This window comes from Pseudomonas sp. F-14 TE3623, from assembly GCF_053629015.1.
In genome coordinates this window covers 3,495,351-3,552,228 of the sequence record NZ_JBRJHM010000001.1, presented here as the reverse complement: position 1 = coordinate 3,552,228, position 56,878 = coordinate 3,495,351, and the positions used below count along the sequence as shown (strand labels likewise).

The window sequence follows — 56,878 nt, the reverse complement described above, 5'->3', positions numbered from 1 at the left end:
CTTCATCGGCGCCGCCGCCAGTTATCGCGCCGGTGCGCACATGGCCGTGGCCATGCTCACCGACCGCATGCCCCCCGAACTGCGCAAGACCATGAGCATCGTTTCGCAGCTGCTGATGGCGACCATTTGCCTGTTCATGGCCATCTGGGGCACCAAACTCTGTCTGTCCACCTGGAACCAGTTCATGAGCGCTCTGCCCACTCTGCGCGTGGGCATCACCTATATGCCGATCCCCGTGGGCGGTGTGCTGACGCTGATTTTCGTGCTGGAAAAACTCTTGCTCGGTGACCAGAGCAACCGTCGGGTCGTGCGTTTCGACCTGGTTGAAGAAAGCGAAGGTGCCGCATAAATGGACGCTCTGATTCTGCTCGGCAGTTTTATCGCTTTGATCCTGATCGGCATGCCGGTCGCCTACGCCCTGGGGCTTTCTGCCCTGATCGGTGCGTGGTGGATCGACATCCCGTTCCAGGCGCTGATGATTCAGGTCGCCGGTGGCGTGAACAAATTCTCGTTACTGGCGATTCCGTTCTTCGTGCTCGCCGGGGCGATCATGGCCGAAGGCGGCATGTCCCGGCGACTGGTGGCGTTTGCCGGGGTGCTGGTGGGGTTCGTGCGCGGCGGGCTGTCGCTGGTGAACATCATGGCCTCGACCTTCTTCGGCGCGATTTCCGGCTCTTCGGTGGCGGACACGGCGTCGGTCGGTTCGGTGCTGATTCCGGAAATGGAGCGTCGCGGCTACCCGCGGGATTTCTCCACCGCGGTGACGGTCAGCGGTTCGGTGCAAGCCCTGCTGACGCCGCCCAGCCATAACTCAGTGCTGTACTCGCTGGCCGCTGGCGGTACCGTTTCGATTGCTTCGCTGTTCATGGCCGGCGTAGTGCCGGGCCTGCTGATGAGCGCGTGCCTGATGGTGCTGTGCCTGATCTTCGCCAGAAAGCGCAATTACCCCAAGGGCGAAGTCATTCCCCTCAAGCAGGCGCTGAAAATCTGCGGTGAAGCGATGTGGGGCATGATGGCGATGGTCATCATTCTCGGCGGCATTCTCTCGGGCATCTTCACCGCCACCGAATCGGCGGCGATCGCGGTGCTGTGGTCGTTCTTCGTCACCATGTTCATCTACCGCGACTACAAATGGAGTGAGCTGCCCAAGTTGATGCACCGCACGGTGCGCACCATTTCGATCGTGATGATCCTGATCGGCTTCGCCGCCAGCTTCGGCTACATCATGACGCTGATGCAGATTCCGGCGAAGATCACCACGATGTTCCTGACCCTGTCGGATAACCGTTACGTGATCCTGATGTGCATCAACGTAATGCTGCTGTTGCTCGGCACGGTGATGGACATGGCGCCGCTGATCCTGATCCTCACGCCGATTCTGATGCCGGTGATTCTGGGCATTGGCGTGGACCCGGTGCAGTTCGGCATGATCATGCTGGTGAACCTGGGGATCGGATTGATCACACCGCCGGTAGGCGCGGTGCTGTTTGTCGGCTCGGCGGTGGGCAAGGTCAGCATCGAAAGCACCGTGAAAGCGCTGCTGCCGTTCTATGGCGTGCTGTTCCTGGTGCTGATGGCCGTGACTTACATTCCCGCCATTTCGCTGTGGTTGCCGCATTTGGTGTTGTAAAAAACCAAGAATGCACCGTGCTCAATGGAATATTCCTGCGGGCACGGGCTTTTTGTGGCGAGGGGGCTTGTCGGAACGTCGCATCGCCCCGTTCGGCTGCGAAGCAGTCGCAATCCAGACAACTCGGTATGCCTGAAAGATTATTGGGGCCGCTGCGCGACCCAACGGGGGCAAGCCCCCTCGCCACAGAAGCCTCTCATTGAGCCAATGAAGATCGCCATGACGCCAACACTCCTGGAACTCGAAGACGAACTCACCCGCCTCACCCTCGCCCCCGAACTCGGTGCGAGCATCGTCAACTGGACGGTACGCAGCACCGGCCAACCGCTGTTGCGCCACAGTGACCAACACGCCTTGAACACCGGCCTGCCCGGCAAACTCGCCTGCTATCCCCTGGCGCCATGGTCGAACCGCATCTCGGAGGGTGGTTTCGACTGCCCCGATGGCTGGCTCGCGCTGGCGCCCAACAGTCTCACCGACCCGCTGCCGATTCATGGCAGTGCCTGGCAACAGCCGTGGCAGATCGTCTCGCACACCCGCGATGAAATCGTCCTGCAACTCGACAGCTCCACGCCCTTCGCTTATCGCGCAAGGCAACGTTTCCGTCTGAGCGAGGGCAAGCTGAGCATCGATTTGCAGGTCACCCATCTGGCCGAACACGCCGCCTGGCATGGGGTCGGTTTACACCCTTATTTCCCGCGCACTGCAGGCACTCGGTTGCAAGCGCAGGCGCGACAGGTCTGGTTGTGCGACAGCGCAAAACTGCCAACACAACTCACTTCGATACCCAAGGATTGGGGCTTCAGCCAGCCCCGGGCATTACCCGAAACGCTGGTGGACAACGGCTTTTGCGAATGGGACGGCCACTGCCTGATCCAGCAACCCGACTTAGGTTATGAACTGGAATGCCAGGCCACCGGCAGCGACTACTACTTGCTCTACTGCCCCGTGGGTCTGGAATTTTTCTGTATCGAGCCGGTGAGCCACCCGGTCAATGCCCATCACTTGCCGGGTCGGCCAGGGTTGCGTTTGCTGGAGCAAGGCCAATCTGCCGAACTCGGTTTCAGCCTGCGCTATCGCTACGCCAACAGCTGAGTCAGCACCGCGCGCAACTTGCCGGGCTTCACGGGTTTGTTCAGCAGCGGCGCGTCGAGGCGCTGCAATGAACGCCGGCACTGGTCGGTGCGGTCGGCGGTGATGATCACCGCCGGAATCGCCTGGCTAAAGTGTTCGCGCAAATGCCGGACCACCTCACAACCCACCACCCCGTGATCGAGGTGATAGTCCGCCAGAATCAGTTCCGGCGCCTGTCCCTGCAAAGCCACCAGCGCGGTGGCCTCGTCGGTGGCGGTGACCACCTCGCAGCCCCACTGCCCGAGCAGCGCACTCATGCTTTCAAGGATGCTGACTTCATTGTCCAGCACCAACAGACGCCGTCCCGGCAACGGGTTGCCGGTACTCGGCTGCGGTGCGACCTGACTGATCGGCAGTGGAATCTCATGGGAAATCGGCACTTCGATGCTGAACACCGAACCGCGCCCCGGCCGTGAATGCACTTGAATTCTGTAATCGAGGATCTTGGCGATGCGTTCAACAATCGCCAGTCCCAGGCCTACACCCTTGCGATCGGCGGCGCGCCCGACGTCCAGTTGGTTGAACTCGAGGAAGATCGAGTCAAGACGATCCGCCGCAATCCCGCGCCCGGTGTCCCAGACTTCGATACGCAGCGCATCGCCCCGGCGTCTTGCCCCCAGCAGAATGCAGCCCTCGTCGGTGTAGCGGCAGGCATTGCTGAGGAAGTTGCGCAAAATCCGCGTCATCAGGCGCAAGTCAGTATGAATGGCGTAATCGCCCATGTGCACCCGCAGGTTCAACCCGGCTGCCGCGGCCACCGACTGAAACTCCGAGACCAGTGGCGCGAATAATTCGTCGAGGCGGTACAGGGCAATGTCCGGCTTCACCGCGGCCTGATCGAGCCGGGAAATATCCAGCAGATCGGTGAGCAAGTCTTCAGCCCCTTCCAGCGCCTGATGCGTGCGCTCCACCAGCACCTGCTCGACGTCGGGCAGTTTGCGTTCGCGCAAGGTCGAGATCAGCAAACGCGCGGCATTGAGCGGTTGCAGCAAGTCGTGACTGGCGGCGGCGAGGTATTTGTCCTTGCTGCGATTGGCGGCTTCAGCGGCATCACGGGCATCGCGCAAGGCTTCTGCGATCTGTTTGCGCTGGGTGATCTGCTGTTGCAGGTTGCGGTTGGCGTCCAGTAACTCGTTGGTGCGCGCGGTGACCCGCTGCTCCAGTTCGTCATTGAGTTGTTGCAGGCGCTGCTGAGCGAGTTTTCGCTCGGTGATATCGGCGACAAAACCCTCCACCAAGCCTTCCTGATCTGGTTTGAGCAGCAGGTTCATCAATACATCAAGAACGCTGCCGTCCTTGCGCCGCAGCTGAGTTTCGTAACCCAGCAGGCTGCGTTCGCGCTGGAGAATTTCGCCGATGCTTTCCAACTCCTGCGCCCCACCAACAAACAGCGTGCCCGCCAGGTCCGTCAGGGAAAACAGCACCTCCTGCGGGTTTTGATAACCGAGCATCCGCGCCAGCGCCGGGTTGGCGGCGCGCATGCCCTCCAGCAGGCTGGCCTGGAAGATCCCGTGCACCGCGTTTTCGAACAGCCATTTGTAGCGGTTGCGTTCGGTTTCCAGTTCATCCAGGCGCGCGGCCAGTTCCGGGTAATGACTCTTGCGCGCCGAGTGGTTGCCTAAGCCGAGTAACCCGGCCAGCGCCCGTTGTTGCTCGTCAGAGGGCTTCGCCATAGACGACCTCGACGTCGCGCTGACTGGATTCACGCGGATTGGTAAGGATGCACGGGTCGTGCATGGCGTGTTGCGACAGAAACGGAATGTCCGCGGTACTCACCCCGTGCAGGCCGAGGGTTTCGTGGAAGCCGATGGCGTGTTTGAGGGCGATCAGGTGTTCGACCAGCCGCCCGCAAATCTGCCGGTGATTGAGGCCACGGCAATCAATACCGAAGGTCTCGGCAATCACCTTGAAGCGCTCCGGCGCCGAGCTGTAGTTGAACGCCACCACGTGTTCCACCAGCACCGCGTTGCATAGCCCATGGGGCAGATCGAGAAAGCCGCCGAGGCTGTGGGACATGGCATGCACCGCGCCAAGGATCGCGTTAGAGAACGCCAGCCCGGCCTGCATGCTGCCGAGCATGATTTTTTCCCGCAGGGCGATGTCGCTCGGGTTGGCGATCATTTGCACCAGATTGCCGTTGATCAGCCGCATCGCTTCCAGCGCATGAGGATCGGTGAGCGGCCCGTGACCGGTGGAGACGAAGGCTTCGATGGCATGGACCAACGCGTCGATGCCGGTACAGGCCGACAGAAACGGGTCCATGCTCAGGGTGGTTTCCGGGTCGATCAGCGACACATCCGGCACCGCAGCCTTACTGACGATGGAGAACTTCATGCGTTCTTGCTGATTGGAGATGATCACGAACTGCGACACGTCGGCCGAAGTGCCGGCGGTGGTCGGGATCAGGATCAGCGGCGGGCTGGGCATGCGCAACATGTCCACGCCCTCGAATTCGAGGATGTTGCGCCCGTGGGCGACGACGATGCCGATGCCCTTGCCGCAATCCATCGGGCTGCCGCCGCCGATCGCCACGATCACATCGCAGTGATTCTCCCGGTACAGCTCGGCGCCGAGCATGACCTCTTCGATCCGCGGGTTGGGCGAAACGTCGCTATACAAAAAGAAATCAATGCCCTGGGCTTGCAGGCTGGCCTCGACATCGGCGACCCAACCGGCGGCAATCACACCGGGGTCGCTGACCACCAGCACCTTGCGGGCACCGAAGGTCTTGGCGTAGTTGCCGACATTGTGCCGACAACCGGCACCGAAGATGATTTCAGGCGAAACGAATTTACGCAGCTGGCTGAGATTCTGGCTCATTGGAAAGCCTGTTTTTTATTGTTTTGAAGGTAAAGAACACACTAAAGCATCCGGCTGCGAATGCAATCAGACCAATGGATAGCGAGCCGCGGTGTACTCAAATTTTGTATCCACTGAAGATCAACTGTGGGAGCGGGCTTGCTCGCGAAAGCGGCATTACATTCAACACATCTATTGACTGACACACCGCTTTCGCGAGCAAGCCCGCTCCCACAAGGGATTTGTGTTCACAACTCATCCGCGATAAATCAGCCGCGAGGCTTTCTCGTTGCGCAAGGTCAGGTGCTCCATGCCCTGCCCCGGCGCGTCGGCTTCGTCCCGGGCCTTGAGGATAACGTCGTGGTGCGGCGACTTGCTGCACACCGGATCGGCGTTGCTCGCGTCACCCGTAAGCATGAACGCCTGGCAACGGCAGCCGCCGAGGTCTTTGTGCTTTTCATCGCAGGAACGGCACGGCTCTTTCATCCAGTCATCGCCGCGAAAACGGTTGAAGCCGAAGGAGTCGTTCCAGATGTGCGCGATGCTGTGCTCGCGCACATTGGGAAATTGCACCGGCAACTGGCGGGCGCTATGACAAGGCAATGCCGTGCCGTCCGGAGTGATGTCGAGAAACAGGTTGGCCCAGCCATTCATGCAGGTTTTTGGGCGCTCTTCGTAGTAATCCGGGGTGACGAAAATCAGCTTGCACGGGTGGCCCTCGGCCTCAAGCCGCTGGCGGTATTCATTGGTAATGCGCTCAGCGCGCTGCAACTGTTCTCGGGTCGGCAACAGGCCGACGCGGTTGAGTTCAGCCCAACCGTAGAACTGGCACGTCGCCAACTCGACGAAATCCGCCTCCAGCTCCAGGCACAGTTCGATGATCTGCGCGATCTGGTCGATGTTGTGCCGATGGGTGACGAAATTCAGCACCATCGGGTAACCCTGGGCCTTCACCGCCCGAGCCATGGCCAGTTTCTGGGCGAAGGCCTTGCGCGAACCGGCGAGCAGATTGTTCACCTCTTCGTCGGCGGCCTGAAAGCTGATCTGGATATGATCCAGCCCGGCGATCTTGAAGTCGCGGACCTTCTGTTCGGTCAGACCGATACCCGAGGTGATCAGGTTGGTGTAGTAACCGATGTCCCGCGCGGCCTTGATCAGCTCGGCCAGGTCCTGGCGCACCAACGGCTCGCCACCGGAAAAACCCAGTTGCGCAGCGCCCATCTCCCGGGCCTCGCGGAACACCCGAATCCACTCTTCTGTGCTCAATTCCTCGCCCTGTTGGGCGAAGTCCAGCGGGTTGGAGCAATACGGGCATTGCAGCGGGCAGCGATAGGTCAGTTCCGCCAGCAACCACAGCGGTGGGCCGGGTTGCTGTTCGATCAGGCTCACAAGATGATCCCCCGGTGCCAGACCTGCTCGGTGGTGACGGTGTGATACGGCGGGCGATCCAGCTCGTAGGCCATGCTCATCGCGTCGAGCATGCTCCACAGCACATCGAGCTTGAACTGCAGAATCTCCAGCATGCGTTGCTGGCCTTCGACCGTGACGTAGTGCGCCAGGGTGATGCGCAAACCATGCTCGACATCGCGCCGGGCCTGGCTCAGACGCGTACGGAAATAGTCGTAACCGGCCGGGTCTATCCATGGGTAATGGGTGGGCCAGGCGTCGAGCCGAGACTGGTGGATTTGTGGCGCGAACAATTCGGTCAGGGAACTGCTGGCCGCTTCTTGCCAGCAAGCGCGATGGGCGAAATTGACATAGGCGTCCACGGCAAAACGTACGCCCGGCAGCACTAGCTCTTGCGAGAGGATTTGTTCGCGATCCAGCCCCACTGCTTCGCCCAATCGTAGCCACGCTTCGATGCCGCCTTCACTGCCGGGGACGCCGTCATGGTCGAGAATCCGTTGCAGCCATTCCCGGCGCACGTCGCGGTCCGGGCAGTTGGCGAGGATGGCGGCATCCTTGAGCGGGATGTTCACCTGGTAATAGAAGCGATTGGCGACCCAGCCCTGAATCTGTTCGCGGGTGGCGCGCCCGGCGTACATGGCTTGATGGAACGGGTGGTGGATGTGGTAATAGGCGCCTTTGGCGCGCAGGGCTGCTTCGAATTCGGCGGGGGTCATGGGAGTGTCAGTCATTGCGGTTCTCCGGATTTTGCGGTGTCTGGTCTGGCCCCTTCGCGAGCAAGCCCGCTCCCACAGTTGTTCGGTGTGAACATAGATTTTGTGTACACCAACAATCCAATGTGGGAGCGGGCTTGCTCGCGAAGAGGCCATCCGCTACAGCTCAATACTCATGCCGTCATAAGCCACTTCAATCCCGCGCCGTTCCAGCAATGCGCGCTCGGCCGAGTCTTCATCGAGGATCGGGTTGGTGTTGTTGATGTGGATCAGCACCTTGCGCTGGCGATTGAAGCCCTCCAGCACGTCAAGCATGCCGCCGGAGCCGCTTTGTGGCAGGTGGCCCATTTCGCTGCCCAGGCTCTGGCCGACTTCGCACACGCGCATTTCATCGTCGCGCCACAGCGTGCCATCCAGCAGCAGGCAATCGGCGCGTTGCATCCAGCTCAACACCTCGGCATCGACCTGCCCCAGCCCCGGCGCATAGAAAACCGATGTACCGCTGCGCAGGTCTTCGATGAACAGGCCGATGGTGTCGCCTGGCTGCGGATTGCCGCGATTGGGCGAGTACGGCGGTGCATTGCTGACCAACGGAATCGCGCGAAATTGCAGGTGTGGGCAGGCAGCGATGCGGAATGGCTCGCGATCCAGTTCGATGGGTTGCCACTGCAAGCCACCGTTCCAGTGTTTGAGCATGGTGAACAAGGGGAAGCCGCTGCTCAGGTCTTCGTGAACCCGCTCGGTGCACCAGACCGAATGCGGGCAGCCTTCGCGCAGGCTCAACAGCCCGGTGCAATGATCGATCTGACTGTCGAGCAGGACGACGCCGGCAATCGCCGTGTCACGCAAGCGTCGGGCTGGCTGCATCGCCGGGAAGCTTTCGAGTTGCGCGCGAATATCCGGTGATGCATTGCAGAGCACCCACTCCACACCGTCGTCGCTCAGGGCAATGGACGACTGCGTGCGGCGTTGTGCGCGCAGGTTGCCGTTGCGCATGGCGGCGCATTGACGGCAGTTGCAGTTCCATTGCGGAAAACCGCCGCCAGCGGCGGAACCGAGAACGCGGATGTGCATGGGATGGCTCCAGAAGGCAGGCCCGGCCAACGCGACGGCTGACCGGGCAATCAATCAACGGTTGGCGAAATACATCGTCACTTCGAAGCCAATGCGCAGATCGGTAAACGCGGGTTTATTCCACATGGGTCAATCCTCTTCTTGTTCCGGGCAATTCCGGTAAAGCCATTAATGCACGGGGGATGAGATGACCGAATGCTACTTTCGAAGGAGGTTGTGGGGTGCGTTGGTAGGGGGTGTGGCGCAGATCTTCAAATACACACAAGACCAATGTGGGAGATTCTATGGTTGAAGGGAAGCCCTCAACCAGCTTTGGGTTGATATTCGCTCTGTCCTTTCAGTAGAGCGAATACGATCCGAGCAAGCTTGCGAGCCAGTATCACCAGCGCCTGAGTGGTGCTGAAACCTCGAGCTCTTTGCTCTTCATAAAAGCCTTTCCAGGCTGGCGTACGGCTGGCCGACATAGCTGCATTGTGCAGAAGCCGGCGAGCTTCCGGGTCACCTCGCTTGGTCAAGCTCCGGCGCCCGTCTTTTTGCCCTGACTTCGCCACCCGCAAATCCATTCCCAGAAAGGCAATAAAGGCATCTGCGTTTCTGAAGTCGCCCCGCTGAAACGCCGTGAGCAAGCGGGCTCCGGTCAGAAATCCAATGCCTTCAACTTTCAGGCAACGCTTCAACTGACCGAGCAAACCGGCTTCTTTCAGATGATCATTAATCGTCTTTTCGACCAGCGTTTCAAGCTGCTGCATGGCTTTCACTTGCGCGGCGAAAGCAGATTTCAGCAGCGGTTCATTCGCCCAACTTTGCACCAGGCCGACCCGCGCCTGAACCAAGGCTGCGCGACGACGAAAAAGGCTCAAGAGCTGGCGGTACAGCGGTGATGGCGGGGTCCAAGGATGAAGATCATCACCTTCGTTCTTCAGATAGCGGGCGAGCAGTCTGGCATCCAACGCATCGGTTTTGGCGCGGATATTCACCCCTTTTCGGTAATGGCTGAGTTCATAGCCACCCACCATGTAAATCACGCAGCCAGCCTCATAGGCCAGATCGGCGAACTCCAGGTGATAGATATTGGTCGACTCAATGGCTACCGCGACTGTCCCCGACAAGGCTTTCAACCACTGCTTGATGGCAGCCTTGTTGTTGGGAATCTCTTCAAGCAGGTCAAGTTCGGCGTGATAGATCACCAGTTCGTTCTTGGCGACATCCACGCCTACGATTGGCTTTGTGACAGAAACCGGCATTGCCATTGGATTTCCTCCGGGATATGTTTTGAGCACTTGAAGGGCTCACCCAGAGGCGCAGGCTTGTTCCTATCGTCGGTCCTAGCCAGATGCATTCTTTATCGGCGCTTGGGTGAAAGGAGGAGGGGCGAAATCTCCCACGGATCTGTACTGCGTCAACAGTCAGAATCGGGCTTTGTCCCTCCTCCTCCCTTCAAGTCCTACCATACAAGCGGGCTTGCTCGCGAAAGCGGACTATCAGTCAACATATTTGTTGAATATCAAGCCGCCTTCGCGAGCAAGCCCGCTCCCACATTTTGTGGTTGTGGTGTTCTTGCGGGTTAGAAGAACCCCAGCGGATTGATGTCGTAGCTCACCAGCAGGTTTTTGGTCTGTTGGTAATGGTCGAGCATCATCTTGTGGTTCTCACGGCCGACACCGGACTTCTTGTAGCCACCAAACGCGGCATGGGCCGGGTACAGGTGGTAGCAGTTGGTCCAGACGCGCCCGGCCTTGATCGCCCGGCCCATGCGGTAGGCGCGGTTGATGTCGCGGGTCCACAGGCCAGCACCGAGGCCGAACTCGCTGTCGTTGGCAATCGCCAGGGCTTCGGCTTCGTCCTTGAAGGTGGTGATACCCACCACCGGGCCGAAGATTTCTTCCTGGAACACACGCATTTTGTTGTGCCCCTTGAGCAGGGTCGGCTGGATGTAATAGCCGGTCGACAAATCGCCTTCAAGGCGCTCAGCCGCGCCGCCGGTGAGCAGTTCGGCGCCCTCCTCCTGAGCGATTTTCAGGTACGAGAGGATCTTGTCGTATTGCTGCTCGGATGCCTGGGCGCCGACCATGGTTTCGGTGTCCAGCGGATTGCCGCGCTTGATCTTGACGATCTTCTTCATCACCTCGGCCATGAACGGCTCGTAGATCGATTCCTGCACCAGCGCCCGGGACGGACAGGTGCAGACTTCGCCCTGGTTGAAGAACGCGAGCACCAGGCCTTCGGCGGCTTTCTCGATGAACTGCGGCTCGGCGTTCATGATGTCTTCGAAGAAAATGTTCGGCGATTTACCGCCCAGCTCGACGGTGCTTGGAATAATGTTCTCGGCGGCGCAATGCATGATGTGCGCGCCCACCGGGGTGGAACCGGTGAAGGCGATTTTGGCGATGCGCTTGCTGGTGGCCAGCGCCTCACCAGCTTCGCGACCGAAACCCTGGACGATGTTCAGCACGCCGGCCGGCAGCAAGTCGGCGATCAGCTCGGCGAACACCATGATCGACAGCGGCGTTTGTTCGGCGGGTTTGAGCACGATGCAGTTGCCGGCAGCCAGGGCCGGGGCGAGTTTCCAGGCGGCCATCAGCAGCGGGAAGTTCCACGGGATGATCTGCCCGACCACGCCCAGCGGTTCGTGGAAGTGATAGGCGGTGGTCAGTTCGTTGATCTCGGCGGCGCCGCCTTCCTGAGCGCGGATGCAACCGGCGAAATAACGGAAGTGGTCGGCAGCCAAAGGCACGTCGGCGTTGAGGGTTTCGCGCACGGCCTTGCCGTTGTCCCAGGTTTCGGTGACGGCGAGGATTTCCAGGTTCTGCTCAATGCGGTCGGCGATTTTCAGCAGCACCAGCGAGCGATCCTGCGCCGAGGTTTTGCCCCAGGCATCGGCGGCGGCATGGGCGGCGTCGAGGGCTTTTTCGATGTCGGCGGCGCTGGAGCGCGGGAACTCGGCGATCACTTCACCGGTAACCGGTGAGGTGTTGGTGAAGTACTCGCCGTTGATTGGGGCAACGAACTCGCCGCCGATGAAATTGCCGTAGCGCGGTTTGAAGGAAACGACGGCGCCGGGTGTTCCGGGTTGTGCGTAGATCATGGTGGGCCTCTGTCTGGGTCGATGCCTGTCGAGCCAACAGGCGATGAACCGATAGTAGAGAGCCCCGCCTGCCAGACGAATGCGCCGTTGGCAGGGGGATTCTCGTTATTTGGTCGTAGATTTGCGCAAATCAAATGTGGGAGCGGGCTTGCTCGCGAAGGCGGTGTGTCAGGCAATACATATGCTGAATGTAAGGCCCTCTTCGCGAGCAAGCCCGCTCCCACAGGGTTATGCGGTGGAATCAGGTTGATCAGTGTTTGGCAACGAGATCTTTAGGCAGCTTGAACGTCCAGAGCATGCCGCCCTGGTTGAAGTCCTTGACGCGCTTGGCCACTTCGCCGCCCCACAGCGGTACGGCGCCACCCCAGCCGGAGAGCACCGAGACGTACTGTTCGCCGTCCATTTCCCAGGTGATGGGCGAGCCGAGCACGCCGGAACCGGTCTGGAATTCCCAGACTTTCTCGCCAGTCTTGGCATTGAATGCTTGCAGGAAACCTTCCGGCGTACCGGTGAACACCAGGTTGCCCTTGGTGGTCAGCACCCCGCCCCACAGTGGTGCGAAGTTCTTGTGGCGCCAGACTTCCTTGCCGGTTTTCGGGTCGATGGCGCGCAGCACGCCGATGTAGTCTTCATTCAACGGTTTGATGGTGAAACCGGCGCCGAGGAACGCCGCGCCTTTCTTGTAGGCGATGCCTTCGTTCCAGATGTCCATGCCCCACTCGTTGGACGGCACATAGAACAGGCCGGTATCGCGGTTGTAGGCCATCGGCATCCAGTTTTTCGCCCCGAGGAACGCTGGCGCGACGAACACCGAACTGCCTTTGGCTTCGGAGCCCGGCGCACCTGGACGGCTGGCTTCGTTGTAGATCGGCCGACCGCTTTTATCCAGGCCGCTGGCCCAGGTGATTTTGTCCACGAACGGGAAGCCGCGAATGAATTTGCCGTTGGTGCGATCCAGCACGTAGAAGAAACCGTTACGGTCCGCCGTGGCTGCGGCTTTGATTTCTTTGCCGCCTTCGTTGTAGTTGAATGACACCAGTTCGTTTACGCCGTCATAGTCCCAACCGTCGTGGGGCGTGCTCTGGAAGTGCCATTTGATCGTGCCGTCATCCGGGTTCAGCGCCAGGCGCGAGGACGAGTAGAGGTTGTCGCCAGGGCGCAGGTGCGAATTCCACGGCGCCGGGTTACCGGTGCCGAACAGCAGCAGGTTGGTTTCCGGGTCGTAGTAGCCGCCCAGCCAAGGCGCGGCACCGCCGGTTTTCCACAGATCGCCCGGCCAGGTCTTGCCCGCTTCGCCGCCGGAGATGCCGTTTTCTACTGCCTTGCCGTCCTTGTAGACATAACCCATGTGGCCTTCAACGGTTGGTCGGCTCCACAGCAGGCTGCCGTTTTTCGGGTCGTAGGCTTCGATCTTGCCCACCACCCCGAACTCGCCACCGGCCACGCCGGTGATCAACTTGCCGTTGATGACCAACGGCGCGGCGCTGATGGAATAGCCTTCCTTGTGGTCGGCAACTTTCTTGCTCCAGACGACTTTGCCGGTGTCCTTGTTCAGCGCCACAAGCTTGGCGTCGAGGGTGCCGAAAATCACCAGATCGCCATACAGCGCGACACCACGGTTGATCACGTCGCAGCACGGGCGGATGTCATCGGGCAGGCGCGCGTCGTATTGCCAGAGCTTCCTGCCGGTGCGCGCATCCACCGCGAACACCCGCGAGTAGGAGCCGGTCATGTACATCACGCCGTCCTTGATCATCGGCTGTGCCTGCTGACCGCGCTGCTTTTCCCCGCCGAACGAAAAGGCCCAGACCGGGCGCAGATCCTTCACGTTGTCGACATTGAGGGTGTCCAGCGGGCTGTAGCGCTGACCCTGGACGCCCAGGCCGTTGGTGACGATCTGCTCCGGGTTCTTCGGGTCCTGGAGGATGTCTTGATCGGAGACTGCGGCCAATGCCTGGCCGGACAACAGCATGGCACTGAGCAGCATGCTCAAAACGAAGGGTTGGCGACGTGCGGGTTGGGTCATGACGGCTGCCTCTGCGGTTTTTGTTATACCCGGGAAATTTTCCCGGTCTGGTGCAGATTCTTGGGCGCCGCCGCCCTTGCAACAATTGCCCGCAGTGCGGAGATTGCTAGTTCCTTAGTACCGGGTCGGAGGAGATGAACACCTGTTTTGTGATCGACACCAGTCCCCTGTGGGAGCGGGCTTGCTCGCGAAGGCAGTGTGTCAGGCAGCATCAATACTGAATGTGAGTGCCTCTTCGCGAGCAAGCCCGCTCCCACAGGGGATCTTCGGTGGACACAACATCTGCGTTCACACCGCTCAAGTGCGGGAGCGGGCTTGCTCGCGAAGGCGGTGTGTCAGGCAGCATCAATACTGAATGTGAATGCCTCTTCGCGAGCAAGCCCGCTCCCACAGGGGATCTTCGGTGGACACAACATCTGCGTTCACACCGCTCAAATGTGGGAGCGGGCTTGCTCGCGAAGGCGGTGTGTCAGGCAATATCAGTGCTGGCCGGAATCCACCCGCCTCATCTGCCCCCGTTCGTAACGCGGGTACAAATGGCTGACGCTGCGGATCAGCTCATAGCGGCTCAGGTTGATCCCGACGAAACGCTCGGGAATGGGGCTGCGGATCATCTCGGCCATGTCGCTGCCATTAGCCGCGCCATCGCGCATCAGCTGGTCCAGCCAGGTCAGGTAATCACGCATCTGCTCGAACGGTTTTGTGTCCGTGGCCACCGGCCCATGGCCGGGGACGATCAGCGTCCACGGCAAACCCTGCAGGGTCGCGATGTCCGCCAGCCACACCGACAGCCCCGGGCTGTTGGGCGTAGTCAGGGCACGTTGATAAAACACCAGGTCCCCGGCAAACAACACGCCGGTTTTCTGGTCGAGAATAGCCAGATCCGCGCCGGTGTGCCCACCCAGACTCAGTAGGCGCAAATCGTGATTCCCAAAACGTTGCACGCCAGGCGTCAGTGTCTGCGTCGGCAACACCACCTCGGTGCCGCGCATCCAGTCCCCCACCAGTCGATACATGTTTTCAGCCATGGCATCACCCTGTTGACGCAACAGCTCGGTGGTACCGGCCAAGGCGCCGATCGGCACGTCGGTGAAAGCCTGATTGCCCAGCACATGATCAGGATGGTGATGGGTCAGCAGCACCTGGATCACTGGTTTATCTGTGGTCGCCGCAATCGCTTTGCGCAGGGCTTCGCCATAGCGTTTCGACGGCCCGGTGTCGATTACTACCACGCCCTGTTCGGTGACGATGAACGCGGTGTTGACGATGTTGCCGCCGTTGCTCTTGGAGAAATTGTTGGTGCTGCCTTCCAGCAACCAGGTGTCTTCGGCGATCTGCCGGGGCTTGAGTGCGTAATCGGGATCGGCCAGGGCCGGCAGGCTCAGACTGATGAACAACAGCAGCATCCAGCGCATCACTCGCTCCTTGGGTCAGGGAATGGCCGCATCGAATTGATTGCCGCTGTTGTCGCGCAACACCAGGCGCGTCTGCCCTGCTCCTTCGATATCGAAGGCCAAATTGGGGTTTTCGCTGACCGCCGGGAACAACTCCAGTCGCGCCAGCAGTTGATCGTTTTGATCACGCAGCTCGGCGTGATTGATGAAGAATTCCGGGATGCCGCTGACCATGCCGTTGTCCATCGGATGCGCCACCTGCAAACGCACGCGGCTGAATTCACCACGGGGATAACGGCCACCTAGCACCTCGCCAATGTGTTCTTCCCAACCTGGCTGAGTGCGCACCACACTCGGCGCCGTGCAACCCCCGCCCGCCGCATCGATCAGGGTCGAGCCGACATGCCACAGCCCATCGCGGGTCAGCACCGCCGCACGTAATGGCGTGGCCTGTTCAACGCGGATACGGATCGACAGCCATGGCAGCACACCGGTCAAGGGTTCAAAATCGACGATTTTCGGCAACGGATTGAGTTCGGCCCAGGCGAGGATTCGCACCACTTCACCCTTGAACGCCCGGGCGTCGATTTCCAGCGGCACTTGCCGGGCATCCTCGGCAAACGGCGGCGCGAGCAACTTGACCCGCTCGTCGAACACGAACGGTGCATCGCCCAGCATCTGCTTGTGATAGAACCCCCACATCACCGACGGCACCGGGCCTTTACCCGGCTCGACGTCCACCGCATACGCGGCCAGGGGCAACCAGCAGGCCAACAGACAACTCGCTCGCCAGTTCACTATTGATACATCTCGGGCACGTCATACCGCAGGCCGTAACGGGCATAAATGGCTTTCACCGAACCCTCGCGAATCAACGCTTCCAGCGCCTCTTCCACGGCGTAGGCCAGTTGACGATTGCTTTCATGCACCGCCATGCCGATGTCCCAGAGCTGCTTGCCCATGTTCGGGTAGGCGTTTGCCGCCAGCGCCACTTGCGGGTCGGCGGCCTGATGGACTTGCCAGTCGATCTCGCCGCGCATGGCCATCACCGCGTCGACTTCACCGGCCTTCATCGCGGCAAACGCCTGGGGCACGCCCGGGTAATGGCGGGTCTTGGCGGCGAGCATGCCGTTGAACACCGAGGTCAGGTAAAACGACGGCACGCTGTCGACTTCGACGCCGATCGGGTGTTGCTGGAACACCGCGACACTCGCCACCGAGTCCAGCCGACGACGGTCGTAAGCGACTTGCCATTGTTCGGTCTGGTACGGCCCGAACATCACCACATGGCCGTTTTCCAGCTCACCCAGTTCATTGCGTTTCTGTGAGTAATCGCGATCGTAGGGCACGCGCATCATCAGGTCGGCCAGTTGCTGATTGTGCAACTGACTGGCCCGCCAGATGTAATCGCGCAGGTCGTCGTCGAGCTTTTCCCCGGCGGGTGCCCAGATCAGTTTCAGACGTACTCCCATGGCCTTGGCCAAGGCCTGGGCAAGTTCGACATCGACCCCGCGAGCCTCGCCAGCGTCTTCAAAGCTGTAGGGCGCGAAGTCCTTGTACACCGCGACTTTCAGCTCGGCGGCGGCGATCATTTCGTCATAGGTTCGGACCTGCGCCTGCGCTGTCTGGCAACACAGCCACACAGCGCTGATCAACACCGCGAGCAAACGCATGGGTCACTCCTCGACGTGCACGCTGTCCAGGTAGGTGCGCACCGCCCACAAGGCTTCCTGGCTCAGGTAGTCGGCCATTTTCGGCATGTACACCCGGCCGTCACGCACGGCGCCATGGCGCACACGTTCGACGAACCATTCATCACCGGCCTCGCCGACGTCGAGCATGCGCAAGTCGGGGGCGATGCCGCCGGACTTGGCTTCCAGGCCATGACAGGCCGCGCAGTTCTGGTTGTAGGCCGAAGAGCCGATTTGCACGGCTTTATCGCGCTCTGGGGAGGAACGGTACGGGTTCGCCGCTGCCCAACCATCGGCATCGACCTGCACACCGGCATCCTTGATCGGGGTCAGTCCCTGGGTTTCGACGGCTTGGGGTACCACGTTGCCGTGGGCCCAGACGGAACCTGCGCTGATAAAACCGGCCAGCAGTCCGGCAACGAGCAAGGCGTTGCGTTTTGTTGTCATTGTTCTGCCCTCAAGATTGCACGCAAAACCTCTTTGAAGAGGCTATGGCACCCATCTTAGGAACGGCTTTGCGCCAACCCCATGCTGCTTTGGTGGCCGCGGCCTACTCCCTTGGTAGTAGGGCTTGTGGCGCAGGCCCAACCAATACGGGTCGCGTGCCGTGAAGCTTGTCGACGCCGATCAGGGTCAGGATCAGCAAAAACGGCAGGAGCAATGCTTTGAGAATTCGCATGGTCAATCTCCCCCTTGAGTGATGGCCGTTGTAGCCCATGCTAAAACCGCGCCGCCCGGGGTGAGTTACTACCTTGGTACTGGCCCATCGGTACTTTCTGCATATTTCCCCCTCCCGTCCAGGGTTCCTATGCTGACGCTACCTGTGATGGAGTGCCTTTATGCGCCAGCTCGCCCCTTATGCCTTGATCTACTTGCTGGCGATTGCCTGCGCCGCCGGGGTGGCGACCCAGGTTCAGGCGGCAGATGCGCCGTTGCAGGTGCAGATCGGCTACCTGGGTTATCGCCCCGACCCCGGTCCGTTGCTGTCGAACGTTATTCCCGAACCGACCGATGCCGGCCTGCGTGGCGCCGAACTGGCGATCACCGACAGCAACAGTACCGGGCGTTTTCTCAATCACAGCTACAACCTGGTCAGCGCCAACGTCGACAATCCGGAGGCGTTGATCGAAGCGGCCAAAACCCAACACGAACAAGGCCTGCGCCTGTTTGTGGTGAATGCACCGGCGCAGACCCTGCGCCGACTCAGCGCCGTGCTACCCGACAGCCTGCTGTTCAATGCCGGCAGCCCCGATGACAGCCTGCGCAGCACCGACTGCTTGCCGAACGTGCTGCACAGCCTGCCAAGCCGCGCGATGCTGGCCGATGCGCTGGCGCAATTTCTGGTGCTGCGTAAATGGCAACGGGCGCTGCTGATCGTCGGTCCGACCGCGGACGATCAAGCCTATGCCGCCGCCCTGCGTCGCGCGGCCAAGCGCTTCGGCCTGCAATTGGTGGCAGAAAAAGCCTGGCGTTTCGATAACGACCAGCGCCGCAGCGCCCAGGCCGACATGCCGCTGTTCACCCAGACCGCCGAGTACGACGTGGTGCTGGTGGCCGATGAACGCGGCGACTTCGGCGAATACGTGCCCTACCAGACCTGGTATCCACGGCCGGTCGCCGGCACCCAGGGCCTGACCCCGGTGGGCTGGCACAAGACCGTGGAAACCTACGGCGCCGCGCAGTTGCAGAAACGCTTTGAAGCCCAGACCGGTCGCTGGATGAACGACCGGGATTTCGCCGCCTGGATGGCCGTACGCAGCATCGCCAGTGCGGTGGGCAAACTGCGTCAGGCCGATGCCATGGCGATCCGCACGCTTGAAATCAGCGATCAATTGCCGCTGGACGGCTTCAAGGGTCGCAAGCTCAGTTATCGGCCGTGGAACGGTCAGTTGCGCCAGCCGATCCCCATCGTGCAACCCCGGGCGCTGGTCAGCACCTCGCCGCAAGACGGTTTCCTGCACCCTGTCAACGAAATGGACAGCCTGGGTTACGACAAAGCCGAGGTCAGCTGCCGCTTTCTCTGATCCTTTTTTCACGACAACAACAATAAGGAATCTGCCATGCGCCGCACCCTGCTTTCCTGCGCCCTGCTACTCGCCGCCGGGCACGCCGCTGCCAGCACCGCCTGGGTCTCCAACGAAAAGGACAACAGCCTGAGCCTGATCGACATGCAGACCCTGCAAGTCACCGACACCCTGCCCGTCGGCCAGCGCCCGCGCGGCCTGTTGCTGTCCCACGACAATAAGCTGCTGTACATCTGCGCCAGTGATTCGGATCGGGTCCAGGTGATGGACGTCGCCACGCGCAAGATCATCAAGGAACTGCCCTCGGGCAAAGACCCCGAGCAATTCGCCCTGCACCCCAACAATCGCTGGCTGTACGTCTCCAACGAGGATGATGCGCTGGTGACGGTGATCGACACCGAAACTTCGAAAGTGCTTGGGCAGATCAGCGTCGGTGTCGAGCCTGAAGGCATGGCCGTCAGCCCCGATGGCAAGTGGGCGGTGAACACCAGTGAAACCACCAACATGCTGCACTGGATCGACACCAGCACCCAAACCCTGGCCGACAACACCCTGGTCGATCAGCGGCCGCGTTTCGTCGAATTCAATCCCGATGGCTCGCAGCTCTGGGCCTCGGCGGAAATCGGCGGCACTGTGACGGTTCTCGACGTCGCCAACCGCAAGGTCCTCAAGACCCTGACCTTTCAGATCAAGGGCGTACACCCAGACAAAGTCCAGCCGGTGGGGATCAAACTCAGCGCCGACGGCAAGTACGGTTTCGTCGCCCTCGGCCCGGCCAACCATGTGGCGGTGATCGACGCCAAGACCTTCGAGATTGTTGATTACCTGCTGGTGGGCCGACGGGTCTGGCAGATGTCGTTTACCCCGGATCAACGGCAATTACTGGCTACCAATGGCGTCAGCGGCGATGTGTCGGTGATCGATGTCGACAGCCTCAAGGTCAGCAAATCGGTGAAGGTCGGGCGCTATCCGTGGGGCGTGGTGGTGACGCCATGAACGCCCTTGAAGTCAGCGACCTGAGTTTCACTTACGGCCAGCGCGAGGCCTTGCGGCAGGTGAGTTTCAACCTGGCAGCGGGACGTTTTGCAGCGCTGCTGGGACCGAACGGCGCGGGCAAGTCGACGCTGATCGCCCTGCTCACTCGCCTGTATGATGTGCAGCGCGGTGATATTCGGGTCGGCGGCTGTTCGTTGCGCACCTCGGCACGTCCTGCGTTGAAGCAATTGGGTGTGGTGTTCCAACAAAGCACCTTGGATCTGGACCTCAGCGTCGAGCAAAACCTGCGCTACCACGCCGCGCTGCATGGCTTGTCTCGGCGCCAGACGAGCCTTCGGGTCGACGCCGAACTGGCGCGCCAGAGCCTGACCGAACGTCGTCGCGAACGGGTGCGCGAACTCAATGGCGGCCATCGTCGCCGGGTGGAAATCGCCCGCGCGTTACTGCATGAGCCAAGCCTGCTGCTGCTCGATGAGGCCAGTGTCGGCCTCGATCCGGCCAGCCGTCTGGCGCTCAACCAACACATCCGCAGCCTGTGCCGCGAGCACACCATCAGCGTGCTCTGGACCACTCATTTGCTGGATGAAGTGCAGCCCAGCGATGACTTGCTGATCCTGCATCAAGGCCGCTTGGTGGCCAGCGGACAGGCTGACGCACTGAGCCTGGAACATGGCGGCGACCTCGGTTCGGCCTTCACTCGCCTGACCACCTCGGTCTCTTCAGGGGCAGTCGTCCAATGAACGCTTACTGGCAATGTTTCAACGGAATCGTGCTGCGTGAATGGCTGCGCTTTGTGTTGCAGCGCACGCGGTTTCTCAGCGCGCTGGTGCGGCCCTTGTTGTGGCTGCTGGTGTTCGCCGCCGGTTTTCGCGCGGCACTCGGTATCGCCATCATCGAGCCCTACGACACCTACATTCCCTATGAGGTTTACATCATCCCGGGCCTGGCGTGCATGATCCTGTTGTTCAACGGCATGCAAGGTTCGCTGTCGATGGTCTACGACCGGGAGATGGGCAGCATGCGCGTGCTGCTGACCAGCCCCCTGCCCCGGACCTTCCTGCTGTGCAGCAAATTGCTGGCAACCTCGCTGATTTCGCTGTTGCAGGTGTATGCCTTTCTGGCGATTGCCTGGCTGTACGGCGTGCAACCGCCGGCCATGGGCCTGGTGCTGGCGTTGCCGGCATTGCTGCTGGTCGCGTTGATGCTCAGTGCGCTGGGTCTGTTGCTGTCCAATGCCATCCGCCAACTGGAGAACTTTGCCGGGGTGATGAACTTCGTGATCTTCCCGCTGTTTTTCCTGTCGTCAGCGCTGTATCCGCTGTGGAAAATGCGCGACTCCAGCGAATGGTTGTATTGGCTGTGCGCCTTGAACCCGTTCACCCATGCGGTGGAACTGGTGCGGTTTGCGCTGTATGAACGCTTCAACCCATTGGCGTTGGCGGTGTGCGTAGGGCTGACGCTGGTGTTCGCCCTGCTGGCGGTACTCACCTTCAACCCGCAGCATGCGGCCTTGCGCAAAACCAACTGACAACACATTCCCCCTGTGGGAGCGGGCTTGCTCGCGAAGAGGCCAGTACATTCAACAACTTTGTCGACTGACACACCGCTTTCGCGAGCAAGCCCGCTCCCACATTGGATCTTCATTGAACACAGCATTGGCGTACGACGCAGGTCCCATAAAACAAGACAAATTACTACTTTAGTACTGGTTTACCTGTCTATCGTCGCATTCACAACGCACCGCTACTGGCATGTAATGGGTTCATAACTATAAGGACTGAACCCCCATGCCGCGTGCACGATGTGTTCTGCTGTGCCCTTCTCTCGCCGCGCTGTCGCTGAGCCTGTTGCTGGGCGTCGCGCAGGCTGAAACAGCGCTGTTCTCCGCCGAAGGTTATCGCATCGGTCTATACCGCAGCCCGACCCCGACTCAGCTCCAGGGGGCGAGTATCATCGACACGCCCGCCCTGCAAAACCTGCTCAAGCAGACGCCCCAACCATTGCTGATCGATGTCTACCGCCGGCAATGGCTGCAAGGCCGTTTCATCGAAGACGAGGCCCACCAAAACCTGCCCGGCAGCCATTGGCTGGCCAATACCGGTGACGGCGACCTGACGCCCCCGTGGCAGGATTATTTCGCGCGTCACCTGCAACAATTGACGGCGGGCGACCTGACGCGACCGCTGGTCTTTTACTGCCGCTCCGATTGCTGGTTGAGCTGGAACGCGGTAAAACGCGCCGCGTCCATAGGCTATAAGACACTGTATTGGTACCGCGACGGGCTGGATGCGTGGCAAGCGGCAAACTTGCCCGTGTCCCCCGCCCGGCCCGAGCCCTTTCCCTGACTTGAGCGCTTGCGAGTTGTTGCCACACCCTGATCAAAAAAATAATGAGGTGAAAGGCCATGTACAAAATTCTGATTGCCGACGATCACCCGCTGTTTCGCGAAGCCATTCATAACGTCATCAGCGACGGTTTCCCCGGCAGTGAGGTCATGGAGACTGCCGACCTCGACAGTGCCCTGGCCCTGACTCAGGAACACGACGACCTGGACCTGATCCTGCTCGACCTGAACATGCCCGGCATGCACGGCCTCAATGGCCTGATCAACCTGCGCAACGAAGCGCCGACCATTCCGGTGGTGATCGTCTCGGCCGAGCAGGACAAACAAATCGTGCTGCAAGCCATCACCTATGGCGCGGTGGGGTTCATCACCAAGTCATCGCCACGGGTGCAGATGACCGAGGCCATCCAGCAGATTCTCAATGGCAACGTCTACCTGCCGCCGGACATCATCCGCACGCAGAAAAGCGGCACTCATCGCCGGATGAATGACACCCCGAGCTTCCCACCCGAATTGCTCCAGGCGCTGACCCGCAAGCAGTTGCTGGTGCTTGAGCGCATGACCAAAGGCGAGTCGAACAAACAGATCGCCTACACCCTGGAAATCGCCGAAACCACGGTCAAGGCCCACGTCTCGGCGATATTACGCAAACTCAATGTGCACAATCGGGTGCAGGCGATTTTGAGTGCTGGGGATATTGATTTCGGGTCGTATTTGCGGCGCTGAATTCGCAGGCAACCAGAAGACCGAGTCGCCCCCTTCGCGAGCAAGCCCGCTCCCACATTAGATCTGAGTCGACTCGGTCAATGTGGGAGCGGGCTTGCTCGCGAAGGGGCCCTAAAAATCACCCAACTCTCTCAGGCCCACCTCAAGGCCGACCAAGCAAATGACTCATCGCCGTCTTGAGCTTCATCGGCCGCACCGGTTTGTGCATCAGGGTGTGGCCCAGTTCGCGGATCTGCTGTTTGAGTTCGTTGCTGTAGTTGGCAGTGATCATCATCGCCGGGATCGCTGAAGCGCGGCGAGCGTTGATCCGGGCCACGGCGTCGACACCATTCTTCTCGTCATCCAGGTGATAGTCGGCAATCAGCAGGTCGGCTTCGTCGTGATAATTATCCACTTGCCGCGCCAGGTCCTCCTCCGACAGCGCCGTGATCACCCGGCAGCCCCAACCTTCGAGCAAGGTGCGCATCCCGGCGCAAATGGCTGCGTCGTTGTCCAGCACCCACACCCGTGCACCGCGCAGGCGCTCGAGCATCGGTTCGCTCATCAGCAAGTTTGGCAACGCCTTCGGTGCCGTGGCACTCAACGGCACTTCGACGGAAAACACCGAGCCTTTGCCCGGCCATGAACGCACGTGAATCCGGTGGCCGAGAATACGGGCGATTTTCTCCACAATGGCCAGGCCCAGCCCCAAGCCGCGATCCTGATCCGGGCGCTGCACGTCACCGCGTTTGAACTCCTGAAAAATCTCCTCCAGACGGTGTTCAGCAATGCCCATGCCGCTGTCCCAGACTTCGATGGTCAGCCGCTGATGATGACGTCGGCAGCCGAGCACCACTCGTCCGCTGTAGGTGTAGCGAATGGCATTGCTCAGCAGATTACGCAGGATCCGCGCGAGCAACTGAATGTCGCTGCGCACCAATGCAGAACACGCAATGAAATGCAGCTCGAGGCCTTCGCTGCGGGCCACTTGGGTGTATTCGGCCGCGAGGTTTTCCAGCAATTCGCTCAGGGCAAATGGCGCAATATCCGCCTTGATCACCCCGGCATCGAGTTTGGAAATGTCCACCAAAGTGCCCAGCAGGTTTTCCACGTCTTCCAGGGAATTGCTGACGTTGCGCACCAGCGTTTCGTTGGCCACCGGCTCCCGGCGCTCCAGCAAGGCGCTGGTAAACAGCCGCGCGGCATTCAGCGGTTGCAGCAGGTCGTGACTGACCGCCGCGAGAAATTTGGTCTTCGACAGGTTGGCCTGCTCGGCCTCGAGCTTGGCCTCGCGCAAGCGTGACTCCACCCGGCGGCGCTCATCGATTTCGCGCAGTAATTGGTCATTGAGGGTGGTCAGTTCGGTGGTGCGTTCACGCACCCGCAATTCAAGGTTCTGATAGGCCTGATGCAGCGCCTCGGCGGTACGGCGGCGCTCGGTAATGTCGCGGATCAACACGAAAATCCCCACCACTTCCCCGGTGGCCAGGCGATTGGGCACGTAGGAGCGCAGCATGTAGCGCTCCTGATTATTGATGTTGGTTTCGGCAAACTCGAACGTCACGCTCTCACCGGCCAGCGCCCGGGCCACGTAGGCTTCCAGGCGCTGATAATGCTGCTCGCTGTGGACTTCGCGCAGGCTCTGCCCAAGCATTACGCCCCGGGGCCAGCAGTACCATTCTTCGTAGACTTTGTTAGTGAATTCATAGACCAGATCGGCATTCAGGTAGGCGATCAGCGCTGGCACATGGTCCGTGATCAGGCGAATCCAGCGCTCGCTTTCGCTGAGCGCTTCGGCATGCTGGTAGCGTTCGGTGATGTCGGTGAAGGTGTTGACGAAGCCGCCGGTGGGCAACGGATGGGTGCGGATTTCCAGCACCCGGCCATCGTAGAGGCGCTGCTCGCATTCCTGCACATGACGCCCGTTCGGATCACGACTGGCCGGGGTCAGCAGGTTCAGTTCGCTGTCGGCGATCACTTCGGCGAACGGTCGATGAGCCGCCACCGGGGCCAGGCCGCTGAGTTCCAGGAAGCGCCGGTTCCACAGTTCCAGAATACCCTCGGCGTTGACCATCGCCACCCCTTGGGACAGGTTGTCGACCGCCCGTTGCAACAAGTGCGACTTCTGCGCCACGGCCTGCTCGCGGCGCAGGGTTTCGCTGAGTTTGACGTCGGTAATGTCAGTGAACAGGATCACCCGCCCGCCTTCCTGAGTCGGCCGTTCGCTGACTTGCAGCCAGCGTCCGTTGTGCAGGCGATAGAGCAGGTTTTCGTCGGCATGCCCGCGGGGTTCTTCGCTGAACAGTCCGGTCGCGGTCATCAGCCGTTTGACCTCGCGCAAGCGCATGCCGGCGTTGATCCGCACCCGGCTGTTGCCCCAAAACGCCTTGAAACGGCTGTTGAACAGCACGATCCGCTGCTCGGCATCGAACAATACAAAAGCGTCGGAAATGCTTTCGATGGCGTCGATCAGGTGTTGATGGGCAGTTTCGGCCCGCAGTCGTGCCTCGCTGAGCAAATGATTGCCGGCCTTGAGTTCGGCCATGGCCTGGTTCAGGGCGTCGGTGCGCTCACGCACCTGCTCGGCCAGCACCACCGAATGCTGGAACGCGGCATACGGGTCGTTGCCGCGGGTGATGCCGGACTCGATGCGCTCGATCAGCGCGCCATTGATGCGCTGCAGTTTGTAGTTTTCGTGGCGCAGGCTGGCGATCTGCGCCTGAAGGTCAGCGCTGTCCAGGGGAGCGGCCTCGGGCAATGGCAACCCCGGTGAAGGTCTGGTTGATGTGCATGCCATTGAACTGTTCTCCGTAGGTGTTGAAACCCATCACCCGCTGGTCCCGCAGAAACGCGCCGATCTGCTCGAGATTGCCGCCGTCTTCCAGTTCCAGACGCCTGAGAAAACAGTCGCAGCCGATGGTCAGCAACAGATCCCCGAGACGCTCCTGCAAACCGTCGAACAGGTTTTGCAGATTCGGCAGCATGGGGCCGGGGGTCATGACAGTGAGGACGATGCCGTTTTCCACCGCACAGTAGAAACTCAGGCTCAGGTCTGGATGAACCTGCTGGATCGCCCGCACGTAATACTGATCGTTGATGCGTACCGCCAACGGGTGCGCGGCAAAGATCCGATAATCGAGATCGGCCACCGCCACACCGATGTGCCGGGCGTACTCTTCGGCGGCCGGTTCGGCGTTGAGTTCGAACACCCGGCGCGAGGCGCTGTCGGCAGCGGTGACCACCAGTTTTTCGGCCCTGGGCAGGATGTGGTGGGTGGTGAAGACTTCGAAGTCCAGCCAGGTATTGACCAGCACCACCACTGCCGCGCCGCTGTGAAACTCGCCGCCGAAATACACATGGGTGTGGGTCAGGTAGTTGTCGTCGCCGGCCGAACCGCCGAAATGCGGAATGTCGCCCAACGCCGCACTCAAGGCAGCAAGAACCATCTCTTCACGGCTGGACAAGCCATCGAGCAGGGTCAGGGCAAAGCTGTTGCCCTTGATCGGCGCCAAGGTGTTGCTGCGACAGCCACTGACCAGACGCTCGACCATTTGCTGGGCATCGATCAGGCTGAAATGCTCCATCTCATCGATCAGTTCGGTGGAGATGGAAAAGTGCCGATGATCGAAGCCCACCGCCGTCACGCAGCTGCGGCCATAACCTTGAGGGGTGATTTCCCCGGCGCTGGTGCAGCCCACCAGGCGAATGCCGCCGAAGCTCTGTTGCAACGCCTGCCCCAGCGCCTGCAAGTCGTACTCGGCGGAACAGAAGAACAGCACGAAGCCCAAATGCGGATGCAAGAGTTGTCGCGCCAGATCCTGAGCCGCTTGCTGGGCATCGGTGGCCTGGGACATGCCACTGACCACACCGTCGTTCTGAACCTGCTGCATCCTCGCCCCTCGCCGGTGCGCCTGTATGAGGCACGAGTGTACGAAGCCTGCGGGCGGCGGCGAATGCTACTTGGGTAGTGGGTGGGGGGGTCGATGGGATGAGAGGACGACAATATCTACAGAACACCACAAATCCCCTGTGGGAGCGGGCTTGCTCGCGAAAGCGCAGTGTCAGGCAACATCATTGTTGACTGGAAGGCCGCTTTCGCGAGCAAGCCCGCTCCCACATTGGATCTGCGTGATGCCGACTCCTTTGTTACCAGGTCAACACCGCCCCCACCGCAAACGTATCGGTGTCTTCATTCTGGTCGCTGGTGTCGTGGCCATTGATTTCAAACTGGTTGTACTCGGCCACCAACTTCAGGTTGTCGTTGACGTCATGGAACAGCGCAATGCCGCGGGTCTCGTAATCGGCGCCGCTGCCGACCACGCCGTTGCCGTCGTCCTCGGTCTTGCCGTAAGACAGTGCCAGGCGGTTCTTGCCGAGTTTGTAGGAGCCCTGCAACAGGTAACCGTCGCTGTCGACATTGCGCAGGGTCGGTTCGCCAGCGTTGTTGGTGAAGAACGGGTTGATGCCCTTGGCCTGGAAGCCGGAGCCGGTCAGCGACAGCCCGCCCATCTTCGCCTGCACGCCGTAGCCGACGCCTTTGGAGGTGACGGACTCGACACTGGAGTCGGTGTTGTCCGAAGTCTGGTAGCTGCCGTTGAGCCAGCTGTAAATCTTCGCCCCGCCGACGTCGAACTGATAGGTGATCTCGCTCTCGGTGCGCGGGTTCTCTTGATACGCCTTGCCCGTCGCGCTGCTGTCGTTGGTGTCAACCGGGTCCATGATCCCCACCGCCACCCGCAAGCCGTCCATCACCGGGGTGCGATAGGTAATCTGCGACGTCGGGAACGGGTACGGATAACCGCTGCCGATGTTGCCGAACGACACCCCGCCGCCGTCCACCAAGCCCAACGTATCGCTGACCTGACCGTAGCCCGCCAGCAATTCGTCGAGCAGGATGTTGGAGCGGGCAAACAGGCCGAAGTCCTTGCCGATCAGCACCTCACCCCACTCTGGATTGGCCACCGTGCCGTAGAACTGCCGCACGTCGATGGCGGTATCGGTGCCGTTGGTTTCGCTGTCGTTGATGGTCACCCAGAACGAGGCGCGGGCGCCGAGCTTGAGGTCATCGACCTGCTTGCCCATGTTGAAGCCCAGGTAGTTGGGCAGAAACCCCATCTTCACCCGCGCCTGGCGCCGGTCGTACTGCTCGCCGGCCCGGTCCACGTCGCTGTTCACGTAGAAAGCGTTGATGTAGCCATCCGTGGAAAACGTGGTCTGGTCCTTGTCGTACAGCATGATCTCGGCCTCGGCCATCGAGCTCAGGCCAAGGGACGACAGGCTGGCGATGAAGGCCGGCAAGAAACGATGCTTGAAGTTCTTATTGTTGTGCATGACGCGCTCCGCAACGGGGGACTTAATGTCGGAGGCGATTATCGAAAGTGGACCGGCGGCGTCATACGCTGCCTTGGGTGCGGTTGTCAGCTGCTTTGGATTGGCGGGTAGCGCGCGGCAAATTCGGTGTAAGACCGCCCGCAGGACAGGCCCGGAACTTAGGGTGTAAGCCTGTGGACCCGACTGGCGTCCACAGGAGCCGGTGCCCGCTAGGCGAGCGCTCTAAACAGCATGTAAACGGCGATTACCACGCAGACGCTGGCGAAGCCGATCTGCAGCCCTCGGGCCGGCACCCGGGCGCAGAGTTTTCGACCAACAATCATCCCGACGATGCTGGCGACAATGAACGACACGCCCAAACCATTGATCCGCACCCCGGCATGAAACGCACCGACCACGCCAATCACCGAGATCAGGCTGATCACCATCAACGACGTAGCGACGATGCCGCGCATCTGCACATCGGTCAGTTGCTTGAACGCAGGGACTATCAGAAAGCCGCCGCCAACACCGAGCAGCCCCGAGACCACACCGGTCACCGCGCCGAGTGCCGCCAGGGTCGCGGTGCATTTGGCAGTCCAGGAAAAACGCCCGGTCTGCTGATCGAGCATGCAATTCTTCTGGCCCCAGTTGGCATGCCCGTGATCGCTCGGACCATCGTCGTGCTTTTCCCGGCGCAACATCCGCCAGGCCACCATGACCATCAGCAGACTGAACAGGACCATCAGGATCTTTTCCGGCAACTGATGCGCGAAGTAGATGCCCACCGGCGAAAACACCGCGCCCAGCAGTGCAATCAACAACGCCGCGCGATATCGCACCAGGCCATGGCGCAAACCGTCGATCGCACCGATCGCCGCCGCACTGCCCACTGCAAACAAGGCGACGGGCGCCGCTTGGGTCATGGTCAAACCCAGCCCCAGCACCAGGGCCGGCACCGCAAGAATACCGCCACCGGCACCGGTCAAACCGAGCACCAGACCCATGACCACACCGAAAAAACTGGCCAGCAACATAGAGTTCTCTCAGTCAACCTTGGACAGATGGGTCAGCCATTCACGGCCCTTGAGCAAGCCATTCCAGTAGAACCACGGCAGCAGGGTCGCCTTGAGAAACCAGGCCGAACGGCGCGGCACCGTCGGGTCGAGGGGAAAGGTCGGCAGCAACTTACCGGCGTAACCGAACTCGGCGAGAATCACCTTGCCCTTCTCCACCGTCAGCGGGCAGGAACCGTAGCCGTCGTACTTGAGTGGCAACGGCTGTTGCTTGCGCAGGGCCAGCAGGTTTTGCGCCACCACCACGATTTGCTTGCGCACGGCTGCAGCAGTTTTCGCGTTGCTGGTGGAACAGACATCGCCCAAGGCAAAGACGTTGGTATAGCGCACGTGTTGCAGGCTGTGCGGGTTCACTTCGCACCAGCCAGCAGCGTCGGACAACGGGCTTTGGCGGATGAAATCCGGCGAGACCTGAGGCGGCACGACGTGCAGCAGGTCGAAGGTTTTTTCTTCTACGGTCACGACACCCGCAGCGTCCTTGACCTCGAACCACGCGGTTTTCGACGGCCCGTCAACCTTGACCAGATTGGAGTTGAAGGCCAGCCGGGCGTTGTACTTTTCGATGTACTTCATGAGCGGCGGCACGAATGTCGCCACGCCGAATAACGCAGCGCCGGCCAGGTTGAACTCGACGTCGAATTTGTTCAGAACGCCAGTTTTACGCCAGTGATCGCAGGACAAGTACAAGGCTTTCTGCGGCGCACCAGCGCATTTGATCGGTAGCGCTGGCTGGGTGAAGATCGCTTTGCCGCCGCGCAATCCCTGGACCAGTTCCCAGGTGTAGGCCGCGTATCGATAGCTGTAATTGGAGGTCACGCCGTTCTGGCCGAGGGTGTCCTGCAAGCCTTCGATTTTCTCCCAGGCCAGGCGCAAACCGGGGCAGACAACGAGGTTCTGGTAACTAACGGTGCGGCCATCGTCGAGGGTCAGCTGGTTGCTGTCGGGGGCGATGTCAGTCACGGACGCCTGCAACCAGGTGGCCTGACGCGGCATCACCGAAGACATCGGGCGCGCGGTGTTTTTCACCGCGTAAGCACCGCCGCCCACCAGTGTCCACGCCGGTTGGTAGTAATGCTGGCTGTCGGGTTCGATGACGGTAATTTTTAAACCCGGATCGCGTTTCAGCAGGCTGGCAACCAAACCAATGCCGGCGGTCCCGCCGCCTATTACCACGATGTCGGCACTGATGGATGGGCCCCAGTGTTGATCGTTCATCATTCATTCCTTGTTATTGCACGCATGGCGCCGGGTTCATTAAGTCACGGAACCTGTGGGAGCGGGCTTGCTCGCGAAAGCGGTGTATCAGGCAACATCAATATTGACTGTGCCGCCGTCTTCGCGAGCAAGTCGAATCGTCGCACCGCCGCTCCCACATGGATTGCGCTTAACTGACCGGCATCAGGTTCAGCCCCAGCTTTTCAGCACCGCTCCGCAATACAGGCCGGACAGCGTCTTCATCACCTGAATCACTTCGTGACTGGCTAAACCATAGAATATGTACTTGCCTTCACGACGGGTGACTACCAATCCCTCGTCGCGCAGGATGCCCAGCTGTTGGGACAGTGTGGGCTGGCGCACGCCGGTCATTTTTTCCAGTTCGCCGACGTTCCGCTCGCCCTGGGTCAATTGGCAGAGAATCAGCAAGCGGTCCTCGTTGGCCAAAGCCTTGAGCAGCGCGCAAGCTTTGGAGGCCGAGGCCCGGAGCTGGGCGACTTCACATTCGGTCAGACTGGATTGCATTTGCAGGATGCCTTCGACGTCACTTAAGCTGCGGACATTATGTTTAAACATAAAGTGTTGCAACCGGTTATTGTCCTCCCGCCCCTTTCCACAGGTTCCTGCCATGTTTGCGTTGATTGAAGCCTTCCTCGACCCCGCCTCGTCAACCTACAGCTATGTAATCTACGAGCACGATGGCGGGCACTGCGCGATTGTCGATCCGGTGCTGGATTACGACCCCGCGGCCGGACGCACCGCGACCGTCCAGGCAGACAAGATCATCGCCTTCGTGCGTGAACACCAGTTGCAGGTGCAATGGCTGCTGGAAACCCACGCCCATGCCGATCACCTGTCGGCCGCGCCTTATCTGCGTCGGGAACTGGGGGGCAAGATTGCGATTGGTGAGTCGATCAGCAAGGTTCAGGGGGTGTTCAAGACGCTGTTCAACCTTGAACCGGAATTTAGCGTTGATGGTTCACAGTTCGATCACCTGTTCGCGCCGGACGAGTCATTCCGGATCGGCAACCTCAAGGCCACGGCCCTGCACGTTCCCGGGCATACCCCGGCGGACATGGCTTATCTGATCGACGGCGATGTGATTCTGGTGGGCGATACGTTGTTCATGCCGGACGTCGGCACCGCGCGTTGCGATTTCCCCGGCGGCGACGCCAACCAGATGTTTGCTTCGATCCACAAACTATTGGCCTTCCCCGCCAGCGTTCGTCTCTACGTCTGCCACGATTACCCGCCCGAGGGCCGCGCCCCACAATGCCAGAGCACGGTGGGTGAGCAGCGCAAAAGCAATATTCATATTCACGATGGCATTGATGAGGCTGCTTTCGTCGCCATGCGTACTCAGCGCGATGCCGGGTTGGGTATGCCGACGCTGTTGTTGCCGGCGATTCAAGTGAATGTGCGGGCGGGGAATTTGCCGCCGGCGGAAGAGAATGGTGTGAGTTACCTGAAGATTCCCCTGAATCAACTCTGACCTTCGATCGTTCCCACGCGCAGCAAAGGAATGCCGCCAGGGACGCTCCGCGTTCCGCTTCCGAATGTGACGCAGAGCGTCACGGGATGCATTCCCACGCAGAGCGTGGGAACGATCAATTAGCCAACGTCAACCCATTCGCCGGCAACGGCAGTGCCGTCTTATACCTCACCTGCTTGAGCGCAAAGCTCGAACGAATGTTCGCCACCCCCGGCACCTTGGTCAGAAAGTCCATCATGAAGCGTTCCAGCGACTGAATGGTCGGCACCAGCACGCGGATCAGGTAGTCCGGGTCGCCAGCCATCAAATAACACTCCATCACTTCCGGGCGATCCGAGATCGCCTCTTCGAAATGCTGCAACGCCTCCTCCACCTGTTTCTCCAGGCTGACGTGAATGAACACATTCACATGTAGCCCCAGCAGGTCGGCATCCAGCAGGGTCACTTGCTCACGAATCAGCCCTAATTCTTCCATCGCCTTGACCCGGTTGAAGCACGGCGTCGGCGACAGGTTCACCGAGCGCGCGAGGTCGGCGTTGGTGATGCGCGCGTTCTCTTGAAGGCTGTTGAGAATGCCGATATCGGTACGGTCCAGTTTGCGCATGAGACAAAACCACCTGCTTTTTATGTTTATGCAGAATTTTTATCCTCAAATGAGCTCAAGCGCAACGAAACAGAGAGAAATATTCTTCTTGGGCCGGCCTATGATTGTTGTAGGACAAGAATTCTTTTACCGAAGAATGACTGCCAGCTCACTACAAGAAATTCACAAGATCGAGCGTAGAAGCCATGAACCAAGCGTACGAACCGCTGCGCCTGCACGTTCCCGAACCTTCGGGCCGCCCCGGCTGCAAAACCGACTTCTCCTACCTGCATCTGACTGACGCAGGCCTGGTGCGCAAACCCCCAATCGACGTTGAACCGGCCGACACGGCTGATCTGGCCAAAGGCCTGATTCGCGTGCTCGACGACCAGGGCAATGCCCTCGGTCCATGGGCCGAAGGCGTGCCGGTGGAGATCCTGCGTAAAGGCATGCGCGCCATGCTCAAGACGCGGATTTTCGACAACCGCATGGTGGTCGCCCAGCGTCAGAAAAAAATGTCGTTCTACATGCAAAGCCTTGGCGAAGAAGCCATCGGTAGCGCCCAGGCCCTGGCCTTGAACATCGACGACATGTGCTTCCCCACCTACCGTCAGCAAAGCATCCTCATGGCCCGCGAAGTGCCATTGGTGGACCTGATCTGCCAACTGCTGTCCAACGAGCGCGATCCGCTCAAAGGCCGTCAGCTGCCGATCATGTACTCGGTTAAGGATGCCGGCTTCTTCACCATTTCCGGCAACCTCGCCACTCAATTCGTTCAGGGCGTTGGCTGGGGCATGGCCTCGGCGATCAAGGGCGACACCAAAATCGCCTCGGCCTGGATCGGCGACGGTGCTACCGCTGAATCAGACTTCCACACCGCCCTCACCTTCGCCCACGTCTACCGTGCGCCGGTGATCCTCAACGTGGTCAACAACCAGTGGGCGATCTCGACGTTCCAGGCGATTGCCGGCGGTGAAGCCACCACCTTCGCCGGACGCGGCGTCGGTTGCGGCATCGCCTCCCTGCGGGTCGATGGCAACGATTTTGTCGCGGTATACGCCGCTTCCGCCTGGGCCGCCGAACGCGCACGCCGCAACCTCGGCCCGACCATGATCGAATGGGTCACCTACCGCGCTGGCCCGCACTCGACGTCTGATGATCCATCCAAATACCGTCCTGCCGACGACTGGAGCCACTTCCCGTTAGGCGACCCGATTGCGCGCCTCAAACAGCATCTGATCAAAATCGGTCAGTGGTCCGAAGAGGAGCACGTCGCGGTCAGCGCCGAACTGGAAGCCGAAGTGATCGCCGCACAGAAAGAAGCCGAGCAGTACGGCACCCTCGCCGGCGGCCAGATTCCAAGCGCCGCGACCATGTTCGAAGACGTCTACAAAGAGATGCCGGAGCACTTGAAGCGCCAGCGTCAAGAGTTGGGGATCTGACATGAACGATCACAACAACAAAATCGAGTTGGAAACCGCCATGACCACGACCACCATGACCATGATCCAGGCCCTGCGCTCGGCCATGGATGTGATGCTTGAGCGTGACGACAACGTCGTGGTGTTCGGCCAAGACGTGGGCTACTTCGGCGGCGTGTTCCGTTGCACCGAAGGCCTGCAGAACAAGTACGGCACCTCCCGCGTATTCGATGCACCGATCTCTGAAAGCGGCATCGTCGGCGTCGCCGTGGGCATGGGCGCTTACGGTTTGCGGCCGGTGGCCGAGATCCAGTTCGCCGATTATGTTTACCCGGCATCGGACCAGATCATTTCCGAAGCCGCACGCCTACGCTATCGCTCGGCTGGCGAGTTCACCGCACCGATGACCCTGCGCATGCCCTGCGGCGGCGGCATCTATGGCGGCCAGACCCACAGCCAGAGCATCGAGGCGATGTTCACCCAGGTTTGCGGTTTGCGCACGGTCATGCCGTCCAACCCTTACGACGCCAAAGGCCTGCTGATCGCCTCCATCGAAAACGATGACCCGGTGATCTTCCTCGAACCAAAACGTCTGTACAACGGCCCGTTCGATGGCCACCACGACCGCCCGGTAACCCCGTGGTCGAAACACCCCGCCGCGCAAGTGCCGGACGGTTACTACACCGTGCCGCTGGACGTCGCCGCCATCGCTCGTCCGGGCAAAGACGTGACCATCCTGACCTACGGCACCACGGTTTATGTGTCGCAAGTGGCGGCTGAAGAAACCGGCATCGACGCCGAGGTCATCGACCTGCGCAGCCTGTGGCCGCTAGACCTGGAAACCATCGTCAAATCGGTGAAGAAAACCGGCCGTTGCGTGATCGTTCACGAAGCGACCCGTACCTGCGGTTTCGGCGCCGAACTGGTCGCCTTGGTGCAAGAGCATTGCTTCCACTACCTGGAAGCGCCGATCGAGCGCGTCACCGGTTGGGACACCCCCTACCCGCACGCGCAAGAGTGGGCGTATTTCCCTGGTCCGTCCCGAGTGGGCGCGGCTTTGCATCGGGTTATGGAGGTCTGAATGGGCACGCACGTTATTAAAATGCCGGACATTGGCGAAGGCATTGCAGAAGTTGAACTGTCTCAGTGGCACGTCAAGGTCGGCGACATGGTCGTCGAGGATCAGGTGCTGGCCGATGTCATGACCGACAAGGCGATGGTCGACATTCCATCCCCGGTGCATGGCAAGGTGATTGCGCTGGGCGGCCAGCCTGGCGAAGTCATGGCGGTTGGCAGCATCTTGATCAGCATTGAAGTCGAAGGCGCGGGCAACGTTAAAGAGTCGGCCCAGCCAGTAACGGTTAAAGAAGCACCCGTTGCAGCGCCTAAAGTTGAAGCTGTTGTTGAAAGCAAACCGGTTGCGGTGCCTCGCCCGGCCGCTGTCTGCCAAGGCCCGATGGTTGCCCGCGAGGCCGATGAGCGTCCGCTGGCCTCCCCGGCCGTGCGCAAGCATGCGCTGGACCTCGGCATTCAATTGCGTCTGGTGCGTGGCAGCGGCCCTGCCGGTCGGGTGCTGCACGAAGACCTCGAAGCCTGGCTGGCTCAGGGTCAGTCGAATGCATCGACCGCCACCGCCGCTTACGCCCAGCGCAACGACGAAGAGCAGATCCCGGTGATCGGCATGCGCCGCAAGATCGCCCAGCGCATGCAGGACGCCACTCAGCGGGCCGCCCACTTCAGCTACGTCGAAGAAATCGACGTCACCGCCGTGGAAGAACTGCGCGCACACCTGAACGAAAAACACGGCGCGACTCGCGGCAAGCTGACCTTGCTGCCGTTCCTGGTCCGCGCGTTGGTCGTGGCTCTGCGAGACTTCCCGCAGATCAACGCCCGCTACGACGACGAAGCACAAGTCATCACCCGCCTCGGCGCGGTGCATGTCGGCGTCGCCACCCAAGCCGACATTGGTTTGATGGTGCCGGTGGTGCGTCATGCCGAAACCCGCAGCCTGTGGGACAGCGCCACGGAAATCTCCCGTTTGGCCAACACCGCGCGCACTGGCAAGGTCAGCCGTGACGAGCTATCCGGCTCGACCATCACCCTGACCAGCCTCGGCGCTTTGGGCGGCATCGTCAGCACCCCGGTGTTGAACCTGCCGGAAGTGGCGATCGTCGGCGTGAACAAAATCGTCGAACGGCCGATGGTCGTCAAAGGCCAGATCGTGATTCGCAAGATGATGAACCTCTCCAGCTCCTTCGATCACCGCGTGGTCGATGGCATGGACGCGGCGCAATTCATCCAGGCCGTTCGCAGCCTGCTCGAACAACCCGCAACCTTGTTTGTGGACTGATTATTAATGGAGCAGACATGCAGATTTTGAACACCACACTGCTGATCATCGGCGGCGGCCCCGGCGGTTATGTGACGGCGATCCGTGCTGGTCAGCTGGGCATTTCAACCATTCTGGTGGAAGGCGAATCGTTGGGCGGCACCTGCCTGAACATCGGCTGCATTCCGTCGAAGGCGTTGATTCACGTCGCCGAACAGTTCCATCAGACGCAACACCACAGCCAACACTCGGCGCTGGGCATCAGCGTGTCGGCGCCCACCCTGGACATCGGCAAGAGCGTCGAGTGGAAGGATGGCATCGTTGATCGCCTGACCACCGGCGTCTCGGCGCTATTAAAGAAGCACAAGGTCCAGGTCATTCAAGGCTGGGCGAAAGTGATCGACGGCAAAACCGTGGAAGTCGGCGACACGCGCATTCAGTGCGAGCACCTGGTGCTGGCCACCGGTTCGAAAAGCGTGAACCTGCCGATGCTGCCGATTGGCGGGCCGATCATCTCCTCTACCGAAGCGCTGGCGCCGAAAAGCGTACCGAAACGGTTGGTCGTGGTCGGTGGCGGTTACATCGGTCTGGAGCTGGGGATTGCCTATCGCAAGCTCGGCGCCGAGGTCAGTGTGGTCGAGGCGCAGGATCGCATCCTGCCGGCCTACGACGCCGAACTGACCCACCCGGTGCATGAGGCACTCAAGCAACTCGGCGTGAAGCTTTACTTGAAGCACAGCGTTGAAGGCTTTGATTCACAAGGAAATACGCTGCAAGTTCGTGACCCGAACGGTGACACCTTGACCCTGGAAACCGATCAGGTACTGGTAGCCGTCGGTCGCAAACCCAACACTCAAGGCTGGAACCTCGAAGCCTTGAATCTGGAGATGAACGGTTCGGCGATCAAGATCGACAACCGTTGCCAGACCAGCATGCGCAACGTCTACGCCATCGGCGACTTGAGCGGCGAACCGATGCTCGCCCACCGGGCCATGGCTCAGGGTGAAATGGTTGCCGAGCTGATCAGCGGTAAACACCGCGAATTCAACCCGACCGCCATCGCCGCCGTGTGCTTTACCGACCCGGAACTGGTAGTGGTCGGCAAGACCCCGGACGAGGCCAAGGCTGCGGGGCTGGACTGCATCGTTTCCAGCTTCCCGTTCGCCGCCAATGGCCGGGCGATGACGCTGGAGTCGAAAAGCGGCTTCGTGCGCGTTGTAGCGCGGCGTGACAATCATGTGATTGTTGGCTGGCAGGCGGTCGGTGTGGGCGTGTCGGAGTTGTCGACGGCGTTCGGCCAGAGCCTGGAAATGGGCGCTCGTCTGGAAGACATCGCCGGCACCATCCACGCGCATCCGACGCTCGGTGAGGCGGTGCAGGAAGCGGCGTTGCGTGCTCTTGGTCACGCGCTGCATCTGTAACCCAGGGAGATTGATGGCGTAGGTGATGGCCTCTTCGCGAGCAAGCCCGCTCCCACATTGGATTTGTGGTGTTTGTAGGTGCTATGGCAACCACAGATCGAATGTGGGAGCGGGCTTGCTCGCGAATTCTCAAGGTCGACATCATTTATATGCCATTCACCTGATAGTCCGGGCTGCGAAATGGGCCCGGAATGAAGTATTGTTGTCCCCATCCAGAAAAATGTCAGAAGCCTTGAACCGTTTCGGCGGTTGTTAAGTGATAGAGGGTGTCATGGGTAACGAAAGCATCAATTGGGACAAGCTGGGTTTTGACTACATCAAGACAGACAAGCGCTATCTGTCGCACTGGCGTAATGGCGAGTGGGACAAAGGCACCCTGACCGAAGACAACGTGCTGCACATCAGCGAAGGCTCCACTGCCCTTCACTATGGCCAGCAGTGCTTCGAAGGCCTGAAGGCCTACCGTTGCAAGGACGGTTCGATCAACCTGTTCCGCCCGGACCAGAACGCCGCACGCATGCAACGCAGCTGCGGTCGCCTGCTGATGCCGCAAGTGTCCACCGAGCAGTTCGTCGAAGCGTGCAAGGAAGTGGTTCGCGCCAACGAGCGTTTCATCCCGCCTTACGGCACTGGCGGCGCGCTGTACCTGCGCCCGTTCGTGATCGGCGTGGGTGACAACATCGGCGTGCGTACCGCGCCCGAGTTCATCTTCTCGATCTTCTGCATCCCGGTCGGCGCCTACTTCAAGGGCGGTTTGACCCCGCACAACTTCCTGATCTCCAGCTACGACCGTGCAGCCCCACAAGGCACCGGCGCGGCCAAGGTCGGTGGCAACTACGCCGCCAGCCTGATGCCGGGCTCCCAAGCCAAGAAGGCGCATTTCGCCGACTGCATCTACCTGGACCCGCTCACCCACACCAAAATCGAAGAAGTCGGCTCGGCCAACTTCTTCGGGATCACCCACGACAACAAGTTCGTCACCCCGAACTCCCCTTCGGTGTTGCCGGGTATCACTCGTCTGTCATTGATCGAGCTGGCCAAAACACGTCTCGGCCTGGAAGTGGTTGAAGGTGACGTGTTCATCGACAAGCTGTCCGACTTCAAGGAAGCCGGTGCTTGCGGTACCGCTGCAGTGATCACCCCGATCGGCGGCATCAGTTACAACGACAAGCTGCACGTGTTCCATAGCGAAACCGAAGTCGGCCCGGTCACCCAGAAGCTCTACAAAGAGCTGACCGGTGTACAGACCGGCGACGTCGAAGCGCCAGCGGGCTGGATCGTCAAGGTTTGACTTGACGGGGCCTGACCCCAAGCGGCATATAACCCATCCATCGCTTTGGCGGTGGGTGGGTTTTTTATTGCGTTAATTGCACCTGCTGGAACCTTGCAGTTCTCGTATGCGTTTAAGCATGGTCTCAGGGCAATGTTTTTTCAGGGCTTCCACGTCAATCGGCTTTGAGGGTGAAGCTAAAAATTGAGAAATAGCCTCCTTGTCAAACTCTTCAAAAATATAGAAGCGACTAGGATCATAAAAATACAAATCCTTGACGGCTTTGTTGGTAGTAATTAGTTTTTTGTCAAAAAATGCCGCTTCCAAGGTTCGAAGAGTGAGGCCAGATTGCCCTGGCTGGTTGATCTCTATTAGCACGTCAGCATCAATTACTTGCTGGAGGTTTTCCTCATACGACAATACTGAATCAGTATGATATTTCGTTAGAGGAATGGATGACTCATCCTTCACGATTTGAAATTTAATACTACAACCCAAGCTTTCAAGATCATTGGCAATCTCTTCTATCAGTTGAGAGCGACCTTTATCCCTGCCAAGAAAAAAACAAGTAATACTGCGGGAAGGCTCCCGTTTATTTGTATTCAGCTTTCTTGCTGCTTCTGCATTGAAAGGAAAGAACTGCTCGAGGTAGTCGATACCAAATAAACGACACTGCACCGGGTCGAAGCTGTAGATTCTGTCGAAAATCTTTCTCATTTCATCTACAAAAGGCGCATCAACCAGATCTCTGATCAGAAGGACTTTTACGCCTTTGAAGGTTTTAATAACACTAGGATTTAATCCGCGTTTAGCTTGCCCCTCATTACAAATCAATATGTCTTTAGAACTTATTGATTTATTCGCATTGACCAACCTCCCGAGCCAAGACGTTGAAATAGTTAGCGGGGTTTTCTTTTGAAGTGATCTTATAGTACGGTTGATTCTTTTGGCGTAAGCCGGGATGTGGAGTTTATGAACATTATGGTTTTCAGCCAGACCATCGATCATAATTTGCTCGTACCGAGCTTTCCACCCTAAAAAAAACACTCTCATATCATTTCCCAGGTGTTAAATTGCTGGTCATCTAACGAGGTCAGGATGTTTAAAAAATCAAACAGGTAATGACCGACATAGAAAACCACAACCAAAAATAATCGCACCCAGAACAAAATAGTTAATTCCCATTCGTTTTCGCGAACGCAAAAATAGCATCATTCTACTGGCTGTCGCTATAAAAAAGCTGATACCCCGAGCTCCTGAAATTAGCCCACTGAACCAGCATGGCACATAGCCATTCAACAGGGAGTTTGACACAACACCCGCCAATGGGTGAAGTCAGCCTTGCAAATTTGACACTATAACCTGATACCGCACGCCAATATTTCCCGAGCCTCCAGCCTTCAAAGGTGAACGTCGGAGCCAATAATTGCATCGGATCAAATCAGCGCCCTGCTCCATTCGTCACTAAACTTGCCGCGTGCAACAACCTCAACAGGTGCCTCAAAACCATGAACAGACTCTGGCGAAAGTATCTGGCCTTGCTGGACACCGACTTCACCACGCAAGTGTTCGACAACATCAAGAACCTGCTGGTGTGTGCCCTGCTGTTCGCGGCGGGCACCAACGTACTGGGTCGCGAGCATCACCTGTTCATGGGGTTACTCGCTTCGAATCTGGCGGGTTGGGGGCTGATTTTGGTGTCAGCGATGCTGATGTTGCTGAGTGTCAGTGACGGCCTGCGCCGGCTGTCCAAGTTGCCGTATCACACGGCGTTTCAAATTATTTTATTTCTGATTTACCTGATTTTGGCAGTGCGTGTGGTGGAGATTGTTTGGGTTTTCAGGGCGTAGCGGTCACAGTACGAGGTGTTTGCCAACGCAGCTCATCCTGAGCAATCCGGGCAAACAACCACTCCACAAACACCCGTGTCTGAACGGTCACGTCCGGCGCAACACCGTAGTAATAACGCGGCAACGGCACACGCAACTCGGGCAACGGACAGATCAGCTGTCCGCTCAAAAGATGGGTGCCCAGCAAAGAGGTCGGACACAAAGCAATGCCCTGTCCTTCCACGGCGGCCTGAAGCACCAGGTGCATGTGATCAAACTGCCGGGTTACCTGAGTGGCTGACTGACTCTGACCAAAGTGCATCGCCCAATGGTGCCAGTCTTCACGACGTGCCTTGGCGGTCAGTAACGTGTGCCGGCTCAGCGAAGTGAGGTCTTCAAGTGGCAGGCGCTCGATCAGCGATGGCGCCGCGACCAGCAAGAGTTCGTCTTCGAACAGCGCTCGCGCTTCAATCGCCGGGGCCCAATCGTCACGACCACGGCGAATGACGATATCGAACCCGTCACGTGCCTGATCGGGTGCCTGGGTTTGCGTGATCACCTGGGGCTTGATGTCCGGGTGCTGCGCAATGAAATCCGCCAGCCTGGGCGTCAGCCAAAGCACGGCAAAGGACGGACGTACATTGATCTTCACGATAGGCAGCGAGGCATGTTGCTTGAGCGCAGCGGCAGCGTCGGCGATCTGCGACAGCCCCGCACTGACCTGCTCATAAAAGCGCTGACCGGCCGGCGTCAGCACCGATTGCCGGATGCGCCGCTCGAACAGCAGCACGCCCAGGTACTCCTCAAGCAATTTGACATGCCGGCTGACGGCGCTGTGACTGACATGCAGCTCTTCGGCCGCCAGCCTGAAGCTCTGATGACGAGCAGCAACGGCGAAGGCGCGAACAGCATTAAGCGGCGGTAGTTGATTTTTCATGCGTCTAATTTAGTCACCTATGCGCTTTAATTAAAGCGTTTGTCACGCCCTCGTCGTCCCGCCAATCTGCCAGCACGCAGCCAGCGGCACTTGACGGAGCAAGACATGAACAACTACGGACTCTTTATACTTTTCGCCACCCTGACCATTTTGAGCCCGGGGCCTGGCGTGGTCCTGACCCTGTCCAACGCCGTGCGTCACGGCTGGACGGGAGCCGTGCCGGGCATTCTGGGGATCGCATCGGGGGCGTTCGTCGTCGCCGCCATCAGCGCCACCAGTGTTGGCCTGATACTCAACACCTCCGCGAACGCCTTCACCGCGTTGAAATACGCAGGGGCCGCCTATTTGTTGTACCTGGGCTACAAAAGCTGGCGCTCGGATCGTTTCAGTACGCTGCTTGAAACGCGTCCCTCAAGCCCTGGCTATCGCTTCCTTGAAGCCGCTTCGATCCAGTTTCTGAACCCCAAGGCGGTGTTTTTCTTTCTGGCGGTGTTCCCGCAATTCATCGATACCTCCGCGCACTTCTACGCCCAGTTCTTCAAACTGGTCGCTTCCTACGGGGTACTGGTGATTCTGGTGCATGGCTGCTATGCCTTGCTCGCCAATGCCGCCAAAGGCTGGTTGTCGAGCCCGAAAGGTTCCTGGCTGGCGGCGAAAGTCTCGGGCGTGACCTTCGCCGGTTTTGGCGTGCTCATGGCCTCGGCCAGTCGCTAAGTCGCAGGACTGGCGATCGCGCGGCACCTGTTCTCGGTGGACGCGGGTTGTGCTGTCGTCACCTGAACCGGCAGCTCAACGGCGAACCGGCTACTGAGTTCCCTGCGCCCCACCGCCGTCAACGCCAATGCCCGGCTGTCCAGGTCCTGCGTCACCCATTTGCGTTTGATCGCCGTTTGCAGCAACGCCGCGCCCAAGGCACCGCCCAGGTGCGGCCGTCGCATGCTCCAGTCCAGGCACGGGCAGGCGAAGCGGCGGCGTAAGGTGCCGAGGTCTTTGACATCAATCCCCAATGCTGCGAACAACGCTTCGCCGCTGTCGCTCAGTTGATAAGCCTGCTCATCGGTTTCCAGCAACCACCCCGCTTCGATCATCCGGTCATGCAGCAACACCGCCAACGTACCGGCCATGTGGTCGTAGCAGGTGCGGGCGAATTGCAGGCGGTCCGGGGTGCGCGGGTTGAACGTCGACGCGGCGTTCTGGCCGATCACCATCAGCGCTTCCAGGGCCTGGGCCACGCGCTTGTCCGCGAGGCTGTAATAGCGGTGGCGCCCCTGAACGTGCAAACGCACCAGTGCCAGTTCCTTGAGCTTGGCCAGGTGCGCGCTGGCGGTCGAGGCACTGACTTCGGCAACCGCCGCCAGTTCGGTGCTGGTGCGGGCGTGGCCGTCCATCAATGAGCAGAGGATTTTCGTCCGAGCCGGTTCGGCAATCGCTGCCGCCACTTGAGAGACGCCGATGTCGTGTTGTTCTGCGTTCATATTTCGCTCCCGGACGAATCAAGGCCCTTTCGGACTGGAGATAGTAGCAACACTTTCCAACCACCGATAAGGCTGCGACCCATGGACCCGATCATCGCTGCGACTCACGCCGACCCCTATCCCTACTACGCACAACTGCGCGCCGAGGGTGGGTTGGTTTTTCATCAGGGACTGAAACAGTGGGTGGCCAGCAGCGCCCGAGCCGTTGCCGCCGTGCTGGCGCATCCGGATTGCCATGTCCGGCCGTCTCATGAGCCGGTGCCCAAGGCAATTGCTCAAGGCATGGCCGGAAAAGTGTTTGGTCAGTTGATGCGAATGAATGAAGGCGAACGGCAGCGTTGCCCGAGGGCGGCGATTGAGCCGGGGCTGGCGTTGATTGACGTGAACGAGGTCAATGCGTTGGTCGGCGCTCGGTTGATCACCTCGGGTGCTGACGGGTTGTACGCGGCGATGTTTCGCGGGCCGGTCTGCGTAGTGGCGGCGTTGCTGGGGTTTTCTCCGGCTCAGGGCCGGGCTATCAGCGAGCTGACCGCCGACTTCGTCGCCTGCCTGTCTCCTCTCAGCGATCAGGCGCAACTGGACGCCGCCCATGTCGCGGCGGAACAGCTGAAGGGTTATTTCATCGAGCTTCTGGACGACCCGAACAACCGAAGCGCCCTGCTCGCCGGTATCCGGCAGCGTTTCGCGACGACATCGACCGGTTCTGAAACCTTGATCGCCAACCTGATCGGCCTGTTCTCCCAGACTTACGAAGCCACGGCCGGGTTGATCGGCAATGCGCTATTAGCGTTGATCCGAAACCCACAGTTGGATTCGGCTCAAGTTGACGACCTGATCGCTGAAGTCCAGCGCTTCGACCCGTCGGTGCAAAACACCCGCCGCTTCGTCGCCGCGCCGTGTGAAATTGACGGCGTGAACCTGAACCCCGGCGACGTCATCCTGGTACTGCTGGCCTCGGCCAATCGCGATCCGCAGCTTAATGACGATCCCGATACGTTCCTGCTCGACCGCCCGAACCGCCGCAGCTTCACTTTCGGCGCGGGGCGTCATCAATGTCCGGGGCAGGTGTTGGCGATGAGCATTGCCAGCGCGACGCTGAGAAAAATTCTGGCCATGAAACCCACGCTGGACCGGTTGACCTGGCAGTACCGCCCTTCCCTGAACGGGCGCATTCCGGTCTTTGCCTGAGTTCGCCCAATCGAAGATCCGAAGAATTTTGAACTATCCTGTGTGGCTACAAGGGACCAATCATTTCAAGTCACTGCTGCAGGGAGCGCGATGATGAACGTGGATTCAGGGCGGCGGGTAAGAACATGACTTCGGATTGAGCCCGGCTAACTTCAAGCCACTGACGCCACGAGAGCGAGAAGTGATGCAACTAATCAGTCAGGGCCTGGATTGCCGGGCCATTTCCCTGCAGTTGCATATCAGCCCTTTGACCGTTCGTAAACATCGCAGCCACATCATGGCCAAAAAGGGCCTGACCCATTCGGCGCAACTCTGCGTCCTCGCCGTAGGATATTATTTTCGTCGAACGAGCCATCATTCCAGTCACTGATGGTTCCAGGACTGACCAACCCCATCCCCCTTCCCTGCTGTCCAGGCGAGAACGCGAAATCGCGCTGCATATCGCATGCGGACGCACCAGTAAAGAAATTGCCCAACGGCTGAGTCTCAGTGATCTGACCGTGCGTAAACACCGTGAGAACCTGTATCGAAAACTGGGCATCGGCAGCATCGCGCAACTGGTGCGCTATTGCCTGGAGCAACACCTGGTCAGACCTTCAACATCCTGATAGCCAACTACGCCATCGGTGGTATTGCCGGCCTTACGATCTGCCTCCAATCATGTACCGGCAAAATGCCACAACTGAAAAGCGCTCGAGCAGCCTGCCCGAACGTGAACCTTCTTAATGGAGACAAGGAATGTCACGCCAAAACAAATGTGCCTGCCTCTGGGCCATCGAATGCGAACGCCTGCGTATAGCCTGTGACCTGCACGACCATGCCGGACAACACTTGGCGCTTGCCCAATTGCGCCTGGCCGAGCTGCAACAACAAGCATCTGCAGCTGCGCTAAAGCAGTTGATTCAGGAGTTGCAGACCTTGATCCATGAGGCCAGCGCGAGCCTACGCTCGGTGGTGCACAACCTGGGGAAAGAGCCACTACCACGCCAATCCTTGGACCAAGCACTTCGAGGGTTGGTGCGCGACATTCAGACCGACTTCCCCGATGCCCCGACCATCGTTCTGAACCTGCATGGCCCGCAAGCACCGCTTGCAGATGCCACCACGGCCACCCTGCTGCGATTAGTCAATGAACTACTGGCCAATGTACGCAAACACAGCGGTGCGACGCAGGCAAAACTCAAATCCTCCTGCCTGGGCAACTACCTCACGTTGTGCGTAGAAGACAATGGCCATGGCTTCCCCCCCAATCCGGAGGGGCAGTCGAGCGGCTTCGGTTTGCGCAGTATTGCGCTACAGCTCAAGCCACTGGAAGGACGGTTGATACTGGACTCCGAGCCAGGCAATGGCACCAGCGTTCGATTGCTGGTTCCCAGTCATCACCTCGATAGCGCGAGGCGGAGGCGCTCATGAGCACAGGTCCGCTGAAGATTTTGCTGGTTGACGACCATATTCTGTTTCGCCAAGGCCTCGCCGCATTACTGGTCAGGGAACATGACCTACACATTATCGGTCAGGCGGCCAATGGCCTGGAGGCCTTGGCGTTGATAGCCCCGCAACCTCCGGACCTGGTGATTATCGATCTGGAAATGCCGCTCTTGAACGGCATCGACACCATCGCTCGCGCTCGCCAAAGGGCACCAGCACTGCAATTTCTATGCGTGTCGGCCCACGGCGAACAACGCAGGATCAGCGCGGCCCTGGACGCAGGCGCCTCAGGTTATCTGCTCAAGGATTGTGCCGTAGATGAGTTGGTTAAAGCCGTGCGTACAGTTGCTCAGGGACGCAGCTACCTCTCACCGGAGATAGCCACGGCAATGGTGCTGAGCCAGCGCCTGACCAACGCGCAACACTCCATCCCCGCGGGTGCACGACTCAGTCCACGGGAACGGCAGATCCTGCAACTGTTGGTGGAGGGGCTCACCACCCGTGCGATTGCCGACTCCATGCACATCAGCTGTAAAACCGTGAGCACCCACCGCGAACACATCATGAGCAAGCTCAACCTCAAGGGCATCGCTCAACTGACCCGCTATGCCCTACGCGAAGGATGGCTTTAGAGCTGATGGGCGGTCGGTATTAATGCCTATAGAGAATCAGTGTTTCTGAGGCCTCGAATCAGCATTACGTACAGGTTCACACCTGCGAACGAAAGATAGTCTCTGTTCCAGACGAGCGATGCGCACATCACTGCACTGATCGTCTCAGGAGGTCGCGGTACTGGCCGCGATGCTCGGTTTTCCAACCGATTTGGAGCAATACGAAATGGCTAATATTGATACTTTGGACCTGTGGCAAAAATGGATGGGAGCAGTTCAGGCAGTAGCACTGCCGGGCGGCATTAGTGATAAACAACAGTTCAGTGCAGGTTCTACCACCCTTAACATTGATCTGGGTAATAGCAACCCGAACATCCAGAACTACTACATCCATGGCCTGGGTGATGTGGTGCCGGCCGACAGTCCATCCTACTCGGCTGGCAGCGGCTTGCTGTCCGCTTATGCGACCTTTCTGGACTGGATTGATCCGGGTGCTGCGCTCAACCCGAATCTGGCCAGCCAGGTCTCTGTCGCGACCACCAACCTCAATACCGCGCAGACAACCTTCAACAACGTGCAGGCACAAGCCTTCACCGCCTACACCAACGCCAAAAACATTTTCCCTAACATCCCTGCGTTCCAGGATTGGGTAGGGCAAGGCTACCAGTCCTATCCAGCGGCGAATAACGCCCTGATCGGTGCCGCTAACACCTACGAAGAATTGATGATTCAGATGTATGGACCGGGCTACAGCGTCCTTCAGACGGCTCGGACGAAAGCCGGCATCAACGGCGCCCAGAGCCTGATGGGACCCAACGCCTTCAACATGGCGGTAACCTCAGGCACTGTCTCTCCGCCCGGGAGTCAGCCAGTCGTGATTGGAGGCGTCACGCCACCGCCAACGACCGCCTTGGTGTCTTCCCTGGCACCTTCCTATACCCTCCAGGCGTTCGGCACCAAATATGCCGAATGGCAAGCGGCCAGTGTTGCAGGCAAGACCAACGCCGGCGCCACGATCGCCATCACCTCCAGCACCGCCAGCTACAGCCTGGACAAGTCCGGCTGGAGCACTTCGGCCAACGCCAGCCTGTTTGGCGACTTCTTCAACTTTTCCCTGGGCGGCTCCGCCAGCGGCCAGAAAACCAGCATCGATACCACCAGCACCGACTTTTCCTTGCAAGTCGACTTCACCGGCTTCGGCAGCTTTCAGGTCAGTCCCGGGCCGTGGTGGGACAGTGCCCTGGTAGCGTTAAACAGCAAAAAACTTAAACCTGGAGCCCCTGCGTTCTTCGGTGAAGGTGGTGCGTTGTCAGCCATCGCCACCCAGGTGGTGGTGGGTTTTGAGCCAACGGTAACGCTGAAAATGAGCGCAAGCGATTACAACAACGTCAAAAGCAGCTGGCAGGCGAGTGCCACCACCTCGATTGGTATCGGTCCGTTCCGCCTCGGCTCCCTCACAGGGTCGGCCAACGGTACCAAGCAAGACATCAAGTACGACGATGCCAGTGCGTCCGTGACCATCGGCCCGGTTAGCAGCACGCTGCCAGTACTGCTGGGGGTGATTAGCCAAAAACTCGGCGTCTAGCCCCTCGCTGGTTGCCCTTTGCCTGAAGACGCGAAGGGCTCCAGCCTCTGGATCGCAGCCAAAACAGGGAGAACATATCGTGCAGAGCGATTCATCGATATGGCAGTTGTACAGGCAGGCTCTTTCCAACTGGGCGCACGTGACAGGCAGCGACGTATTGTCGGTCGCGGCCATAGATAGTGGGCCCAGACCTTGCCCAGCTGGCGCGGCAGCGGGTTGTCGGCGCTGCGCAGCAACGCTCCCACCGCATTGCTCAACGCCGTGGACATCGTCCTGCCCTCAGTACCAGACAGCACCTTGGGTGCTCAGTTGCTGACTACCGCCGACTTACCGTCCTTTATCGGGTTGAACCTGGCCAATCCCATGCACACGGCAATGTGCAGCCTTGCAAATCTCAGCAACACCTCAGTCACCATGAGCTTGTCCCTTGAACAATTCGGTAGCTTCGCCCTCAGCCCTGCGGCCTGGTTTGACGCCGATTTTTTTGACGGTAGCCGTTACATCGCACCGCCCAATGCTGCCGATTTTTTCAGTGAAAACGGGGCCATTGGCCTGCTGCCCAGCCATGCCGTGATTGGCTTTCGCCCGCACCTGACATTGAGGGTCAGTAACCTGGCCAAGGCACAAGACCTGGCCAACTCGGTGACACGCATCGGGCCGTTCAACCTTCAGGCGACGGCCACCGTTCAGCTTCCCGCAGATGCCGGCGGCAGCTCGGGTGAAGTCGATATCCATTTTGATGCGCAGGATTCAAACCTGCCGGTGTTACTCGGCGTAATCAGCCGCCAGGTATTGCACTAAACGGAGTTTTTCAATAGCCGACCAAGGAGGACTGCGATGAACAAGACACCCGATTGTTGAGCGAAGTGAGCAAGACCAAAGCAATACTTTCTATGGAATGAACGAGGGTCAAGATCATGGCGTACTGTCAGGAAAAGTTTGAAGACACCGTCACCGGAGCAACTCAGATCGTTTACTGGCAACAGAATAAACACGTCCACAATGCCGCGCTACAAACGGTAATCGCTACATGGTTAGGACCAAACTGGCGGCCCCGAAACAATAGCTACCAATCAAACTTGTCAAAAACCACAATTGGCGCAGTCGAGTACCGATGAGCAATAGCCGAGGGGGCTTCACGCCCCCTCGTTTTTTAACGCTGCACACCAGATTCTGTACGAAACCCTCGTGCACACACCTCAAGCGTTGCGATATTCAACCGTCAGGTGAGACAACTCATGAACCGGCGCCAGACGTTCGCGAATGGCGTCGGCACTGACGCCCGCCACCGCCACGACACTGACAATCGCCGCCCGCGCCTGAGGGCCGACTTGCCAGACGTGAAGGTCACTGATGCGAACATCGTCCGTCGATTCGAGCAGCTCACGAATTTCGGCGGCGACGTGCTCATCGGTGGTATCCAGCAACACTGCGGCGCTGTCACGCATCAAGCCATAAGCCCATCTCGCGATCACGATGGCGCCGACGATGCCCATCACCGGGTCCAGCCAAACCCAACCCAGGTAGCGCCCGGCCAACAAAGCCACGATGGCTAGCACCGAGGTCAACGCATCGGCCAGGACATGCAAATACGCCGAACGCAGGTTGTTGTCGTGATGATGAGCGTGGGCATGACTGTGATCGTGATGATCATGGCCGTGATGCCCATGATTGCCCGACAGCAGAAACGCACTGACGATGTTCACCCCCAGCCCCACCACCGCAATCATCGTCGCTTCGGTGAAGGCCACGGTGGTCGGTTGAAACAGCCGCACGATGGATTCGCCAGCGATGCCGATCGACACCAGGCCCAGCACTATGGCTGAAGCGAAACCCGCCAGGTCCCCGACCTTGCCGGTGCCGAAGCTGAAGCGCGAGTTGTTGGCATGCCGCCTGGCAAAACCGTAGGCCGCCGCGGCAATGCCCAAGGCCCCGGCGTGGGTCGCCATATGAAAACCGTCTGCCAGCAGTGCCATGGAACCGGTGATGTAACCGGCGGCAATTTCGCCAATCATCATCACGAAGGTCAGGGCTACCACCCACAACGTGCGGCGGGCATTGTCATCGTGGGCCGCCCCTAGAAACAGGTGATCGTGGGCATAACGCGAAGGTTGAGGTGTCAGTGTCATGGGGCTGGCCTCTATTTCGAGTAACGGCGGATGGCTTGCAGCAAGTCTTCAACGCCTTCGGCGCGGGCTTCATCGCTGAGCCCGGGACGCGCCACATGCTCACGGGCGTGGGCGTCGATAAACTGGTCCATCAAACCGTTAACTGCACCGCGGATCGCCGCCACCAGATGCAGGGTTTTGGCGCATTCAGCATCGGACTCCAGCGCCCGCTCCACCGCCTGAACCTGGCCGGCAATACGCCGGACGCGGTTTAGCAGGTCGTCTTTGTGTTCGTGGATGTGTGACATACCTATACCCCCTACCCCTATATGGCGTGCATGGTTACCCATATGGTTGGGGTTAGCAAGGCAGGTTGACTACGCCATCGCTCATCGCGAGCAGGCTCGCTCCCACAAGGGATTTGTGTCGAACACAAATATTGTGAACATCAACAATCAAATGTGTGAGCGAGCCTGCTCGCGATGGCAGTCTGACAAACAACGCATCATTTCTGGCATGCGTAATAGACCCGCATCGCAACACAATGCTGGGGTCAGCATGCTAGGTGAACTGGCGATGAACCGGGCGCTGGACAACATTGATCCGCAGTAATAGCCGCCGTCACCGATCGTTCCCACGCTCTGCGTGGGAACGATCAGAAACCCGCTGTCTCCTCACAGAGACACAGAGACAGCGGGTTTTGTCGTTTCAACTCACACAGCCATCAATCATCCCGCGTCAGCACTTCCAGCAATTCAATCTCGAAAATCAGGTTCGAGTTCGGTGTAATCGCGCCCATCGTCCGCTCGCCATAAGCCAGATGCGCCGGCACCAGCAGCTTGCGTTTACCGCCAACCTGCATGCCCATGATTCCCTGATCGCAAGTTTTGCATATGTAGGTTGGTACTGATTTACAGCGAAGAGCGCCATTTGTAACAACAGCCGGAGTTTCAGACCCGTCCTACATCTTTCAAATACCCTTTGATATAGCGTCTGCATCGCTTTCAAAAAATGAAACAAGGACGCTCATGGCCCGCAAAACAGACATACCCAGGGTTCAAAACCCACCGTCAGGCGACGGGCACCACATCACCAGCCGCTACATGACCGCCTCCGAACTGGCAGAACGCGACTCCAGACAAAAAACATATGAAGACATGTTGGCCCGACAACAGGCATATGAAGACCGTTTCATAAGGCAACCTCAGCAACATGACCAGCCCAGCTCCATGGGTTGCGTATTCGCCAAAAACTGCAACCTCCCCGACGGCGTAATCAACCACGACAATCCAAGCGGGTTTGTCCCGGTCGAGAAATTGGCCGACTACGGAAAGTTCTCGCTATTAGGTGGCCGTGAAAGGGATGAAGCAGGAAACATACCTCTCAAAAAAATCAGTGGTAGCGCATTACCTCGCTCATTCGGAACACTGATTTTAGGTGGCGTAGGAGCTGTTGGCTCCGGGGCGGCTGCAAGCGGTGCGGGGGTAGTGACGACTGGTGTTGTTGCTGGCGCTTTGGCGGGAATCGTTGCGTTGCTCTGGCCATCGACGCTCGGGGACAGTTCCCTGTATTCGGAAGAACAACTCAAATCACTCAAAGAAGGTCGCACCCGAGTTCGCCTGCATATTGAACAACAGGCCAATGGCACCTTGAAGGCATACGGATACAACACTCAAAAGCGCAGCGACTGGGAAATGATTCCTGTCGTGCAGTTCGTAGCTCAAGGCTCTCAGCAAGTGGCTGACTTTGGTAACGGGGTAACGCTGATATGGACACCAGCCGTAGATCCGTCGAGCACTTCGGGAATCCCGCCGCTAGAAGGAGCTCCACAAGCTCCGCAAATCTGGATTTATCCGCCTACACCAGCGGCTGACAGCATCATTGTTAACCCGATCTACCCGCCTAAATACAAGGACTTCATCCTTGTTTTTCCGGCTGATTCCGGCATCAAGCCTCTTTACATTGTCTTTTCCCTGCGATTCGATGCTGCCAGGTACCATGGAAAGACGGATACACCAGTTAAAAGTAAGGGTCCCGTGAATGGCCAGGAAGCTTTGGATAATTCGGTACAGGTAAAACCTACATCGGAACGCAGGATTGGTATTGATCCCAAAACCAACGAGTTTGTCGTCTTTGATCATACGGGAGGGGACGACTACCACGGACATGTCAGAGCATGGAATAAACTCCATCAAGATATGAAAAATGTATTGATCAAGGCAAAAAAAGCCGACACCAAGGGAAACATCCTGGGAGCTAAACAGTGAGTCTTATCTACCACGATCCGTCGATTAGCCATGACGAAGCAATCAGTCTCTTTGATAGCGGCTTAGAAAGGAACATTGTCACCGCGCTGATTTCCATCGGATTAAATGAGCAAGACAGTGCCTGGGCTCAGACCATTTGCCTGAAACATCTCGAGAGTGGCACTCAGTCTGTGGCTGCGGCAGCAATCACCGCACTCGGCCATGTAGCCCGCAGATTCGGTGAGCTTGAAATGCAAGCCGTGATGCCCGCCCTTGATTCCGTAAAAGGAAAATTCCCTGCACTTGAAGCCACAGTTGCTGACACGCTCGACGATATTGAAATGTTCACCTGACTCGTTAAATCAAAACCAGAAATCACCCTCCCAACACATAAAAACCCCACCATTTCTTCTAACAGAGATGGTGGGGTTCGCCATTTCAGCCCACACCCAACAAATCAATCATCCCGCGTCAGCACTTCCAGCAATTCAATCTCGAAAATCAGATTCGAATTCGGTGTAATCGCACCCATCGTCCGCTCGCCATAAGCCAGATGCGCCGGCACCAGCAACTTGCGTTTACCACCAACCTGCATGCCCATGATGCCCTGATCCCAGCCCTTGATCACTCGCCCCGTGCCAATCACGCACTGAAAAGGTTTACCCCGACTGTAGGAAGAATCGAATTCAGTGCCGTCTTCCAGCCACCCGCGATATTGGGTAGTGATCAGCGCGCCTTTGACAGCGGCTTTGCCGTCGCCCACTTCAAGGTCGATGACCTGCAACTCATCATTCATCACATTCACTCTTTTGCGCTTGCCCGAACAGGGCTTCATGGGCGCCGTTTTCCCAGAAATACGGGCGACTGGCAACTTATTCAGTTAGACCCCGCTCGGCGCCCTTACCAGAGGGCAATATCGTAGGTGAAATAGATTCGGTTGCTGTCACGTCCGCGCGCAAAGTCCGAACGGTAGACATAATTGCGCAGCTTCACGCCCACGCCCTTGAACGTGCCACTCTGGACCACGTAGGCCAGTTCCATGTCGCGTTCGGATTCTTTGATGCGGGTGTCGGACTTGCCATCGTTGCCTTTGAGATAACGGGTCATGAATGTCAGCCCGGGCACGCCCATCGGCGCAAAGTCGTAAGCGTAACTGAGCATCCAGGTTTTCTCGTCCTCCTCGATGAACTTGCCGATGCCGACGTTGCTGAACGAGTACACCGTCGCACCACTGATGTAAGGCAACCCGGCGTCACCGCTGAGTTGTTGGTAACCGCCACCAAAGGTATGTCCCGCCACCGCGTAGGACAGTTGGCCGCTGAGCATGTCGTTATCGATTTTCGAGGCGTAGGAACGGCCCGCATCCTTGCTGTTGAAATAGCGCAGGTCACCGGTCAACACCCCGGGGCCCAACGGCAAATCATGCTGGATGCCGGCAAAACTCTGCCGATAGAAGTCTTCCAGCTCACCGTAGAAGTAACTCAGACGCGTATTCTTGCCGAGTTTGTAGTCACCACCGGCGTAGGTGAAATCGCCACCTTTGTCGCCTGTATAACCGTCAGGAACGATCGACACGCTGTCGGTGGAATCGCGCAGTTTGAATCGGTCCAGATGACCGCCGGTCAGGGTCAGGTTTTCGATGTCGGTACTGGTGACTTGCCCCCCCTCATAGGTTTGCGGCAGCAAGCGCGCATCGTTGTAGATCAGTACCGGGTTTTTGGGCAGCAGGGTGCCGTACTTGAGGGTGGTCTTGGCCAGTTTGACCTTTGCCGCCACCCCGGCACTGGCAAACTCATCGGCGGCACGGCCGTCATCGTGCACCGGCAGCAGACCGGTGCCACTGCGGCCACGACCGGAATCAAGTTTGAGCCCCAGCAAGCCCAGCGCATCGACCCCGAAACCGACTGTGCCAGGGGTGAACCCCGACTGGAAATCCAGCAGGAAACCCTGGGCCCACTCGGTGCGCTCACTTTTGGCGGTTCTGGCTGAACGCGCACTCAAGCCATGCTCATCGCGAAAGTTTTCGTTGATATAGACGTTACGCAGTTGCAACTTCAACTTACTGTCGTCGATGAAATCACTCGCACCGGCAGTGGCCATCGGCAACACACCCAGAAAAGGAAGAAGAGCCCCGCGAGTCAGAAAGTGGGTCATGTCGAACTACTCATATTGTTGTTTTTAAGGATGCACGTGACCGCACGTCCGACATCGGGCGCGTGGAGTTCTATCAAGTGGCGAGTCAGGGATGAATCAGGAGAACAGCGTCAAGGCCCCGGTCAGTAGGGCTAAAGCTGTGACCACCAGGGAAGTGAGCACCGCCCATTTGAAGGTGGCGCGCTGGAAGTCGCCCAGGTCGCGATCGACCATCCCCACCAGCAATAGGGTCGAGGCCACCAGTGGACTCATCAAGTGCACCGGTTGGCCAAGAATCGACGCCCGGGCGATTTCCACCGGATCGATCCCGTAGGCCGCCGCCGCGTTGGCGAGGATCGGCACCACGCCGAAGTAATAGGCATCGTTGGACAACACGAAGGTCAACGGCATGCTGGTGATCGCCACCACCAGCGGGAACAGGTGCCCCCAGGACGGTGGAATCCAGTCCACCAGGGTTTGCGCCAATGCGTCGACCATTTTGGTTCCAGAGAAAATCCCGGCAAAAATACCAGCCGCAAACACCAGCAGGACTACAGTCATGGCGTTGCCGGAGTGTGCGAGGATGCGTTCTTTCTGAATGTCCAGTTGCGGATAGTTGATCATCAGCGCCAGCACGAAGCCAATCAGAAACAGGATTGCCGAGTGCATGAGCCCCATCACCAGCGCGACCATCACCGCCGTCACCAGCAACAGGTTGACGTAGGCCAGTTTCGGGCGTTTGTGCGGCGTGTCCTCAAGAATCGCCTTGATGTAGCAATCACTCCCGCCGCTTTGCAGCTGGACGTTGCCAATGCGTTTACGCTCGGCGCGGCCCAGCAGGAACGCGGTGAATACCACCCACGCAGCGCCGCCGATCATGGTGGGCAACAACGGAACGAAGTACGCCCCGGCATCCAGCCCCAACGCGGCAATCGCCCGGGTCGCCGGGCCGCCCCAAGGGGTCATGCCGCTCATGATGCTCAACGCCAGCATGGAAACGGTCGCCAGAATCATCGGGTTCATACCAATGCGCTTGTACAACGGCAGCATTGCCGCGCAAGTGATCATGTAAGTGGTGGTGCCGTCACCGTCCAGGGCGACAGTCAGCGACAGCAGCGCAGTGCCGACCGCAATTTTCATCGGGTCGCCGTTGACCCGTTTGAGAATCTTGCGGATCAGCGGATCGAACAACCCCGAGTCGATCATCAAACCGAAAAACAGAATCGCGAACAGCAGCAGTGCAGCCGACGGTGCGACCATCTTCAGGCCGTCGAGCATCATTTTGCCGGTGGTCCCACCAAAGCCACCGATCACCGCAAAGACAATCGGAACAACGGTCAACGCAACGATGGGTGACAGACGCTTGGTCATGATCAGGAACGTGAACACAACCACCATGGCCAAGCCGAGTAAGGCGAGCATAGGGCAACTCTCTTGTTGTTATTGGAATGCGTAGCCAAGACGCAGGCGAACGACCCGATCTTGTTCTGATGCAAAACTGCAGTGATTGTGCGGGAAGACTACCCGGCGAGCCGGTGGGAAACCGGGGCATACACAAAGCCGGAAAACAGCCTTCGGGCGGTACGAACAACGGAGGCCCGGATAGTCTCACCGTTCTCACCGGTGTAGGACAATACGACATCGATGCCGCCGCTCGGGTGCTCGATCCGCACCTGTTGCAGACGCGGCCCGTCGGTATGGCCGAGCATCTGCGCGACCACACTGCCTGCGCTGACACACGCGGTGGCAAGACCGATGGAACCGGTAATGGCCAGCGCACGGTGGCAGTTGTGCGGCATGAAGTAGCGAACCTGCAACGTGCCACCGGCCTTGGCGGGTGCAACCAGCACAGGCTTGGGGATGACCTTGTCGCTGACGTCGCCCAAACCCATGGCTATGCCGGCCTGCAGTCGCAGGGCTTCGAGGCGCTGCAGAAAGTCTTTGTCGGCGTCCAGTTCGGTCGGCGTTTCGTCGCCGCGTTTGCCCAAGTGACGCGCCTCAAGAATCATCATCGGCATGGCCATGTCGATGCAAGTCACTGGAATGTCGTCGAACCAGTCCTGGATGCTGCCGGTTGGAAACAGCTTGCCGGTCTTGCTGCCGGCCGCATCGAGGAATGTCAGTTGAACCGGTGCCGCGCTGCCAGGCACGCCATCGATGGCGGTGTCACCTTCATAGCTGACTTTGCCGTTTGGTGTC

At 59.2% G+C, this 56,878-nt stretch carries 56 protein-coding genes and 1 pseudogene (2 of these 57 only partly in view); 26 read left to right on the top strand and 31 right to left on the bottom strand.

From position 1 onward, the window contains the following. The 3 genes from AB7M29_RS16650 to AB7M29_RS16640 form a co-directional block, all read left to right on the top strand. On the top strand, positions 1–349 hold the 3' portion of the coding sequence (locus AB7M29_RS16650) for a TRAP transporter small permease (RefSeq protein ID WP_038984172.1). Its footprint begins 179 nt before the window's first position; the window shows 349 of its 528 coding nt (coding positions 180–528); its start codon lies off the left edge, out of view; the stop codon is at positions 347–349. Beyond that, positions 350–1,630 carry a TRAP transporter large permease gene (locus AB7M29_RS16645; protein WP_217854673.1) on the top strand — a complete coding sequence of 427 codons (1,281 nt, stop codon included), beginning with the start codon at positions 350–352 and terminating at the stop codon, positions 1,628–1,630. Between the two features lie 219 nt (positions 1,631–1,849). Next, complete coding sequence (locus AB7M29_RS16640; RefSeq protein WP_217854672.1) at positions 1,850–2,725, top strand: aldose 1-epimerase; 876 nt, start codon at positions 1,850–1,852, stop codon at positions 2,723–2,725. Here the strand turns inward: AB7M29_RS16640 and AB7M29_RS16635 are convergent. The 14 genes from AB7M29_RS16635 to AB7M29_RS16570 form a co-directional block, all read right to left on the bottom strand. After that, positions 2,710–4,437 carry a hybrid sensor histidine kinase/response regulator gene (locus tag AB7M29_RS16635; protein ID WP_454247327.1) on the bottom strand — a complete coding sequence of 576 codons (1,728 nt, stop codon included), beginning with the start codon at positions 4,435–4,437 and terminating at the stop codon, positions 2,710–2,712. The two genes, AB7M29_RS16640 and AB7M29_RS16635, sit on opposite strands and share 16 nt — an antisense overlap. Continuing rightward, the gene (gene ercA / locus AB7M29_RS16630) at positions 4,421–5,584 is read right to left on the bottom strand and encodes an alcohol dehydrogenase-like regulatory protein ErcA (RefSeq protein ID WP_008071266.1); all 1,164 of its coding nucleotides are present in this window, start codon (positions 5,582–5,584) and stop codon (positions 4,421–4,423) included. Before ercA ends, AB7M29_RS16635 begins: the two co-directional genes overlap by 17 nt. Before the next feature lie 234 nt (positions 5,585–5,818). Further along, on the bottom strand, positions 5,819–6,952 hold the full coding sequence (gene pqqE / locus AB7M29_RS16625) for a pyrroloquinoline quinone biosynthesis protein PqqE (RefSeq protein ID WP_454247326.1): 1,134 nt from the start codon (positions 6,950–6,952) through the stop codon (positions 5,819–5,821). Continuing rightward, positions 6,949–7,701: a pyrroloquinoline-quinone synthase PqqC gene (pqqC, locus tag AB7M29_RS16620; protein ID WP_454247325.1), complete on the bottom strand. Its 753-nt coding sequence runs from the start codon at positions 7,699–7,701 to the stop codon at positions 6,949–6,951. Before pqqC ends, pqqE begins: the two co-directional genes overlap by 4 nt. A 141-nt stretch (positions 7,702–7,842) precedes the next feature. Beyond that, positions 7,843–8,757, bottom strand: a complete 915-nt coding sequence (gene pqqB, locus AB7M29_RS16615) for a pyrroloquinoline quinone biosynthesis protein PqqB (RefSeq protein ID WP_454247324.1) — start codon at positions 8,755–8,757, stop codon at positions 7,843–7,845. 54 nt (positions 8,758–8,811) lie between these two features. After that, on the bottom strand, positions 8,812–8,883 hold the full coding sequence (gene pqqA / locus AB7M29_RS16610) for a pyrroloquinoline quinone precursor peptide PqqA (RefSeq protein WP_010455123.1): 72 nt from the start codon (positions 8,881–8,883) through the stop codon (positions 8,812–8,814). A 176-nt stretch (positions 8,884–9,059) separates the two neighbouring features. Next, on the bottom strand, positions 9,060–10,007 hold the full coding sequence (locus AB7M29_RS16605) for an IS110 family transposase (protein WP_217858081.1): 948 nt from the start codon (positions 10,005–10,007) through the stop codon (positions 9,060–9,062). A 314-nt stretch (positions 10,008–10,321) separates the two neighbouring features. After that, complete coding sequence (gene exaC / locus AB7M29_RS16600; RefSeq protein ID WP_038984180.1) at positions 10,322–11,842, bottom strand: acetaldehyde dehydrogenase ExaC; 1,521 nt, start codon at positions 11,840–11,842, stop codon at positions 10,322–10,324. A gap of 250 nt (positions 11,843–12,092) precedes the next feature. Continuing rightward, a complete protein-coding gene (locus AB7M29_RS16595) occupies positions 12,093–13,868 on the bottom strand; it encodes a PQQ-dependent methanol/ethanol family dehydrogenase (RefSeq protein WP_454247323.1) in 1,776 nt (591 codons plus the stop codon). A gap of 479 nt (positions 13,869–14,347) precedes the next feature. Continuing rightward, positions 14,348–15,283, bottom strand: coding sequence for a quinoprotein relay system zinc metallohydrolase 1 (locus AB7M29_RS16590; protein WP_217854665.1), 936 nt, complete (start codon positions 15,281–15,283; stop codon positions 14,348–14,350). Positions 15,284–15,298: 15 nt separating this feature from the next. Beyond that, on the bottom strand, positions 15,299–16,060 hold the full coding sequence (locus AB7M29_RS16585) for a quinoprotein dehydrogenase-associated SoxYZ-like carrier (protein ID WP_454247322.1): 762 nt from the start codon (positions 16,058–16,060) through the stop codon (positions 15,299–15,301). Then, entirely contained in the window at positions 16,060–16,935 is an 876-nt protein-coding gene (locus AB7M29_RS16580) for a substrate-binding periplasmic protein (protein ID WP_217854663.1), read from the bottom strand. The genes AB7M29_RS16585 and AB7M29_RS16580 overlap by 1 nt, the downstream gene beginning before the upstream one ends. Before the next feature lie 3 nt (positions 16,936–16,938). Continuing rightward, positions 16,939–17,400 (bottom strand): cytochrome c-550 PedF, encoded by a 462-nt coding sequence (gene pedF, locus AB7M29_RS16575; protein WP_052963467.1) that lies wholly within the window; start codon positions 17,398–17,400, stop codon positions 16,939–16,941. Between the two features lie 103 nt (positions 17,401–17,503). Further along, positions 17,504–17,632, bottom strand: coding sequence for a hypothetical protein (locus AB7M29_RS16570; protein ID WP_256585116.1), 129 nt, complete (start codon positions 17,630–17,632; stop codon positions 17,504–17,506). A gap of 160 nt (positions 17,633–17,792) precedes the next feature. Between AB7M29_RS16570 and AB7M29_RS16565 the strand changes: the two genes are divergently transcribed. The 6 genes from AB7M29_RS16565 to AB7M29_RS16540 all read left to right on the top strand — a co-directional run bounded on the left by AB7M29_RS16565 (position 17,793) and on the right by AB7M29_RS16540 (position 23,043). Continuing rightward, positions 17,793–18,977: an ABC transporter substrate-binding protein gene (locus AB7M29_RS16565; RefSeq protein WP_217854662.1), complete on the top strand. Its 1,185-nt coding sequence runs from the start codon at positions 17,793–17,795 to the stop codon at positions 18,975–18,977. Positions 18,978–19,013: 36 nt separating this feature from the next. Further along, on the top strand, positions 19,014–19,973 hold the full coding sequence (locus AB7M29_RS16560) for a YVTN family beta-propeller repeat protein (protein ID WP_217854661.1): 960 nt from the start codon (positions 19,014–19,016) through the stop codon (positions 19,971–19,973). Continuing rightward, positions 19,970–20,713 (top strand): ATP-binding cassette domain-containing protein, encoded by a 744-nt coding sequence (locus tag AB7M29_RS16555; RefSeq protein ID WP_217854660.1) that lies wholly within the window; start codon positions 19,970–19,972, stop codon positions 20,711–20,713. Before AB7M29_RS16560 ends, AB7M29_RS16555 begins: the two co-directional genes overlap by 4 nt. Then, positions 20,710–21,501: an ABC transporter permease gene (locus AB7M29_RS16550; protein ID WP_454247321.1), complete on the top strand. Its 792-nt coding sequence runs from the start codon at positions 20,710–20,712 to the stop codon at positions 21,499–21,501. Before AB7M29_RS16555 ends, AB7M29_RS16550 begins: the two co-directional genes overlap by 4 nt. A gap of 259 nt (positions 21,502–21,760) precedes the next feature. Beyond that, the gene (locus tag AB7M29_RS16545) at positions 21,761–22,318 is read left to right on the top strand and encodes a PQQ-dependent catabolism-associated CXXCW motif protein (protein ID WP_454247320.1); all 558 of its coding nucleotides are present in this window, start codon (positions 21,761–21,763) and stop codon (positions 22,316–22,318) included. 59 nt (positions 22,319–22,377) lie between these two features. Then, entirely contained in the window at positions 22,378–23,043 is a 666-nt protein-coding gene (locus tag AB7M29_RS16540) for a response regulator transcription factor (protein ID WP_008005351.1), read from the top strand. A 142-nt stretch (positions 23,044–23,185) separates the two neighbouring features. Here the strand turns inward: AB7M29_RS16540 and nahK are convergent, their stop codons facing one another. From nahK to AB7M29_RS16510, 6 genes are all read right to left on the bottom strand, one after another. Further along, positions 23,186–25,780: a hybrid sensor histidine kinase/response regulator NahK/ErcS' gene (gene nahK, locus AB7M29_RS16535; protein WP_454248720.1), complete on the bottom strand. Its 2,595-nt coding sequence runs from the start codon at positions 25,778–25,780 to the stop codon at positions 23,186–23,188. Next, complete coding sequence (nosP, locus tag AB7M29_RS16530) at positions 25,749–26,912, bottom strand: nitric oxide-sensing protein NosP (RefSeq protein WP_454247319.1); 1,164 nt, start codon at positions 26,910–26,912, stop codon at positions 25,749–25,751. The genes nahK and nosP overlap by 32 nt, the downstream gene beginning before the upstream one ends. A 256-nt stretch (positions 26,913–27,168) precedes the next feature. Continuing rightward, positions 27,169–28,353, bottom strand: a complete 1,185-nt coding sequence (locus AB7M29_RS16525; protein ID WP_454247318.1) for a porin — start codon at positions 28,351–28,353, stop codon at positions 27,169–27,171. 209 nt (positions 28,354–28,562) lie between these two features. Next, positions 28,563–29,369, bottom strand: a complete 807-nt coding sequence (locus AB7M29_RS16520; protein ID WP_454247317.1) for a sulfite exporter TauE/SafE family protein — start codon at positions 29,367–29,369, stop codon at positions 28,563–28,565. A gap of 9 nt (positions 29,370–29,378) precedes the next feature. Continuing rightward, complete coding sequence (locus AB7M29_RS16515; RefSeq protein WP_454247316.1) at positions 29,379–30,623, bottom strand: FAD-dependent oxidoreductase; 1,245 nt, start codon at positions 30,621–30,623, stop codon at positions 29,379–29,381. 189 nt (positions 30,624–30,812) lie between these two features. Next, positions 30,813–31,148: an ArsR/SmtB family transcription factor gene (locus tag AB7M29_RS16510; RefSeq protein ID WP_032830345.1), complete on the bottom strand. Its 336-nt coding sequence runs from the start codon at positions 31,146–31,148 to the stop codon at positions 30,813–30,815. 103 nt (positions 31,149–31,251) lie between these two features. On the opposite strand from AB7M29_RS16510, the gene AB7M29_RS16505 reads away from it, so the two are divergent. Beyond that, positions 31,252–32,115, top strand: coding sequence for an MBL fold metallo-hydrolase (locus AB7M29_RS16505; RefSeq protein WP_454247315.1), 864 nt, complete (start codon positions 31,252–31,254; stop codon positions 32,113–32,115). A 115-nt stretch (positions 32,116–32,230) separates the two neighbouring features. Here the strand turns inward: AB7M29_RS16505 and bkdR are convergent, their stop codons facing one another. Continuing rightward, positions 32,231–32,719 carry a Bkd operon transcriptional regulator BkdR gene (gene bkdR / locus AB7M29_RS16500; protein WP_017339472.1) on the bottom strand — a complete coding sequence of 163 codons (489 nt, stop codon included), beginning with the start codon at positions 32,717–32,719 and terminating at the stop codon, positions 32,231–32,233. A gap of 185 nt (positions 32,720–32,904) precedes the next feature. Here bkdR and AB7M29_RS16495 point away from each other — a divergent pair, with 185 nt between their 5' ends. The 5 genes from AB7M29_RS16495 (at position 32,905) to AB7M29_RS16475 (ending at position 39,160) form a co-directional block, all read left to right on the top strand. Next, on the top strand, positions 32,905–34,140 hold the full coding sequence (locus AB7M29_RS16495) for a 3-methyl-2-oxobutanoate dehydrogenase (2-methylpropanoyl-transferring) subunit alpha (RefSeq protein ID WP_008005369.1): 1,236 nt from the start codon (positions 32,905–32,907) through the stop codon (positions 34,138–34,140). A 1-nt stretch (position 34,141) separates the two neighbouring features. After that, the gene (locus AB7M29_RS16490; protein WP_048394689.1) at positions 34,142–35,200 is read left to right on the top strand and encodes an alpha-ketoacid dehydrogenase subunit beta; all 1,059 of its coding nucleotides are present in this window, start codon (positions 34,142–34,144) and stop codon (positions 35,198–35,200) included. After that, positions 35,201–36,469, top strand: coding sequence for a dihydrolipoamide acetyltransferase family protein (locus AB7M29_RS16485; protein ID WP_454247314.1), 1,269 nt, complete (start codon positions 35,201–35,203; stop codon positions 36,467–36,469). A 17-nt stretch (positions 36,470–36,486) separates the two neighbouring features. Beyond that, positions 36,487–37,869, top strand: a complete 1,383-nt coding sequence (gene lpdA, locus AB7M29_RS16480; RefSeq protein ID WP_454247313.1) for a dihydrolipoyl dehydrogenase — start codon at positions 36,487–36,489, stop codon at positions 37,867–37,869. Positions 37,870–38,140: 271 nt separating this feature from the next. Next, positions 38,141–39,160: a branched-chain amino acid aminotransferase gene (locus AB7M29_RS16475; RefSeq protein WP_038984199.1), complete on the top strand. Its 1,020-nt coding sequence runs from the start codon at positions 38,141–38,143 to the stop codon at positions 39,158–39,160. Positions 39,161–39,232: 72 nt separating this feature from the next. Here the strand turns inward: AB7M29_RS16475 and AB7M29_RS16470 are convergent, their stop codons facing one another. Beyond that, complete coding sequence (locus AB7M29_RS16470; RefSeq protein ID WP_217854650.1) at positions 39,233–40,147, bottom strand: hypothetical protein; 915 nt, start codon at positions 40,145–40,147, stop codon at positions 39,233–39,235. A 500-nt stretch (positions 40,148–40,647) separates the two neighbouring features. Between AB7M29_RS16470 and AB7M29_RS16465 the strand changes: the two genes are divergently transcribed. Next, complete coding sequence (locus AB7M29_RS16465) at positions 40,648–40,989, top strand: hypothetical protein (protein WP_217854649.1); 342 nt, start codon at positions 40,648–40,650, stop codon at positions 40,987–40,989. Here AB7M29_RS16465 and AB7M29_RS16460 read toward each other — a convergent pair. Continuing rightward, the gene (locus tag AB7M29_RS16460) at positions 40,979–41,905 is read right to left on the bottom strand and encodes a LysR substrate-binding domain-containing protein (RefSeq protein WP_454247312.1); all 927 of its coding nucleotides are present in this window, start codon (positions 41,903–41,905) and stop codon (positions 40,979–40,981) included. The genes AB7M29_RS16465 and AB7M29_RS16460 overlap by 11 nt on opposite strands. 105 nt (positions 41,906–42,010) lie before the next feature. Here AB7M29_RS16460 and AB7M29_RS16455 point away from each other — a divergent pair, with 105 nt between their 5' ends. Beyond that, a complete protein-coding gene (locus AB7M29_RS16455; protein WP_217854647.1) occupies positions 42,011–42,619 on the top strand; it encodes a LysE family translocator in 609 nt (202 codons plus the stop codon). Here AB7M29_RS16455 and AB7M29_RS16450 read toward each other — a convergent pair. Further along, on the bottom strand, positions 42,616–43,380 hold the full coding sequence (locus tag AB7M29_RS16450; RefSeq protein ID WP_454247311.1) for an ArsR/SmtB family transcription factor: 765 nt from the start codon (positions 43,378–43,380) through the stop codon (positions 42,616–42,618). The genes AB7M29_RS16455 and AB7M29_RS16450 overlap by 4 nt on opposite strands. An 81-nt stretch (positions 43,381–43,461) precedes the next feature. Between AB7M29_RS16450 and AB7M29_RS16445 the strand changes: the two genes are divergently transcribed. From AB7M29_RS16445 to AB7M29_RS16415, 7 genes are all read left to right on the top strand, one after another. Next, entirely contained in the window at positions 43,462–44,568 is a 1,107-nt protein-coding gene (locus tag AB7M29_RS16445; RefSeq protein WP_454247310.1) for a cytochrome P450, read from the top strand. Between the two features lie 136 nt (positions 44,569–44,704). Continuing rightward, positions 44,705–44,938: a response regulator transcription factor gene (locus AB7M29_RS16440; protein ID WP_225922904.1), complete on the top strand. Its 234-nt coding sequence runs from the start codon at positions 44,705–44,707 to the stop codon at positions 44,936–44,938. Continuing rightward, the gene (locus AB7M29_RS16435) at positions 44,901–45,176 is read left to right on the top strand and encodes a response regulator transcription factor (protein ID WP_454248719.1); all 276 of its coding nucleotides are present in this window, start codon (positions 44,901–44,903) and stop codon (positions 45,174–45,176) included. Before AB7M29_RS16440 ends, AB7M29_RS16435 begins: the two co-directional genes overlap by 38 nt. 130 nt (positions 45,177–45,306) lie before the next feature. Continuing rightward, positions 45,307–45,981: a sensor histidine kinase gene (locus tag AB7M29_RS16430; protein ID WP_052963491.1), complete on the top strand. Its 675-nt coding sequence runs from the start codon at positions 45,307–45,309 to the stop codon at positions 45,979–45,981. After that, positions 45,978–46,628, top strand: a complete 651-nt coding sequence (locus AB7M29_RS16425) for a response regulator (protein ID WP_217854641.1) — start codon at positions 45,978–45,980, stop codon at positions 46,626–46,628. Before AB7M29_RS16430 ends, AB7M29_RS16425 begins: the two co-directional genes overlap by 4 nt. A 205-nt stretch (positions 46,629–46,833) precedes the next feature. Beyond that, positions 46,834–48,192 carry a hypothetical protein gene (locus AB7M29_RS16420; RefSeq protein WP_052963522.1) on the top strand — a complete coding sequence of 453 codons (1,359 nt, stop codon included), beginning with the start codon at positions 46,834–46,836 and terminating at the stop codon, positions 48,190–48,192. Between the two features lie 192 nt (positions 48,193–48,384). After that, positions 48,385–48,993, top strand: coding sequence for a hypothetical protein (locus tag AB7M29_RS16415; RefSeq protein WP_454247309.1), 609 nt, complete (start codon positions 48,385–48,387; stop codon positions 48,991–48,993). A 398-nt stretch (positions 48,994–49,391) separates the two neighbouring features. Here the strand turns inward: AB7M29_RS16415 and dmeF are convergent, their stop codons facing one another. The 3 genes and pseudogenes from dmeF to AB7M29_RS16400 all read right to left on the bottom strand — a co-directional run. After that, on the bottom strand, positions 49,392–50,321 hold the full coding sequence (gene dmeF, locus AB7M29_RS16410) for a CDF family Co(II)/Ni(II) efflux transporter DmeF (protein WP_454247308.1): 930 nt from the start codon (positions 50,319–50,321) through the stop codon (positions 49,392–49,394). An 11-nt stretch (positions 50,322–50,332) separates the two neighbouring features. Continuing rightward, entirely contained in the window at positions 50,333–50,608 is a 276-nt protein-coding gene (locus tag AB7M29_RS16405) for a metal/formaldehyde-sensitive transcriptional repressor (RefSeq protein WP_019648873.1), read from the bottom strand. Between the two features lie 416 nt (positions 50,609–51,024). Continuing rightward, positions 51,025–51,189: pseudogene (locus tag AB7M29_RS16400) on the bottom strand (FKBP-type peptidyl-prolyl cis-trans isomerase); the annotation flags it as partial. 139 nt (positions 51,190–51,328) lie between these two features. Here AB7M29_RS16400 and AB7M29_RS16395 point away from each other — a divergent pair. Further along, positions 51,329–52,567: an S-type pyocin domain-containing protein gene (locus AB7M29_RS16395; RefSeq protein ID WP_454247307.1), complete on the top strand. Its 1,239-nt coding sequence runs from the start codon at positions 51,329–51,331 to the stop codon at positions 52,565–52,567. After that, complete coding sequence (locus tag AB7M29_RS16390; protein ID WP_195840088.1) at positions 52,564–52,899, top strand: hypothetical protein; 336 nt, start codon at positions 52,564–52,566, stop codon at positions 52,897–52,899. The genes AB7M29_RS16395 and AB7M29_RS16390 overlap by 4 nt, the downstream gene beginning before the upstream one ends. A gap of 104 nt (positions 52,900–53,003) precedes the next feature. Here AB7M29_RS16390 and AB7M29_RS16385 read toward each other — a convergent pair whose 3' ends face one another. From AB7M29_RS16385 to AB7M29_RS16370, 4 genes are all read right to left on the bottom strand, one after another. After that, positions 53,004–53,342 (bottom strand): FKBP-type peptidyl-prolyl cis-trans isomerase, encoded by a 339-nt coding sequence (locus tag AB7M29_RS16385; protein ID WP_007895103.1) that lies wholly within the window; start codon positions 53,340–53,342, stop codon positions 53,004–53,006. Between the two features lie 104 nt (positions 53,343–53,446). Continuing rightward, positions 53,447–54,700 carry an OprD family porin gene (locus AB7M29_RS16380; RefSeq protein WP_454247306.1) on the bottom strand — a complete coding sequence of 418 codons (1,254 nt, stop codon included), beginning with the start codon at positions 54,698–54,700 and terminating at the stop codon, positions 53,447–53,449. Positions 54,701–54,796: 96 nt separating this feature from the next. Next, positions 54,797–56,101, bottom strand: a complete 1,305-nt coding sequence (locus AB7M29_RS16375; protein WP_217854635.1) for a CitMHS family transporter — start codon at positions 56,099–56,101, stop codon at positions 54,797–54,799. A gap of 98 nt (positions 56,102–56,199) precedes the next feature. Further along, positions 56,200–56,878 carry the 3' portion of a 4-oxalomesaconate tautomerase gene (locus tag AB7M29_RS16370; protein ID WP_454247305.1) on the bottom strand. It continues 404 nt past the right edge of the window, so the window shows 679 of its 1,083 coding nt (coding positions 405–1,083); the start codon falls outside the window, past its right edge; the stop codon is at positions 56,200–56,202.

Coding starts and splice junctions, on each gene's coding strand:
- AB7M29_RS16645 (WP_217854673.1), top strand. CDS start 350: ATGGACGCTCTGATTCTGCTCGGCAGTTTTATCGCTTTGATCCTGATC.
- AB7M29_RS16640 (WP_217854672.1), top strand. CDS start 1,850: ATGACGCCAACACTCCTGGAACTCGAAGACGAACTCACCCGCCTCACC.
- AB7M29_RS16635 (WP_454247327.1), bottom strand. CDS start 4,437: ATGGCGAAGCCCTCTGACGAGCAACAACGGGCGCTGGCCGGGTTACTC.
- ercA (WP_008071266.1), bottom strand. CDS start 5,584: ATGAGCCAGAATCTCAGCCAGCTGCGTAAATTCGTTTCGCCTGAAATC.
- pqqC (WP_454247325.1), bottom strand. CDS start 7,701: ATGACTGACACTCCCATGACCCCCGCCGAATTCGAAGCAGCCCTGCGC.
- pqqB (WP_454247324.1), bottom strand. CDS start 8,757: ATGCACATCCGCGTTCTCGGTTCCGCCGCTGGCGGCGGTTTTCCGCAA.
- AB7M29_RS16605 (WP_217858081.1), bottom strand. CDS start 10,007: ATGGCAATGCCGGTTTCTGTCACAAAGCCAATCGTAGGCGTGGATGTC.
- exaC (WP_038984180.1), bottom strand. CDS start 11,842: ATGATCTACGCACAACCCGGAACACCCGGCGCCGTCGTTTCCTTCAAA.
- AB7M29_RS16595 (WP_454247323.1), bottom strand. CDS start 13,868: ATGACCCAACCCGCACGTCGCCAACCCTTCGTTTTGAGCATGCTGCTC.
- AB7M29_RS16590 (WP_217854665.1), bottom strand. CDS start 15,283: ATGCGCTGGATGCTGCTGTTGTTCATCAGTCTGAGCCTGCCGGCCCTG.
- AB7M29_RS16580 (WP_217854663.1), bottom strand. CDS start 16,935: ATGCGTTTGCTCGCGGTGTTGATCAGCGCTGTGTGGCTGTGTTGCCAG.
- pedF (WP_052963467.1), bottom strand. CDS start 17,400: ATGACAACAAAACGCAACGCCTTGCTCGTTGCCGGACTGCTGGCCGGT.
- AB7M29_RS16570 (WP_256585116.1), bottom strand. CDS start 17,632: ATGCGAATTCTCAAAGCATTGCTCCTGCCGTTTTTGCTGATCCTGACC.
- AB7M29_RS16565 (WP_217854662.1), top strand. CDS start 17,793: ATGCGCCAGCTCGCCCCTTATGCCTTGATCTACTTGCTGGCGATTGCC.
- AB7M29_RS16560 (WP_217854661.1), top strand. CDS start 19,014: ATGCGCCGCACCCTGCTTTCCTGCGCCCTGCTACTCGCCGCCGGGCAC.
- AB7M29_RS16555 (WP_217854660.1), top strand. CDS start 19,970: ATGAACGCCCTTGAAGTCAGCGACCTGAGTTTCACTTACGGCCAGCGC.
- AB7M29_RS16550 (WP_454247321.1), top strand. CDS start 20,710: ATGAACGCTTACTGGCAATGTTTCAACGGAATCGTGCTGCGTGAATGG.
- AB7M29_RS16545 (WP_454247320.1), top strand. CDS start 21,761: ATGCCGCGTGCACGATGTGTTCTGCTGTGCCCTTCTCTCGCCGCGCTG.
- AB7M29_RS16540 (WP_008005351.1), top strand. CDS start 22,378: ATGTACAAAATTCTGATTGCCGACGATCACCCGCTGTTTCGCGAAGCC.
- nosP (WP_454247319.1), bottom strand. CDS start 26,912: ATGCAGCAGGTTCAGAACGACGGTGTGGTCAGTGGCATGTCCCAGGCC.
- AB7M29_RS16525 (WP_454247318.1), bottom strand. CDS start 28,353: ATGCACAACAATAAGAACTTCAAGCATCGTTTCTTGCCGGCCTTCATC.
- AB7M29_RS16520 (WP_454247317.1), bottom strand. CDS start 29,369: ATGTTGCTGGCCAGTTTTTTCGGTGTGGTCATGGGTCTGGTGCTCGGT.
- AB7M29_RS16515 (WP_454247316.1), bottom strand. CDS start 30,623: ATGAACGATCAACACTGGGGCCCATCCATCAGTGCCGACATCGTGGTA.
- AB7M29_RS16510 (WP_032830345.1), bottom strand. CDS start 31,148: ATGCAATCCAGTCTGACCGAATGTGAAGTCGCCCAGCTCCGGGCCTCG.
- AB7M29_RS16505 (WP_454247315.1), top strand. CDS start 31,252: ATGTTTGCGTTGATTGAAGCCTTCCTCGACCCCGCCTCGTCAACCTAC.
- bkdR (WP_017339472.1), bottom strand. CDS start 32,719: ATGCGCAAACTGGACCGTACCGATATCGGCATTCTCAACAGCCTTCAA.
- AB7M29_RS16495 (WP_008005369.1), top strand. CDS start 32,905: ATGAACCAAGCGTACGAACCGCTGCGCCTGCACGTTCCCGAACCTTCG.
- AB7M29_RS16490 (WP_048394689.1), top strand. CDS start 34,142: ATGAACGATCACAACAACAAAATCGAGTTGGAAACCGCCATGACCACG.
- AB7M29_RS16485 (WP_454247314.1), top strand. CDS start 35,201: ATGGGCACGCACGTTATTAAAATGCCGGACATTGGCGAAGGCATTGCA.
- lpdA (WP_454247313.1), top strand. CDS start 36,487: ATGCAGATTTTGAACACCACACTGCTGATCATCGGCGGCGGCCCCGGC.
- AB7M29_RS16475 (WP_038984199.1), top strand. CDS start 38,141: ATGGGTAACGAAAGCATCAATTGGGACAAGCTGGGTTTTGACTACATC.
- AB7M29_RS16470 (WP_217854650.1), bottom strand. CDS start 40,147: ATGATCGATGGTCTGGCTGAAAACCATAATGTTCATAAACTCCACATC.
- AB7M29_RS16465 (WP_217854649.1), top strand. CDS start 40,648: ATGAACAGACTCTGGCGAAAGTATCTGGCCTTGCTGGACACCGACTTC.
- AB7M29_RS16460 (WP_454247312.1), bottom strand. CDS start 41,905: ATGAAAAATCAACTACCGCCGCTTAATGCTGTTCGCGCCTTCGCCGTT.
- AB7M29_RS16455 (WP_217854647.1), top strand. CDS start 42,011: ATGAACAACTACGGACTCTTTATACTTTTCGCCACCCTGACCATTTTG.
- AB7M29_RS16450 (WP_454247311.1), bottom strand. CDS start 43,380: ATGAACGCAGAACAACACGACATCGGCGTCTCTCAAGTGGCGGCAGCG.
- AB7M29_RS16445 (WP_454247310.1), top strand. CDS start 43,462: ATGGACCCGATCATCGCTGCGACTCACGCCGACCCCTATCCCTACTAC.
- AB7M29_RS16430 (WP_052963491.1), top strand. CDS start 45,307: ATGTCACGCCAAAACAAATGTGCCTGCCTCTGGGCCATCGAATGCGAA.
- AB7M29_RS16425 (WP_217854641.1), top strand. CDS start 45,978: ATGAGCACAGGTCCGCTGAAGATTTTGCTGGTTGACGACCATATTCTG.
- AB7M29_RS16420 (WP_052963522.1), top strand. CDS start 46,834: ATGGCTAATATTGATACTTTGGACCTGTGGCAAAAATGGATGGGAGCA.
- dmeF (WP_454247308.1), bottom strand. CDS start 50,321: ATGACACTGACACCTCAACCTTCGCGTTATGCCCACGATCACCTGTTT.
- AB7M29_RS16405 (WP_019648873.1), bottom strand. CDS start 50,608: ATGTCACACATCCACGAACACAAAGACGACCTGCTAAACCGCGTCCGG.
- AB7M29_RS16395 (WP_454247307.1), top strand. CDS start 51,329: ATGGCCCGCAAAACAGACATACCCAGGGTTCAAAACCCACCGTCAGGC.
- AB7M29_RS16385 (WP_007895103.1), bottom strand. CDS start 53,342: ATGAATGATGAGTTGCAGGTCATCGACCTTGAAGTGGGCGACGGCAAA.
- AB7M29_RS16380 (WP_454247306.1), bottom strand. CDS start 54,700: ATGACCCACTTTCTGACTCGCGGGGCTCTTCTTCCTTTTCTGGGTGTG.
- AB7M29_RS16375 (WP_217854635.1), bottom strand. CDS start 56,101: ATGCTCGCCTTACTCGGCTTGGCCATGGTGGTTGTGTTCACGTTCCTG.